Origin of the sequence: Pseudoalteromonas sp. NFXS39, from assembly GCF_040148775.1 — a bacterium.
GTDB lineage: Bacteria > Pseudomonadota > Gammaproteobacteria > Enterobacterales > Alteromonadaceae > Pseudoalteromonas > Pseudoalteromonas apostichopi.
The window spans coordinates 1-57,671 of the sequence record NZ_JAGDEC010000008.1; the positions used below are offsets into that span (position 1 = coordinate 1).

General features: G+C 41.1%; 48 protein-coding genes (1 of these 48 running past the window's edge). 15 read left to right on the forward strand and 33 right to left on the reverse strand.

Annotated features, from left to right (window positions below):
- Positions 1 to 449: 449 nt before the first annotated feature.
- Positions 450 to 1,307, reverse strand: coding sequence for a tetratricopeptide repeat protein (locus J3455_RS14985; RefSeq protein ID WP_239977721.1), 858 nt, complete (start codon positions 1,305 to 1,307; stop codon positions 450 to 452).
- A gap of 83 nt (positions 1,308 to 1,390) precedes the next feature.
- Here J3455_RS14985 and J3455_RS14990 point away from each other — a divergent pair, with 83 nt between their 5' ends.
- Positions 1,391 to 2,704, forward strand: a complete 1,314-nt coding sequence (locus tag J3455_RS14990; protein WP_130049547.1) for a M20 metallopeptidase family protein — start codon at positions 1,391 to 1,393, stop codon at positions 2,702 to 2,704.
- A 1-nt stretch (position 2,705) separates the two neighbouring features.
- Here the strand turns inward: J3455_RS14990 and J3455_RS14995 are convergent, their stop codons facing one another.
- From J3455_RS14995 to pomA, 4 genes are all read right to left on the reverse strand, one after another.
- The gene (locus J3455_RS14995) at positions 2,706 to 4,616 is read right to left on the reverse strand and encodes a DNA topoisomerase III (protein WP_349561995.1); all 1,911 of its coding nucleotides are present in this window, start codon (positions 4,614 to 4,616) and stop codon (positions 2,706 to 2,708) included.
- A 65-nt stretch (positions 4,617 to 4,681) separates the two neighbouring features.
- The gene (locus J3455_RS15000; protein WP_130049549.1) at positions 4,682 to 5,158 is read right to left on the reverse strand and encodes a hypothetical protein; all 477 of its coding nucleotides are present in this window, start codon (positions 5,156 to 5,158) and stop codon (positions 4,682 to 4,684) included.
- A 135-nt stretch (positions 5,159 to 5,293) separates the two neighbouring features.
- Positions 5,294 to 6,217, reverse strand: a complete 924-nt coding sequence (locus J3455_RS15005; protein WP_054562656.1) for a flagellar motor protein MotB — start codon at positions 6,215 to 6,217, stop codon at positions 5,294 to 5,296.
- Between the two features lie 3 nt (positions 6,218 to 6,220).
- Positions 6,221 to 6,988, reverse strand: coding sequence for a flagellar motor protein PomA (gene pomA / locus J3455_RS15010; RefSeq protein ID WP_054552564.1), 768 nt, complete (start codon positions 6,986 to 6,988; stop codon positions 6,221 to 6,223).
- Positions 6,989 to 7,260: 272 nt separating this feature from the next.
- Here pomA and xseB point away from each other — a divergent pair, with 272 nt between their 5' ends.
- The 3 genes from xseB (at position 7,261) to dxs (ending at position 10,347) form a co-directional block, all read left to right on the forward strand.
- The gene (gene xseB, locus J3455_RS15015; RefSeq protein ID WP_054552565.1) at positions 7,261 to 7,503 is read left to right on the forward strand and encodes an exodeoxyribonuclease VII small subunit; all 243 of its coding nucleotides are present in this window, start codon (positions 7,261 to 7,263) and stop codon (positions 7,501 to 7,503) included.
- A 4-nt stretch (positions 7,504 to 7,507) separates the two neighbouring features.
- Positions 7,508 to 8,395: a (2E,6E)-farnesyl diphosphate synthase gene (ispA, locus tag J3455_RS15020; RefSeq protein WP_130049550.1), complete on the forward strand. Its 888-nt coding sequence runs from the start codon at positions 7,508 to 7,510 to the stop codon at positions 8,393 to 8,395.
- 89 nt (positions 8,396 to 8,484) lie between these two features.
- Positions 8,485 to 10,347, forward strand: a complete 1,863-nt coding sequence (gene dxs, locus J3455_RS15025) for a 1-deoxy-D-xylulose-5-phosphate synthase (RefSeq protein ID WP_130049551.1) — start codon at positions 8,485 to 8,487, stop codon at positions 10,345 to 10,347.
- A 223-nt stretch (positions 10,348 to 10,570) separates the two neighbouring features.
- Here the strand turns inward: dxs and J3455_RS15030 are convergent, their stop codons facing one another.
- From J3455_RS15030 to glyA, 10 genes are all read right to left on the reverse strand, one after another.
- Positions 10,571 to 13,657, reverse strand: coding sequence for a ligand-binding sensor domain-containing diguanylate cyclase (locus J3455_RS15030; RefSeq protein ID WP_130049552.1), 3,087 nt, complete (start codon positions 13,655 to 13,657; stop codon positions 10,571 to 10,573).
- A gap of 33 nt (positions 13,658 to 13,690) precedes the next feature.
- The gene (locus J3455_RS15035; RefSeq protein WP_130049553.1) at positions 13,691 to 14,176 is read right to left on the reverse strand and encodes a phosphatidylglycerophosphatase A family protein; all 486 of its coding nucleotides are present in this window, start codon (positions 14,174 to 14,176) and stop codon (positions 13,691 to 13,693) included.
- On the reverse strand, positions 14,173 to 15,147 hold the full coding sequence (gene thiL / locus J3455_RS15040) for a thiamine-phosphate kinase (protein WP_130049554.1): 975 nt from the start codon (positions 15,145 to 15,147) through the stop codon (positions 14,173 to 14,175). The genes J3455_RS15035 and thiL overlap by 4 nt, the downstream gene beginning before the upstream one ends.
- Before the next feature lie 45 nt (positions 15,148 to 15,192).
- Positions 15,193 to 15,603 (reverse strand): transcription antitermination factor NusB, encoded by a 411-nt coding sequence (gene nusB, locus J3455_RS15045; protein ID WP_054552571.1) that lies wholly within the window; start codon positions 15,601 to 15,603, stop codon positions 15,193 to 15,195.
- Positions 15,604 to 15,618: 15 nt separating this feature from the next.
- Complete coding sequence (gene ribH, locus J3455_RS15050) at positions 15,619 to 16,083, reverse strand: 6,7-dimethyl-8-ribityllumazine synthase (protein WP_054562661.1); 465 nt, start codon at positions 16,081 to 16,083, stop codon at positions 15,619 to 15,621.
- Between the two features lie 115 nt (positions 16,084 to 16,198).
- Positions 16,199 to 17,314, reverse strand: a complete 1,116-nt coding sequence (ribBA, locus tag J3455_RS15055) for a bifunctional 3,4-dihydroxy-2-butanone-4-phosphate synthase/GTP cyclohydrolase II (protein WP_130049555.1) — start codon at positions 17,312 to 17,314, stop codon at positions 16,199 to 16,201.
- A gap of 41 nt (positions 17,315 to 17,355) precedes the next feature.
- Positions 17,356 to 18,009, reverse strand: coding sequence for a riboflavin synthase (locus J3455_RS15060; protein WP_349561996.1), 654 nt, complete (start codon positions 18,007 to 18,009; stop codon positions 17,356 to 17,358).
- A 4-nt stretch (positions 18,010 to 18,013) separates the two neighbouring features.
- Positions 18,014 to 19,153 carry a bifunctional diaminohydroxyphosphoribosylaminopyrimidine deaminase/5-amino-6-(5-phosphoribosylamino)uracil reductase RibD gene (ribD, locus tag J3455_RS15065; RefSeq protein ID WP_178926648.1) on the reverse strand — a complete coding sequence of 380 codons (1,140 nt, stop codon included), beginning with the start codon at positions 19,151 to 19,153 and terminating at the stop codon, positions 18,014 to 18,016.
- Positions 19,154 to 19,155: 2 nt separating this feature from the next.
- Complete coding sequence (gene nrdR / locus J3455_RS15070; protein WP_054552576.1) at positions 19,156 to 19,605, reverse strand: transcriptional regulator NrdR; 450 nt, start codon at positions 19,603 to 19,605, stop codon at positions 19,156 to 19,158.
- Between the two features lie 108 nt (positions 19,606 to 19,713).
- Positions 19,714 to 20,970, reverse strand: a complete 1,257-nt coding sequence (glyA, locus tag J3455_RS15075) for a serine hydroxymethyltransferase (RefSeq protein WP_054552577.1) — start codon at positions 20,968 to 20,970, stop codon at positions 19,714 to 19,716.
- A gap of 291 nt (positions 20,971 to 21,261) precedes the next feature.
- Between glyA and J3455_RS15080 the strand changes: the two genes are divergently transcribed.
- A complete protein-coding gene (locus tag J3455_RS15080) occupies positions 21,262 to 21,630 on the forward strand; it encodes a hypothetical protein (protein ID WP_130049558.1) in 369 nt (122 codons plus the stop codon).
- A gap of 32 nt (positions 21,631 to 21,662) precedes the next feature.
- On the opposite strand, the gene thrC is transcribed toward J3455_RS15080, so the two are convergent.
- The 4 genes from thrC to J3455_RS15100 form a co-directional block, all read right to left on the reverse strand.
- Positions 21,663 to 22,946: a threonine synthase gene (gene thrC / locus J3455_RS15085; protein ID WP_167658142.1), complete on the reverse strand. Its 1,284-nt coding sequence runs from the start codon at positions 22,944 to 22,946 to the stop codon at positions 21,663 to 21,665.
- An 18-nt stretch (positions 22,947 to 22,964) separates the two neighbouring features.
- Complete coding sequence (thrB, locus tag J3455_RS15090) at positions 22,965 to 23,891, reverse strand: homoserine kinase (protein ID WP_167658144.1); 927 nt, start codon at positions 23,889 to 23,891, stop codon at positions 22,965 to 22,967.
- Between the two features lie 9 nt (positions 23,892 to 23,900).
- Positions 23,901 to 26,318, reverse strand: coding sequence for a bifunctional aspartate kinase/homoserine dehydrogenase I (thrA, locus tag J3455_RS15095; RefSeq protein ID WP_349561997.1), 2,418 nt, complete (start codon positions 26,316 to 26,318; stop codon positions 23,901 to 23,903).
- 226 nt (positions 26,319 to 26,544) lie between these two features.
- Positions 26,545 to 26,919 (reverse strand): response regulator, encoded by a 375-nt coding sequence (locus tag J3455_RS15100; RefSeq protein WP_130049562.1) that lies wholly within the window; start codon positions 26,917 to 26,919, stop codon positions 26,545 to 26,547.
- A 246-nt stretch (positions 26,920 to 27,165) separates the two neighbouring features.
- Between J3455_RS15100 and J3455_RS15105 the strand changes: the two genes are divergently transcribed.
- Complete coding sequence (locus J3455_RS15105; protein ID WP_130049563.1) at positions 27,166 to 28,929, forward strand: sensor histidine kinase; 1,764 nt, start codon at positions 27,166 to 27,168, stop codon at positions 28,927 to 28,929.
- A gap of 90 nt (positions 28,930 to 29,019) precedes the next feature.
- A complete protein-coding gene (rdgC, locus tag J3455_RS15110) occupies positions 29,020 to 29,928 on the forward strand; it encodes a recombination-associated protein RdgC (protein ID WP_130049564.1) in 909 nt (302 codons plus the stop codon).
- A 63-nt stretch (positions 29,929 to 29,991) separates the two neighbouring features.
- On the opposite strand, the gene J3455_RS15115 is transcribed toward rdgC, so the two are convergent.
- Positions 29,992 to 30,834: an HDOD domain-containing protein gene (locus J3455_RS15115; protein ID WP_058586211.1), complete on the reverse strand. Its 843-nt coding sequence runs from the start codon at positions 30,832 to 30,834 to the stop codon at positions 29,992 to 29,994.
- 271 nt (positions 30,835 to 31,105) lie between these two features.
- On the opposite strand from J3455_RS15115, the gene J3455_RS15120 reads away from it, so the two are divergent.
- Positions 31,106 to 32,806 (forward strand): dipeptidyl-peptidase 3 family protein, encoded by a 1,701-nt coding sequence (locus tag J3455_RS15120; RefSeq protein WP_130049565.1) that lies wholly within the window; start codon positions 31,106 to 31,108, stop codon positions 32,804 to 32,806.
- Between the two features lie 74 nt (positions 32,807 to 32,880).
- On the opposite strand, the gene J3455_RS15125 is transcribed toward J3455_RS15120, so the two are convergent.
- On the reverse strand, positions 32,881 to 33,630 hold the full coding sequence (locus tag J3455_RS15125) for a substrate-binding periplasmic protein (RefSeq protein WP_130049566.1): 750 nt from the start codon (positions 33,628 to 33,630) through the stop codon (positions 32,881 to 32,883).
- A gap of 63 nt (positions 33,631 to 33,693) precedes the next feature.
- Positions 33,694 to 34,098, reverse strand: a complete 405-nt coding sequence (locus J3455_RS15130) for an HIT domain-containing protein (RefSeq protein ID WP_167658147.1) — start codon at positions 34,096 to 34,098, stop codon at positions 33,694 to 33,696.
- A 112-nt stretch (positions 34,099 to 34,210) separates the two neighbouring features.
- Between J3455_RS15130 and J3455_RS15135 the strand changes: the two genes are divergently transcribed.
- Both J3455_RS15135 and J3455_RS15140 read left to right on the forward strand, forming a co-directional pair.
- A complete protein-coding gene (locus J3455_RS15135; protein ID WP_130049568.1) occupies positions 34,211 to 36,436 on the forward strand; it encodes a S9 family peptidase in 2,226 nt (741 codons plus the stop codon).
- A 149-nt stretch (positions 36,437 to 36,585) separates the two neighbouring features.
- The gene (locus tag J3455_RS15140) at positions 36,586 to 38,223 is read left to right on the forward strand and encodes a methyl-accepting chemotaxis protein (RefSeq protein ID WP_130049569.1); all 1,638 of its coding nucleotides are present in this window, start codon (positions 36,586 to 36,588) and stop codon (positions 38,221 to 38,223) included.
- Between the two features lie 58 nt (positions 38,224 to 38,281).
- Here J3455_RS15140 and J3455_RS15145 read toward each other — a convergent pair whose 3' ends face one another.
- The 4 genes from J3455_RS15145 to J3455_RS15160 all read right to left on the reverse strand — a co-directional run bounded on the left by J3455_RS15145 (position 38,282) and on the right by J3455_RS15160 (position 43,018).
- Positions 38,282 to 39,805: a M17 family metallopeptidase gene (locus tag J3455_RS15145; RefSeq protein WP_294091049.1), complete on the reverse strand. Its 1,524-nt coding sequence runs from the start codon at positions 39,803 to 39,805 to the stop codon at positions 38,282 to 38,284.
- A 103-nt stretch (positions 39,806 to 39,908) separates the two neighbouring features.
- Positions 39,909 to 41,591, reverse strand: coding sequence for a carbon starvation CstA family protein (locus J3455_RS15150; RefSeq protein ID WP_130049571.1), 1,683 nt, complete (start codon positions 41,589 to 41,591; stop codon positions 39,909 to 39,911).
- Positions 41,592 to 41,697: 106 nt separating this feature from the next.
- On the reverse strand, positions 41,698 to 42,750 hold the full coding sequence (gene dinB / locus J3455_RS15155) for a DNA polymerase IV (protein WP_130049572.1): 1,053 nt from the start codon (positions 42,748 to 42,750) through the stop codon (positions 41,698 to 41,700).
- A gap of 61 nt (positions 42,751 to 42,811) precedes the next feature.
- Positions 42,812 to 43,018: a hypothetical protein gene (locus J3455_RS15160; protein WP_054562678.1), complete on the reverse strand. Its 207-nt coding sequence runs from the start codon at positions 43,016 to 43,018 to the stop codon at positions 42,812 to 42,814.
- 153 nt (positions 43,019 to 43,171) lie between these two features.
- On the opposite strand from J3455_RS15160, the gene J3455_RS15165 reads away from it, so the two are divergent.
- Together J3455_RS15165 and J3455_RS15170 are read left to right on the forward strand one after the other, a co-directional pair.
- A complete protein-coding gene (locus J3455_RS15165) occupies positions 43,172 to 43,600 on the forward strand; it encodes an acyl-CoA thioesterase (protein ID WP_130049573.1) in 429 nt (142 codons plus the stop codon).
- Positions 43,601 to 43,612: 12 nt separating this feature from the next.
- Positions 43,613 to 44,665 carry an aldo/keto reductase gene (locus J3455_RS15170; RefSeq protein WP_130049574.1) on the forward strand — a complete coding sequence of 351 codons (1,053 nt, stop codon included), beginning with the start codon at positions 43,613 to 43,615 and terminating at the stop codon, positions 44,663 to 44,665.
- A 53-nt stretch (positions 44,666 to 44,718) separates the two neighbouring features.
- Here the strand turns inward: J3455_RS15170 and J3455_RS15175 are convergent, their stop codons facing one another.
- The 6 genes from J3455_RS15175 to J3455_RS15200 are packed head-to-tail and all read right to left on the reverse strand — an operon-like array spanning position 44,719 to position 51,737.
- The gene (locus tag J3455_RS15175) at positions 44,719 to 47,034 is read right to left on the reverse strand and encodes a TonB-dependent receptor (protein WP_130049575.1); all 2,316 of its coding nucleotides are present in this window, start codon (positions 47,032 to 47,034) and stop codon (positions 44,719 to 44,721) included.
- Between the two features lie 49 nt (positions 47,035 to 47,083).
- Positions 47,084 to 47,809, reverse strand: coding sequence for a sulfite exporter TauE/SafE family protein (locus J3455_RS15180; protein ID WP_130049576.1), 726 nt, complete (start codon positions 47,807 to 47,809; stop codon positions 47,084 to 47,086).
- Positions 47,809 to 48,603 (reverse strand): SDR family NAD(P)-dependent oxidoreductase, encoded by a 795-nt coding sequence (locus J3455_RS15185; protein WP_178926640.1) that lies wholly within the window; start codon positions 48,601 to 48,603, stop codon positions 47,809 to 47,811. The genes J3455_RS15180 and J3455_RS15185 overlap by 1 nt, the downstream gene beginning before the upstream one ends.
- Positions 48,596 to 49,537 carry an SDR family oxidoreductase gene (locus tag J3455_RS15190; RefSeq protein WP_218650138.1) on the reverse strand — a complete coding sequence of 314 codons (942 nt, stop codon included), beginning with the start codon at positions 49,535 to 49,537 and terminating at the stop codon, positions 48,596 to 48,598. The genes J3455_RS15185 and J3455_RS15190 overlap by 8 nt, the downstream gene beginning before the upstream one ends.
- Positions 49,527 to 50,441 (reverse strand): bile acid:sodium symporter family protein, encoded by a 915-nt coding sequence (locus J3455_RS15195; protein WP_130052194.1) that lies wholly within the window; start codon positions 50,439 to 50,441, stop codon positions 49,527 to 49,529. The genes J3455_RS15190 and J3455_RS15195 overlap by 11 nt, the downstream gene beginning before the upstream one ends.
- Before the next feature lie 3 nt (positions 50,442 to 50,444).
- Complete coding sequence (locus J3455_RS15200) at positions 50,445 to 51,737, reverse strand: flavin-containing monooxygenase (RefSeq protein WP_130049579.1); 1,293 nt, start codon at positions 51,735 to 51,737, stop codon at positions 50,445 to 50,447.
- Between the two features lie 152 nt (positions 51,738 to 51,889).
- Here J3455_RS15200 and J3455_RS15205 point away from each other — a divergent pair, with 152 nt between their 5' ends.
- The gene (locus J3455_RS15205) at positions 51,890 to 52,873 is read left to right on the forward strand and encodes an AraC family transcriptional regulator (RefSeq protein WP_130049580.1); all 984 of its coding nucleotides are present in this window, start codon (positions 51,890 to 51,892) and stop codon (positions 52,871 to 52,873) included.
- A 144-nt stretch (positions 52,874 to 53,017) separates the two neighbouring features.
- Positions 53,018 to 53,944: an ABC transporter substrate-binding protein gene (locus J3455_RS15210; RefSeq protein ID WP_349561998.1), complete on the forward strand. Its 927-nt coding sequence runs from the start codon at positions 53,018 to 53,020 to the stop codon at positions 53,942 to 53,944.
- Here J3455_RS15210 and J3455_RS15215 read toward each other — a convergent pair.
- Positions 53,895 to 54,506, reverse strand: a complete 612-nt coding sequence (locus J3455_RS15215; RefSeq protein ID WP_130049582.1) for a fumarylacetoacetate hydrolase family protein — start codon at positions 54,504 to 54,506, stop codon at positions 53,895 to 53,897. The genes J3455_RS15210 and J3455_RS15215 overlap by 50 nt on opposite strands.
- Before the next feature lie 301 nt (positions 54,507 to 54,807).
- Here J3455_RS15215 and J3455_RS15220 point away from each other — a divergent pair, with 301 nt between their 5' ends.
- Positions 54,808 to 57,671, forward strand: the 5' portion of a protein-coding gene (locus tag J3455_RS15220; RefSeq protein ID WP_250661703.1) for a TonB-dependent receptor. Its footprint extends 85 nt past the window's final position; the window shows 2,864 of its 2,949 coding nt (coding positions 1-2,864); the start codon lies at positions 54,808 to 54,810; its stop codon lies off the right edge, out of view.

Below are 57,671 nucleotides of genomic sequence, written 5' to 3' on the forward strand. Positions count from 1 at the left end.
ACTCAATCTGTACGAGTGCCCACACAGATGATTGCTTTATATTGTTAAAGAACGTTGCGACGTTGTCGCTAGGGATGCGTATAATACATCCTTAATTTTTCGAGTCAACACTTAATTTTAAACTTTCTTTTTAGACCGTTTTAAACCGAAGTTTCACTTAACTCTCTGCTACGTTGTTCAGCGTCTTTCGTTGCTGCCCGCCGTGTCAGTGGATGCGCATTATAGGGATGCGAAGAATTAACGCAAGCACTTTTTGTAGAAAACTACTAAAAACTTACCTTTCGCGCAAAAAACAAGCTAAAGGCAGTAAAAAACACAGTTTACTGTACAAAATACAGCCAACTTTTCTCGAGAGGATCTTAAGTATTATCGATATTAGGTAATACGCAAGTTTTTAAATAAAAAAAGCGCCACTATTTTTAATGGCGCCTTTATCAATCAACTCTGAATTAGTACAAGATACTATATAACTTACGGCGATACTTAGATGCCAAGGCATCACCATCAGGTAATGAAGCGATAATTTCTAGATAGGTTGGTTTTGCATCTGCGTAGTTAAGATCTTTTTTAAGTACATTAAATAACATCTCTAAAGCTTCTTCTTTACGGCCCGCACTATTAAGAGCATTACTTAGTTCTACTTTTATCTCTAAATCATTTGGATATTTTTCAACTTTATCTTGCAGTGCTTTTATTTCTGGTGAATCTGTTGCAGCTAATGCTTGTTCACACTTTGCTTGAATATTTGTGAAATACGCATCACGTTCACTTTCTGCAACCGAATCTAATAATGCTTGTGCATCTTCCAATTTATGAATTTGAATGCAGATATCAGCTAAAACTAACTTTACACGCGTATGGTTTGGATCAAGCTCATAAGCCTGCTTTGCATAGTTAAAAGCATTGTTTAAGTCTTGATTAATTAACGCTTGCTTAGCCTGCTCTAGTAATAACTCGTGTTGAGCTGGTAAATGTTTGGCTAGCGCATCGCGAATTTGCTGCTCTGTTTGAGCGCCAGGTAACATATCTACAGGCGCTGAATCTTTTAACATCACAAGTGTAGGTAATGCTTGTAAACCGATTTGCTGTGCAAGTTGTCCTGCAAGTGCCTGCTCAACATCACAATCTAATGTTGCTACTAATAAATGCTCACCATATTCATGTGCGATTTTTTCTAAAATAGCAGCTTGCTGATGACACTCTGGGTTTTGCGAAGAGTAAAAAGTAAGTAATACTAATTTTTCAGCGGACGTTTCACCCAATGCTTGCTGCAAATTTTGCTGGGTAAGTTTTATCATATTATTCATTTGATCGATTGCACTATATAAGTATTTAGGTTTTTATATAGTGGCAAACATAACAATTACAAGCCCCACGGGTCGAGGTCATTATGAAATTATCTACTATTTCTGCAGCTTTGTTACTTCTTAGTCCATTCGCGCAAGCAATAACACTAGATTTAAACCTTCAAAAAACCATGCCTGAGATTGAAAAGCTTTATTTAGATTTACATCAATCTCCTGAGCTGTCTTACCACGAAAAACAAACAGGCCAGAAGCTAGCAAAAAAATTAAAGCAACTAGGCTTTACTGTTACAGATAACGTGGGTGGTTTTGGCGTTGTTGGGATTTATAAAAACGGTGATGGCCCAACAGTCATGATCCGCACTGATACTGATGGATTACCAATTGTTGAGCAAACTGGTAAACCCTATGCCTCTAAAGTTACTGTAACAAATGATGCTGGTGCAACCGTTGGCGTAATGCATGGTTGTGGTCATGATATTCACATGAGTTCATTTATTGGCACAGCTCAACAGTTAATGACACATAAAGATCAGTGGCAAGGTACTTTAATGATGGTCGCACAACCAGCAGAGGAAGTAGGTGGTGGTGCAAAAGCCATGCTTAAAGAAGGGCTTTTTACTAAGTACCCTACTCCAGATCATGTTATTGGGTTACATGTAAGTGCCAGTGTTCCTGCTGGTAAAGTCAGTATGAAAACAGAATATACGATGGCTAGTGTTGACTCTGTTGATATTACTGTAAAAGGTAAAGGGGGTCACGGTGCCTATCCACACACAACAATAGATCCAGTTGTGATTGCTTCACGTATTGTGTTGGCACTACAAACAATTACTAGTCGCGAATTGTCACCACTAGAGCCATCAGTGATCACGGTAGGCTCAATTCACGGTGGCTCCAAACACAATGTCATTTCAGATGAAGTAAAACTACAACTTACACTGCGCAGTTATAACCCTGAAGTTCGCTTACAACAAATTGCAGCGATCAAACGAATTTCGAAAGGCATCGCATTAAGTGCGGGACTTGATAAAAGTTTAGCACCTGAAGTATATGTGCATGAAGATGAGTCAATTCCTTCAACATACAATAATCCAACTCAAACCAACTTAGTACGTTCAGCGATTGCTAATGCGATTGGTGAAGACAATGTACTTGAAACTGAAGCTGTAATGGCTGGTGAAGACTTTGGCCTTTATGGTCGTACAGAACAAAATGTACCAATTACTTTGTTTTGGTTAGGGGGTGTTGAACCTAGTCAATATGATGCTGCAATGCAATCTGGCGCAACATTACCTTCTTTACATTCAAGTAAGTTTGCACCTGATTACAAAAAGGCGCTTCCTACAGGGATAACTGCAATGAGTAATGCCGCGGTTGCCCTATTTAACAAAAAGTAGTTTAGGCTGACCTAGCTCTAGGCTTAGCCTTTCTTTTAAAACGTCGCTTTTGCGGCGTTTTTGGTAATTGGGCAAAAACTTGGCTGTCGCACTGTTTGGCTTGATCAACTAAAGCATGTAACTCAGTCAGTAATGGCGTTAAAAATTGCTGATAACTCATATGCTGTTCAGCTATATTCCCTAATGATGCTTCCCACTTAGCAGTTAAGTCAGGGCTAGCAAGCTGCTCAGGTAAAGTGCCAATAAGCGCTTTACCTGTTGCCGTAGCTAAAATATTTTTACCCTGACGCTCTAAAAAGCGGCGCTTAAATAAAAGCTCGAGAATACCTGCCCGTGTAGCCTCAGTACCTAGTCCATCAGTTTCTTTAAGGATCTTTTTAATCTCAGGGTCTTTCACATAGCGGCTGATGCCTGTCATAGCACTTAATAAGGTAGCATCAGTAAAATGTGCTGGCGGTGTAGTCATTTTGTCTACCACGTCCCCCTGATAACAATGCAGCTGCTGACCTTTTTCAAGAGCAGGTAAGGTTTGCTCATCTTTTAACTCTGTTTTGCCCATTAATGTTTTGAAGCCTAAGCTAACATCTTGCTTAGCAGCGGCTTTAAAAAGTCCACCAGCAATCTCGACTGTTACTTTGGTTTCGTTAAAGACATAGTCAGAATAAAACTGGATTAAATAATGACGACAGATCAACCGATAGATTTTTTGTTCATCACTATTTAATGATGCTGAGCGAAGTTGTTTTTCGGTAGGAACAATAGCGTGGTGTGCCGCAACTTTGCTGTCATTAAAACATTTACTCCGCTTGCTGGTGTCAGCTTGCTTGCAAGCTTCACTTGCTTGGCCTTCATTATTAGCAATAGCAGCAATAATACTCGCTGCATCTTTATGATGCTCTTTTGGTAAATAGCGATTATCTGAACGAGGATAAGTAATTAACTTATGACGCTCATACAAGCTTTGGCAGGTATCTAACACCTTTTGCGCAGGCATTGAAAACGCTTTTGCCGCATCGATTTGTAAAGCTGATAAATTATAAGGTAACGGTGCTTGTTGTTTTTTTTGTTTTTGCTCAAGGTCAACCACTTTAGCTGGTTGATTAGTTATACGTGATACAACATTTTCAGCAAGCCCTCTATGTAATACTCTCCCCTCCTCATCTTGATAAGGTTCGCATGCTTTACTTGGTTGCCACTTAGCTGAAAATGTTTGCTGCTGCTCAGTTTCAAGATGAGCTAATACTTCGTAAAAAGGTTTCGCTACAAAGTTAGCTATTTCATTATCACGATTTACAACAAGACCTAAAATAGGTGTTTGAACACGACCTACAGATAACACATTACCAAACCCTGCTTTTTGCCCAGCAAGCGTATAAGCCCGAGTTAAATTCATGCCAAATAACCAATCAGCACGTGAGCGAGCTAATGCAGACACACTCAAGGGAATAAAATCGCGATTCGACTTTAAATTATTAAGTGCTTTTTTAACTGCACTTAAGTTTAAATCGCTTATTAATAGTCGTTGAATTTGCTGTTTTTTGGCTTTGCTCAGTTTGACCTGCTCGATCACTTCATCAACCAATAGCTGGCCTTCGCGATCAGGGTCGCCAGCATGAACGATTACGCTTGCCTGCTTAATAAGCTTTTTTAATACGGTGAGTTGTTTACGTGTTTTTGCTTTAGGTTTTAATTGCCATTGCTCAGGCACAATAGGTAAATGCTCGAATCGCCACTTTTTAAAACTTGTGTCGTAATCATCTGGCTCGGCTTGTTCAAGTAAATGCCCTATACACCAAGAGACGCAATCACCATTACCAAGCTCTATATAACCATCCTGTTTTTTATGAGGTTTAGGCAGTGCATCCGCAATGGCTCGCGCCAATGACGGTTTTTCGGCAATGTAAAGTTTCATAACGCAACACTAATACTGTTTTTATAAACAGTATTCTAGCACAGGAATTTTAACTTAGGAATGGCTTACGCCTGCTGCCGGCGTCGGGTGAAAAGGTAAATAAGAGGTAGATAACACACAACCACTGTACCAACATTGATTAAAGGTAACAGGGTTTTATACATATAGGTGCTGTACGATAAGTCCCAAAGATGACGATCGACTAAACGAAACAACTGTAATATGGGAGCCATTATAACGACCAGTTGCCCTAAAGCACTTTGCCATAAATAGACTTTGTCTTTAATCCCCAAGTAGGCAATTAAGGCCATCCAAGCAATATCATTAAAAGCCCACACAACATAGCGCCACACATAAATATCATCAAATGCTTTTAGAGCAGAATAAATAAGAGTTCCGAACAAGAAGAAGGCTGCCGTGATAACAGCAAAGTAAAGTGCGGGCCAATCTTTACGAAGATAAAATACAAAAATAGCCGGGCTCAGAATGAACACCCAGCTATGATCTAATGTCACAATGACAGAATCAATCCAATGAGGCAAAGTTACTCACCTTGCGTTTTACCATCATCATTGTCATCGCCACCGCCGCCATTACCTGGCATATAGCTGTACTTATCAACTTTTTTCATTTTTATACTCCATTACATGTGTTAATGAAGTTTCACTTTAATTGATTTATTGTCTTACATCAATAGGGTCAGATTCGTGAGCTTTACCTTGCATGATAGATATTTCGACACGACGATTCCGCTTGCGATCTTCATCAGTCACATTCGGTACAAGAGGCCTAGTTTCTGCGTGACCTACAACCATCATACGAGATTTATCAAAACCAGGGGCTTTTTCCATTTCGCTTGCAACGGCAACTGCACGTTTTGAAGATAAATCCCAATTATTAGTATAAAGCTCATTTGATACTTGGAAGTCGTCAGTATGTCCTGACACGGTTATTTCACCCGGCACATCTTTTAATAGTGTCGCAATATCACGAATAATAGGCTTAAACTTAGGCTGTAAAAAGGCACTGCCTGATGGGAATGAGCCATTCTCACGGATGCGAATAATAATTTGTTGACCTAATGACTCAAGTTCAATCGCACCATCCATAATTTGCTGTTCAAGCTGCTGGGCAATTTTCTTCACAAGCTCATTAGTCTGTTCTTGGTCAGCCGCAGAAATTGACTGCTCCAATGCTTGTTGCTGAGCCGTACTTTGCGATTCACCACCACGCTTATTACCACGTTGCTCTTGACGACCACCGGCAGAGCTTTCATCACCAGCTTGAAACTCAAGCATTTGCTGAGTCATTTCTACAGTTTGTTGTTGAATCGTTTCGATAGGGGTAGGTTCAGGTTTACCAGGGGTAAACTCCATTGCTATTACCGAGGTCCCTTTTGGAATATCTTTTACTTCAATTTTGTTTTGCACACCAAATGCAAACTTCATTGAACCAGCAATTTGCTTAAACTTCAGTACATCCATTTCCGAGAAAGCAAGTAAGAGTACAAAGAAGCACATTAATAATGACATTAAATCTGCGAAGGTTCCCATCCAGGCTGGTAAACCTGGTGGTGGACATTTGCACTCTTGATCGGACATGCCCTACTCCTCGGTATCAACTTTACGTTTTGATTCAGCTAGGTAATTTTTCAATATACCTTCAATGACTTTCGGATTTTGGCCATCTTGAATACCTAGTACTGCATCGAGAATTAAGCGTTGGTTAAGAGCTTCTTCATCTTTACGTAGTTCTAGCTTTACCTGAATAGGAATTGCTACAACGTTTGCTAAGAAAGCACCATATAATGTTGTTAAAAGTGCAACCGCCATCGCAGGACCGATTGCTTTCGGGTCATCCATGTTTGATAGCATAGCAACCAGACCTATTAGCGTACCGATCATACCCATCGCAGGGGCAATATCAGCAAGTGACTTGAATAAGCCTGCGCCAAGTTCATGACGATTAGCGGTGAGAGAAATATCTTTTTGCAGAGTGGCACGAACAACATCAGCATCATGACCATCCACTAACATATCCACCCCTTTACGCATAAAACCGTTGGGGATTTCGGCTTCTTCTAATGCTAGAAAACCACCTTTACGTGCTGAGTCAGCTAATTCTACTGCTTTTTCAATTAATTCTTCTGGAGATTCGATTTTGAACATAAAGGCTTTAGCAGCCACTTTACCTATGCCCAAAAATTGCCCCATGGTGAAATTCGATAACACGATAAAAATCGAACCACCAAATACAATGACCACCGAAGGCGTGTTGTAAAACATTGCAACTTGGCCGTCACTACTTAACACCATCGACATAGCAATTAAGCCTATGGCACCAAGAATACCTATTATGGTTGCTAAATCCACATACCCCTCCAGAGGAACAATTACACGACACCCTCAGGCATCAAATTTTTATTATTAACTGCTTATCGGCAAGCAATTGAAATACTTAAATCATTAAATGAATTAATTATATTTTAATGTAAGATTTTTAAGCTACAAGTTTAAGCTGTATGTAAAAGCGTAAAAATAACATATTGAAAATGGATTATGCGTAAAAAAACACATCATTCTTTGACCTAGTTTAGCATTCCCCCTAAAATTGGCCTCACTTTCTAACAGCTATCGAGGCCACAATGGCAACAAAGAAACCAGAAAACTTAAGCTTTGAAGAAGCGCTGGATGAATTATCTCAAATAGTTGCACAAATGGAGCAAGGTGAATTGTCTTTAGAACAATCACTAAAACAATTTGAACGTGGTATTGCGCTGGCGAATGCTTCATCTGGTAAGTTGCAACAAGCCGAACAAAAAGTTGCCATCTTAATGGGTAACGATAGCCAAGCTCCTCTTAGCAATTTTGATTCAAACTTGGACTAATTAAGTGCAACTAAAAGAACAATTACAACGCGCTCGAGAAGACGTTGAGGCACATTTAAATCGCTATTTCGCACAGCCACTTAATACCGAAAAGAACATTAAAGAAGCTACTCATTATGGTGTTTTAAATGGTGGTAAGCGCTTACGTCCTTACCTTGTATATGCGACGGGCCGAATGATGGGTGCTAACAAGGCCGATCTCGATATTCTTGCTGCTGCCATTGAATGTATTCATAGCTACTCATTAGTCCATGATGACCTACCTGCAATGGATGACGATGACTTAAGACGTGGTCGTCCCACCTGTCATATTGTCTATGGTGAAGCGCAAGCAATACTCGCTGGTGATGCATTACAAACACTAGCATTTGATTTAATCGCCAACCACCGATTTTCAGTTCCTGCGAGCCAGCAGGTAAAAATGATAGCCTCGTTAAGCAAAGCCTCAGGTATTGAAGGTATGGTAGGTGGACAGGCACTGGATATAGAAGCGACTGATAAAGAAATTAGCGTGTCTCAGCTAGAGCGTATTCATCAGTTAAAAACGGGCGCCTTACTTAACTGTGCAATTACACTTGGTGCATTAAGTGCTAATAGCTGCGATGAGCATACTCTAAAGCAGTTGAACTTATTCGGCCAAGCAATAGGTCTGGCTTTTCAGGTACAAGACGATATCCTAGATGTAGAAGCTGATACTGAAACATTAGGTAAGCCACAAGGTTCAGATATTGCCGCCAATAAAGCAACTTACCCTGCTTTATTGGGAATGGCAGGTGCAAAGCAAAAAGCACAAGACTTACTAGCTCAAGCTCATCAAGCTCTTGAGGCAATTGATTACGACACCAGCGAACTGGCAAGCCTTGCTAGCTATATCGTTGAACGTAATTATTAATGCCTAAAAAAGAAAGACAAAATAACTAAAAAATCAGAGCAGCAATGGGCTATAATGCACTCTGGTTAGCGAAGGATGTATATAAAATCATGACACTTGATAGTAGCAAGTATCCATTATTAAGTTTGGTTGACGAACCAGCACAACTGCGTGATTTAGCGCAAGACAAGTTACCTGCGTTTAGTAAAGAGTTACGCGAATACCTACTTAACTCAGTTTCGCAAAGTAGTGGTCATTTAGCATCAGGTTTAGGCACTGTTGAACTAACGGTTGCGCTTCATTATGTTTATAACACGCCTGAAGATCGTTTAGTATGGGACGTGGGTCATCAAGCATACCCACACAAAATCTTAACTGGTCGTCGTGACCAAATGCATACTATTCGTCAAAAAGACGGCTTACACCCTTTCCCATTCCGTGAAGAAAGCCCTTACGACACCTTCAGTGTAGGTCATTCGAGCACTTCAATTTCGGCTGCACTAGGTATGGCCATTGCTGCTGAAAAAGAAGGTAAAGATCGTAAAACAGTTGCTGTTATTGGCGATGGTGCGATTACTGCAGGTATGGCATTTGAAGCGATGAACCACATGGGTGATGTAAACCCTAATGTGCTAATTATCTTAAATGATAATGAAATGTCGATCTCTGAAAACGTGGGTGCACTAAACAATCACTTTGCACGTATTTTGTCTGGTAGCTTCTACACCAATATTCGTGAAGGTAGCAAAAAACTTCTTTCAGGCTTACCACCTGTGAAAGAGCTTGCCAGCCGAATGGAAGAACATTTAAAAGGTATGGTCATTCCAGGTACTTTCTTTGAAGAGTTAGGCCTAAATTACATCGGCCCAATCGATGGTCATGATGTTAATATGTTGGTCGATACCTTACGTAACATGCGTAACCTTAAAGGTCCGCAATTACTGCATATCAAAACACAAAAAGGTAAAGGTTATAAACCTGCTGAAGCGGATCCAATTGGCTACCATGGCGTACCAAAATTTGATCCTAGCATGTCTAAATTACCAAAATCAAAACCTGGCGCGGCTACATTTTCTAATGTATTTGGTGACTGGTTATGCGATATGGCAGCACAAGACGACAAGCTGATGGCAATTACCCCAGCGATGCGTGAAGGTTCTGGCATGGTGCGCTTTTCTAAAGAGTACCCTGCGCAATACTTTGATGTAGCTATTGCTGAACAACATGCTGTAACGCTTGCAGCTGGCCTTGCCTGTGAAGGCTTAAAACCTGTTGTTGCTATTTATTCAAGCTTTTTGCAACGCGCTTACGACCAACTTATCCACGATGTGGCATTACAAAACTTACCTGTTTTATTTGCTATTGACCGTGCAGGAATTGTAGGTGCAGATGGTGAAACTCACCAAGGAGCCTATGACTTGAGCTTTATGCGTTGTATTCCTAACATGATTATCATGGCACCAAGCGATACTAATGAGTGTCGCCAAATGTTGTATACAGGTTACCAATGCAATCAACCTGTTGCTGTTCGTTACCCTCGAGGTAGTGCGGGTAATTGTGACGTTGAATCGACAATGAGCGCGATTGAAATTGGTAAAGCGCGTAGCATCAAGCTAGGTAGCAAAGTGGCAATCTTGTCGTTTGGTACGCTATTAGAGAACGCCAAAGTAGTCGCCGATGAACTTAACGCAACAGTGATTGATATGCGCTTTATTAAGCCTCTTGATACTGATGCTATTAGCGAATTACTAGCTAGCCATGATGTGATTGTTACCTTAGAAGACAACGCCATTGCGGGCGGTGCAGGTTCTGCTGTGAATGAGCACCTAGCTGCAATTAAGGCTAACGTGTCTATCTTAAACTTAGGTATTCCAGATGAATTCATTAAGCATGGCACGCAAGATGAAATGCACGCCGAAATGGGCTTAGATGCTAATGGCATCTTAGCTAGCATCAAAGAGTTCATGGCTTAAGCCAAACAGCATTCACAAAAAAGGAGCTTTAAAGCTCCTTTTTTAATACCAATCCGCTTAATTAAGTAGTCTATTTTGAGGCAATTAAACCTCGTTGATAACAAGGCAAAAATTTCGTTATTTAGTTGTTCTAAATGAGAAATTTTTAACGCAGTTAGCGACAGGTTTAATCCCTCAAAATGATTAAGTATTATTGCGGGTTGGTATAATACCAATAGAAACTCTATCGCATCCAAATTTTTATATCGGCTAAGCCATTAGCTTGTAATGCACTGAGCTGCTGATCAACATTATTGCTTTGCTCGAACTCAAAGGCATCTAATTGCTCATCAAAGGTAATGTTTGCAACACCATCACCACCACGCTTTTTAACTTGATGTAATGCGATATCAGCAAGATTGACTGAAGTTTCCCAACCAATAACTTGTCCACCCAATAAAGGTAATGGGTAGAAAGACCAGCCAATCGACGCAGTAATGGTGGTTGACTCACCATTTGGTAATCTAAATGGATTTGCTGCAATCGCTTCACATAAATCAGCAACATAATTGTCTATCGCTGTACGTTTGAAATCACGTAGTAAGAGTAAAAACTCATCACCACTCCAACGTGCGACATAGTCAGAACCTTGTGTACGGCTATTAAGTAAGGTTGCCATTTGCTGTAAACAGCTATCGCCTGCAAGTGGCCCATAAGCATCATTAATTCGGCTAAAGTTATCAAAGTTAATGATCAACAATACCAATGATTTACCCTGCGCTTGTAATGACTGCGAGTTTCGCTGGAAGTGCTCGATATCTTTTGGTAGTTGATCAAACAAGAAACGGCGGCTACGTAATCCAGTAAGCTCATCAGAATGGCTAACTAACTTAAGCTGTGAATTTACTTGATTAAGCTTATCGTTGGCTTCACGAAGCTCAACAGTTCGTTCTGTTACTAAGCTCTCAAGAGCTAATTGTTTACGTTTCTCTTGCGCTCTAAATACCCAGAAAACAAGATAAAACAATAAAATAAAACTGCTGGTGATCAAAAGTCTGAAATAGATAGTCTCGTCAAAGCGACGCGGCACCACAAAACTATACTCAGTACGACGTGCTTTTTGCCAATCTTCACCACGGCGTTTTGCTTCAAGCTGGAATAAAAAAGAACCCGGCGGTAAGTTGGTATAAATTGCCTCACGACGAGTATTAGCATAACGCCAGTCACTGTCCAAGCCACTTAAGCGGTAACGGAACTCAATACTTGAAGGGGCATAATAATCAATCGCAGTATATTTTAATGTCACATCACGCTCATCAATTTGCAGCTCAGGTTTATTACCTAAGGTTGCAGTACTTAAATGACGAAGCGGCGTGATCAGGCTTTCAATACGAGGTTTCAGAGCTTGCACACCAAAGAGCTCAACACTCTTTGGAATTTCAACAACACCTTGTAGGCTTGGGTACCAAATAGAGTTACCTGTATCTGCCACAGCATCATGGCCAAGACCGGCACAACATTGACTAGCTTTACCATCGAGCTGACGGTCAAACGATGAGATCACTTGTTCTACTTTTAAGCTCTCAATGTCAGTACCAAACTGCTCTACCGGCATGCGATATACGCCTTTCATGGTACTTACCCAAATACGCTTTAACTGCTTATCGTAAACGAGACTAAAAATAGACCCATACGGTAGACCATCGGTCGCATCTAACTGACGCCACTGACCTTTGGTACTGCGATAAAATAGACCATCGTTAAGTGAGCCTATTAATATCCCCACCCCTTCAATATTTAAAATACTGGTGACGTAAGCACTTTCTAAACTAGTTTGGTCGCCAATTTTCTCAATACCTCGGTCGGTAAAGTAATAAGCCCCTTTACTGGTACCAATTAAGCCAAAGTTTTGCTCATCAAGAACATAGGTTATAAATTTACTGCTTAAGAATGCATTGTAAGCAAATGGTGTTAAACCACCATAACTTAAGCGATACATACCTCGGCCAGTACCAAGCCAAAAACCGCCTTTGCTAGAACGGCTAATTGCGAATACAGGGTTATCTCGTAGCGCTCGCCCAGGGACTGTATATAAGTTTTGGTTTTCGTAATAAAACACACCGCGACCAGTTGCGATGTACAAACGGTCACCATCAAATTGTAAGTCGTGCACCGCAGCTCGACCAAATTGATTACTCGGAATTTGATTTACAAAATTTTTGTTATAATCGAAGTAGCCAACACCACTTCGATTGGCCACCCATAATTTGCCATCAGGTGCTTGGCTAATAGCCATCACCGCTTCTGTCATATTTGAAATAGCAGAGTGACGTTCAATACGCCCCTCATGAGCAAGCCATAAACCTTCACTGAAGCTTGCCAGCCAAATATTATTTTGATTATCACGAAAGATATCAGCAAACCAAATACTCTGATCTAGCTGACTTGGCTCAACCCATTGCCAATCACCTGAGTTATCACGAAATAACAGCCTGCCATAGGTCGAAATCCATAACGCCCCATCAGAGTCACTCATAAACTTATAAACAGCAGAGTTACTCGCATTTGGAAGTGGGAATGGACGCAGCTCATCATCTAAATCAAGAAAATAAGCACCTAGCTCTGAGGCTAGGTATAAGTTACCTTCAAGCCAAGCCATATCATGAATAATGGTTTGTGCTAATCGTTCAGGTAATGACACTTTTGCAGTGAGTTCTAATCGTAATTTTGCAAAGTCAGAAGAGGTATTAGTTAAGCGCAGTAAGTGACGCTCATTAACCAGCCAAATACCTTCTGGCGACAAAGCCATTTGACTCACTGAACCAACAATTTGCGTAATTGCAGTGGCATTAGATACCGGTACGATTAACGCTGAGTTTTGATTTAGTGTGACTTGATTTCGAGCAACATAATAAAGGCCGTTCGCGGCAATCCAGATACTACCTTTGGAGTCTTCAAGAATATCCCGCACAGGGCCTTTGACGTTAAAGGTTTGCGACATCATAGTTTTAGGATCAAGTGTCACCAAGCCATTTTTGGTACCTACCCAAAGTAATCCAGTGCTATCAACCAATAACTTATTAATACCGTTACTTGGCAGGAAGTCGCTATTTTGCGTATTGAAGTTGGTGAAAGTATTACCATCAAATCGGCTTAATCCAAACTGTGTGCCTAGCCACATATAGCCTTGCTCATCTTGAGCAATACTTTTTAAAGATTGTGATGGCAAGCCATTTTGGATGTTCCACTGTTTAACGACATAGTCAGTAATAGATGCAAACACAGGCATGCTGCAAAGCATCAACAAACAGACAACTAGAAATCGCATCATATACTTGCCACCAAGTAACACTTAACTCATCGTTTAAAAAGGCAAATAGCCAGCTTTAAACAAGGCTTGAACACAAATTAATGAAAATATACCTGCTAAAATATCATCAGCCATGATGCCCAAGCCACCGTGTAAACGTCTATCGAGAATTCTGATAGGACCTGGTTTAGCGATATCAAAAAAACGAAACAACAAAAAACCAACCAACAGTGACTGCCAATTCAGTGCAGCACCAATCATGGTGATATAATAACCAGCAACTTCATCCCAAACAATGGCAGGATGATCGTGTACCCCTAAGTCATCTGCCGTTTTACCACATGCCCAAATACCAAATACGCTGATCACGATTGCAAACACAATCTGTAACCATAGCGGGAAGTACATTGTGGTAAAAATAAACGGCAATGCAGCAAAGGTACCAAAGGTGCCTGGAGCTTTAGGCGCAAGGCCTAAGCCAAAACCCAAACCAAAAAATTGGTGTGGGCGTTTTAAATTGAATAAACGGTTATTGCTCAAACCGGCTCCTTCGTGAAGTGCTGAAAACCCTTGCCTTGATAGTTAAATTTTTCACCATCAAGTAATAGTTCAATGTCACTTTCGCCACTTTTAATTTGCCCAACACAACTTGCTTCAACACCATATTGGCGCAACTTCATATCAACCATGCTTTTATTACTTTCAGGCACAGTAAACAGCAACTCATAATCGTCACCGTAATTTAAGATATAATCAAACTGCTCTGCACGTGGAATTGAAGAGTTTAGTGCATCAGAGACTGGCACTTTATCGACATTGATCACAGCACTGACTTGCGATAGCGCTAAAATATGTCCTAAATCAGCTAATAAGCCATCAGATATATCAATCGCTGCAGAGGCTGCACCTCGTAACACCTGCCCCGCTGCAACACGCGGAGTCGGGTAATCAAAGCGATTATTTAAATAGTTTAAATGTTCAGGGGCAATATCAAGTCCTTGTTTACGAGCTTCAATTGCCACACCAGCATCACCTAATGGGCCTGTTACATAAATCCAATCGCCAACTTTAGCACCACTACGACGTAGTGCTTTGCCTTCAGGTACGATGCCTTTAGCACAAATTGTAATAGTTAAAGGGCCTTGGGTGGTATCACCGCCAATGATCTGCACATTGAAGTACTCTGCAATTTCATGCATACCTTCGGTGAACTCTTCAAGCCATTCTATGTTTACTTCTGGCAAAGTTAAGCCAACCGAAATCCACGTTGGTTCTGCACCCATAGCCGCCAGATCACTTAAGTTAACAGCTAAAGCTCGATGCCCAAGAGCACGAGGAGAGATGTCATCAAAAAAGTGTACCCCCGCAACTAACGTGTCTGTTGTTACTGCCAATTGGCAGTTTTCAGGCACAGATACCAAGGCACAATCGTCACCAATACCTAGGTTCACATCATGGCGAATAATACCACGGCCTTTAAAGTAACGATTGATTAATTCAAATTCCTTCATACACAAAAAAGCCGGCCCAAGCCGGCTCTCCTTTTACGGTGCTACTTACTTACGCAGTTCTTTCACTGCTTTATCAAGTACACCGTTGACAAACTTATGACTGTCTTCAGCACCAAACATCTTAGCAAGCTCAATGCCTTCATTGATTGCTACTTTGTAAGGTACGTCTTCACGGAATTTCAGCTCATAGCCAGACAGACGTAAAATTGCTTTTTCGACCATGTCTAACTCATCTGCTGGGCGTGCTAAATGTGGCGCAACGATTTCATCTAATTGCTTACAGTTAACAACAACACCGCGTGCTAGGTCTTTGAAATATTCGACGTCGATCTTAGTCACATCATTTTCAATTAACATTTGCTGTTCAATATCAGCAATCGGGTTACCGCTTAACTGCCAAGAGTATACGGCTTGAAGTGCTAAGATACGTGCTTTACGTCTTGCTGCTGGTTTCACAGAGATTCCTTAAACTTAAATTTTGTCTAACACATTAACCATTTCAAGCGCACCTAAAGCAGCTTCGCCGCCTTTATTACCCATTTTGGTACCTGCGCGCTCAATTGCTTGCTCAATGCTTTCAGTGGTTAATACGCCAAATGCAACCGGGATATCATACTCAAGAGATACTTGCGCAAGACCTTTGTTTGATTCGCCAGCGACTAAATCAAAGTGTGGCGTACCACCTCTGATCACTACGCCTAAAGCGATGATTGCATCGTGTTCTTTCTTTGCTGCAACGCGTTTCGCTGCTAAAGGTAATTCAACGGCACCTGGTACGTAAACAACAGTAATGTCGTCTTCAGATACGCCACCTGTGCGCTTAAGCTCATCAACAGCACCTGCTAATAGGCTGCTACCAATAAAGTCATTAAAGCGAGAAATGACAATGGCAAACTTTTTGCCCGGTGCGTATTTGTTACCTTCAATAATTTTCATTTAATAACCCTAAAAAATAAGTTTAAGCGGTTGCGATTGCGCAAAAATTACGGCGCATAATACCACAAAAATATAAAAGTAGCCTAGTAAATCTGTTTTCCAACAATTTGCCTAATTATGACTGCGGCTCAACGTAGTCAACCACTTCTAAGTGGAAACCAGATAACGCATGGTACTTTTTAGGACGGCTCATCAAGCGCATCTTTTCAATACCTAAATCAGCAAGGATCTGTGAACCCACCCCCACAGTACGCGATGTACCTTGGAATTTACGGTGACTAACATTTTCGCCAGCATCTTGTGCAGCAAATGCTTTAACGGTTGCTTCTAGGTCTTCCGTTGATTCTTGCTTACCTAAAATAACCAGTACGCCGTTGTGCTCAGCGATATAAGCCATAGCATCTGATAAGCCCCAGCTACGATCAGCACTTCTATCTGATAATAAGATGTCATTGAAGGTACTTTGTAAGTGAACACGAACTAACGTCGGCTCATCTTTAGATACTTCACCTTTTTGTAGGACATAGTGAAGTTGACCATCAATGGTGTCTTTGTAAGTAACTAAATCAAATTCGCCGTGATCAGTTGGCAATTTACACTTGGCAACACGCTCGATGGTGGTTTCGTTTAGGTTTCTGTATTCGATTAAATCTGCAATAGTGCCAATCTTTAAGTCATGCTCTTTAGCAAATATTTCAAGATCTGGGCGACGTGCCATAGTGCCATCAGCATTTAAGATTTCAACAATCACTGATGAAGGCTCAAGGCCCGCTAAACGCGCTAAATCACAACCCGCTTCGGTATGACCCGCTCGAGTTAGCACGCCACCTGGCTGCGCCATAATAGGAAAGATATGCCCCGGTTGAACAATATCGCTTGGCACGGCACCTTTAGCAATAGCAGCTTGTACTGTACGAGCACGATCAGCTGCAGAAATACCTGTCGTTACGCCTTTCGCCGCTTCAATAGACATGGTGAAGTTAGTCGAAAAAGCAGCACCATTATTTTTAACCATGAGTGGTAACTCTAACTGTTGACAACGCTCTTGTGTCATAGTTAAACAAATTAAACCACGGCCATGCGTTGCCATAAAGTTGATGGCATCTGCACTGATATGCTCTGCTGCGATGATTAAATCGCCTTCATTTTCTCTGTCTTCATCGTCCATTAAAATAACCATTTTACCGGCTTTAATGTCATCGATAATTTCTTGCGCGCTGTGTAAATTCATAATATGCCCATGAGAGTATTATTAATAGTGACTATCTTTGCTTATTTAATAAAGCCAGCTTGTGCTAGCAAGCTCATTGATATGTCTGAACGGGAAGGTTGTTCGGCCCCTTTTATTAGGCGCTCTAAATAGCGAGCAATCTGGTCAACTTCTAAGTTCACCTGAGTACCCACCTGAAATTCTGCAATCGTTGTTTGCTCAGCGGTATGCGGAACAATAGTAAGCTTAAAGCGGTTTTGTTCGACCTCATTGACCGTTAAGCTAATGCCATCAATACATATCGAACCTTTGTACGGAATGTATTTCATTAAATCATTGTCTGTACTTAACCAGTACTCTGTTGCACGGGCATTAGGACTGATACTTTCTACAGTCGCAATACCATCAACATGACCTGATACTAAATGCCCGCCTAGGCGAGAAACGGGTTGCATGGCTTTTTCGAGGTTGACTGTTTGTCCTTTTTTATAATGCGCAAACCCAGTTAAGCTGATTGTTTCGTTAGATAAGTCAGCACTAAAACCATCGCTATGTTTAGCGACAACCGTTAAACACACACCATTAGTGGCAATACTGTCACCGAGCTTGACGTCTTTCATATCCAAATTAGTGCTTTGAATACGAATAGCCAGATCGCCTTGCTTTTGTGTTAGTTCAACAATTTTACCTGTTGCTTCAATAATTCCAGTAAACATAGTGCTACTCTTTATTTTTCAATTTTTGTGGCTTGCTTTGCTTTGTAGCTGTTAAGCGAATATCGTCGCCAATCATTACTGTATCAGTAAAAGTCAGTTCAGTGATATCACTCATCACGGTAACTTCTGCAAAGTTTAGTAAGCTTTTGCCCATATCACCTATTAACTTAGGGGCAATATAAACGATGTATTCGTCAATTAAATCCTGCTCAGCAAACACCCCTGCAAGGGTCGCTCCTGCTTCGAGCCATATCTGATTAAATTGTAGTTCAGCAAGACGCTTTAAAACCGCGGATAAATCAACTTTATTATTAACTGCTGGTACAACTTCGTGTTTAACAAAGTGAGGCCATTGATGTTGTTTATCAAGCGATGTAGTGAAAATAATCACCGGACTTTCAATGCTAAATAATGTAAGTTCAGGCGTTAACCTATTTTGTGAATCAATAATCACTCGAGTAGGCTGGCGCAAAGGCAAGGATGTAGGCATAGCAAATGGCAGTTCATCAACGCGCACATTGAGTTTTGCATTATCAGTAATGACTGTGTCAGCCCCCGTCAAGATAGCGCAACTTTGCGCACGATATGCTTGCACATCTTGGCGCGCTTTAGGACCAGTAATCCATTTACTTTGACCATTATTTAGCGCGGTTTTGCCATCTAAACTACAGGCCATTTTACAAGTCACATATGGTACCCCTGTTTCCATACGCTTTAAAAAGCCTTTGTTTAGGTCACGCGCTTGTTGCTCAAGTAAACCGGATGCCACTGAAATACCAGCATCGGCTAAAATCTGTAGACCACGACCACTCACCGCAGGGTTAGGATCGACCATGGCAGCAATAACCTTACTGACACCAGCTGCTTTTAAACCTTCGGCACAAGGCGGAGTGCGTCCATAATGACTACAAGGCTCTAAAGTTACATATGCTGTGGCGCCTTTCGCATTGTCGCCAGCCACAGCCAAGGCATTTACTTCAGCATGGCCCTGCCCTGCTAGTTGATGAAACCCTTCACCGACTATTTCGCCATCTTTAACCAGTACACAGCCAACATTAGGGTTTGGAGTCGTGGTAAAACGCCCTTGTTTAGCAAGCTCAATGGCACGCGCCATATAAGCAGTATCAAGCTCTGTGAATGACATAGTTAATCACCTAAACGAGCGATTTCTTCACCAAACTCGCGAATATCTTCAAATGAACGATATACAGATGCAAAACGCACATAGGCCACTTTGTCGAGTTTTTTCAGTGACTCCATGATGCACTCGCCAATTAAATGGCTAGATATTTCACGCTCACCAGTAGCACGAAGTTGAGATTTAATAATGTTAACGACTTCGTCGACCTGCTCAGTGCTAACTGGGCGTTTCTCTAAAGCGCGATGCAAGCCATTGAGTAACTTATCTTCGTTAAATGGTTCGCGACTACCGTCTTGCTTAATCACTCTTGGCATCACAAGTTCAGCGCCTTCAAAGGTGGTAAAGCGCTCATGGCATTCGTTACATTCACGTCGACGTCTAACTTGGTGACCACCGCCAACAAGTCGAGAATCAATTACTTTGGTATCTTTTGCGGTGCAAAAAGGGCAATGCATAGGGTTCAACTTCCGTTTATAAAAAACAAAAAAAGGCCGCTTACTAAGCGGCCTTTATAATAGCAAAAAACAACGCTATTGTTATCTTAATTACGGTTTAACCAGTAATTAAGCGTAAACTGGTAATTTTTTACAGATAGCTTTAACTTTCTCTTTTACTTCTGCTTGTACAGACTCATCGTTGATGTTGTCTAATACGTCACAGATCCAGCCTGCAAGCTCTTTTGACTCAGCTTCTTTGAAACCACGGCGAGTAATAGCCGGAGAACCAATACGAAGACCAGACGTTACGAACGGTGAACGTGGGTCGTTTGGTACTGAGTTTTTGTTAACAGTGATGTTAGCGTTACCTAGTGCAGCGTCAGCATCTTTACCTGTGATATCTTTGTCAATTAGGTCAAGAAGGAATAAGTGGTTGTCTGTTTTACCAGAAACAACTTTATAGCCACGCTCTTGAAGTACTTCAACCATAGCTTGAGCGTTCTTAACAACTTGTGCTTGGTACGCTTTGAACTCTGGCTGTAATGCTTCTTTGAAAGCAACCGCTTTAGCAGCGATGATGTGGCATAAAGGACCACCTTGACCACCAGGGAAAACAGCACTGTTTAGCTTTTTGTAGATCTCTTCATCACCACATGCAGAAACGATTAGACCGCCACGAGGGCCTGCTAATGTTTTGTGAGTTGTCGTAGTAACAACGTGTGCATGAGGAATTGGGCTTGGGTATACACCCGCTGCGATAAGACCAGCAACGTGAGCCATATCTACGAATAAATATGCACCAACTTTATCAGCGATTTCACGGAATTTAGCCCAGTCAACAACGCCTGAGTATGCAGAGAAACCAGCGATGATCATTTTTGGCTTATGCTCTAATGCAAGTGCTTCAACTTGAGCGTAATCAATTTCGCCAGTTTCGTCATTTAGGCCGTATTGAATTGCATTATACGTTTTACCAGAAAAGTTAACGTGTGAACCGTGAGTTAAGTGACCACCATGAGCTAAGCTCATACCTAGTACTGTATCATGCGGCTGAAGAAGAGCTTGGAAAACAGCTGCGTTTGCTTGTGAACCCGCATGCGGTTGGACGTTAGCGTAATCTGTGCCGAATAATTCGTTTGCACGATCAATTGCTAGTTGCTCAACAACGTCAACATGCTCACAACCGCCATAGTAACGTTTGCCTGGGTAACCTTCAGCGTATTTGTTGGTAAGCTGAGAACCCTGCGCTTCAAGTACGCGTGGGCTACAGTAGTTTTCAGACGCGATCAGTTCGATGTGCTCTTCTTGACGAGCCGTCTCTTTAGTGATGGCTGCAAATAACTCTGGATCGAAATCCGAAATATTCATGCTACGTTCTAACATGGGGTCTCCTAAGGCAACGTGTATGGTGTTTTTTGAAGGCTGTATTGTACGCTTAAAACGCACTTTTGCCTATCTTGTAAAGATGAACATATTTAAACAGGGATTGAATTTATTTCACAGTGTTTTAATAATGATATTTTTTTATTGATACATAAAAAAAAATTATAGATTTAAAATATTACATATATTTTTAAAATGTCACTCTAGATAAAATTATCAACGCTTTATTGCGTTTCAATAGAAGCGAACTAAGCTTATATTCCTAGTCAATATCAAGGATGGTATAAGTACATGTTAGCTAAACCTATATATGAATTAGTCCCCTACGGATACTTCTTTCTCGGCATGAGCTGCATCACATTAGCAAATAATTATGTACCAACATTAATTGGTGTAACTTTATTTTTATTAGGCGCTAACATTTGGCGAATGCGCTCAGAAGCTAGAAGAACAGATCATATAAGCCAGCGAGTTAAACAAAAAAAGTCCAACTACTACTATGAATTTAAACCATTTATTATTTTTATTTCGGCTTTCACTTTGATGCAATGGACACAAAATGAATTAGTCTCAGTGATCAGTATTTTGCTATGTATTGCTGCGGTGGTCATTTTATGCATGCGAGTTTTAAACCGTCATAGTCATTCATTACTTCATTAAAAAAGAGCGGCTTCGCCGCTCTTTTTTTAGTATTAAGCTAATTTATTTAGCAGCTCTGTTCGAAGCAATTGATAATCAAACTTAATATCTTCAGCCAAACACTGCTTTGCCAATGCATCAGCAAGCGGTTTTGGCATTGGCAGTTCAATGTCTAAAATTTGCTCTACACTGTCTTTGAATTTAGCAGGGTGTGCGGTCGCTAAAAATATACCTGCACTACCGTCGGCTAGATTTTCTTTCAAGCCTTGATAAGCAATTGCAGTATGAGGTTCTGCGATATAACCAGTCTGATGAATTTTTTTCATCACCTCTTTTGTTTCTTCTTCACCAACACAGCTTGAATAAAAGTCATCATAGCTAAACCATTCGTTATCTAGCATAAATTGAACGCGTGGCCAGTTATTCGGTTTACTCACATCCATTGCGTTCGATAAAGACTCAAGTGTGTCATTTGGCGCCCACTCTTTATTTCGCAAGAAGCGTGGCACAGTGTCGTTTTGATTAGTTGTGGCACTTAATTTAGCAACAGGCATTCCAAGTACAGCACCAATCATCGCCGCACATACATTACCAAAGTTACCACTAGGTACTGAGATATGCGCTTTACTACGCTGCTCTTTTGGTAATTGCGCAATTGCTTCAAAGTAATAGCATACTTGCGCAACTAAACGACTGATGTTGATTGAATTCGCTGAGTTTAAACCTAGCTTTTGTTTAATTTCATCGTCTAAGAAAGCTTGTTTTACCATACTTTGGCAGTCATCAAAGCTACCATCAACGGCGTAGCAGTGAATGTTATTACCTAAAGTAGTGAATAGTTTTTGCTGCGCTAATGATATTTTACCTTTTGGGTATAAGATCACGACATCAATATTTGGCTTGTTATAAAATGCATGAGCAACGGCTGCGCCAGTATCGCCCGATGTGGCCGTTAAAATAGTGACTTTTTCGCCTTGGTTAAATTGGGCAAGACACTCAGCCATAAAACGACCGCCAAAGTCCTTAAAAGCAAGCGTTGGGCCATGAAATAACTCCAAACAATAAATGTCTTTTTCAACTTCTACCAACTTCACATCGAAGTTAAAAGCGTTTTGCACCATCTGTGCGACGGTATCAGCAGGTAATTCATCACCAATTAAGTGCGATAAAATCTTACTACTCCGACTAACAAAGTCCAAATCTAATAAAGTATCAATGTCTTGTATTGGCGATAGGCTATCAGGGAAGAACACACCTTGATTACGGCCTAAACCCGTTTTTACCGCTTCCACAAACGACACCTGTTGTGTTTCATCTTTTAAATTATGTAATTGCATGTTTATTCCTTAAATTCTTTAAAGCTGTCGCGTGCCAAGTTGATCAAGTTGGCAGATATGGCAGAAGCCCTGCTCATTAATGTAATTATCATTCAGCCACGCTGCACACTTTTGTGCAGCTTCAAGACTCTTACACACGGTAAATAATGTTGGCCCAGCACCTGAAATACTGACAATTTCAGCGCCAAGCTCTGGTAAAGCACTTTTCGCTTCGACAAAGCCTTGAATAAGCGGTGCACGATACGGTTCGGCTATTTCATCAGACATAATTGATAGTGCAGCATCAAAACGGCCAGTGAGCAATAAGCTACTAAACGCAGAAAGCCGCTGTGCAAATTCAACACTGTCGTGCATTGATAATTGCGTTGGCAAGACCGAACGCGCTTTTGCGGTATTCAGTGAAAAACCAGGGAAAGCCGCTACATAATACCATTGATTATCAACAGGTAACGAAATTGACTTGTTCGGAATGAGTTCACCCGTTAATTGCAAACCACCTAAATAACACGGCGTGATGTTATCGTAATGACGGCCGCCACTAACAATGGCTTCAAAGTCAGCCATCAACTCGATAAGTTGCTCTTGGGATAAATTTGTTTCGGCGAACTTATCGAGGGCAGCAAACGCAGCCACAACAGAACAAGCACTTGAACCTAAACCTGAGCCAATTGGTAGGTTCTTTTTAAGCTCAAGTTTTACCGCTGACATAGTCGGCGCAACGTGCTCTTTAAAGTGAATTAAACATTGATAAGCTAAGTTTTCTTCAGCATTTGCAGGCAATTTACTGGCATAGTCGCCAGAGCATACAAAAGTATCTTGCTCTGCGGCACTAACCTCTACAACATCGCCTAATAAAGTACCATCGATAGGTGCCAGTGCGGCACCGAGTGCATCAAAGCCGACAGCAAAATTCCCGATTGAAGCGGGTGCGTATACACGGATCATGACCTGCTCCTAGCGCGTTAACGTTTTTAAGATATCAGCAAATACACCCGCAGCCGTTACTTCAGCACCTGCACCATAACCACGAATCACAAACGGACGAGGTTGATAATACTGACTTAAAATTGCCAGTGCATTTTCACCGTCACGAATATCGTATAAAGCATGGCTGCTATCAACGGCTTCTATACCGACTTTGCATTGACCATTTTCAATAGTGCCCACATAACGAAGTACTTTACCTTCACTTGCAGCACTTTGGATGCGGTCGTTAAACTCGCTATCAAGCGATGGCAGTTTTGCCATGAAATCTGCTACAGAATCATCTTCTGCAAACCCTAAAGGTAAAACAGATTCAACTTCGATATCGCTTAGTTCTAATTCAAGACCAGATTCACGGGCAATGATCAGTAGTTTTCGAGCAACATCAGTTCCAGATAAATCATCACGCGGATCAGGCTCTGTAAATCCACTTTCTTTTGCTTTTAATGTTGCTTCACTAAGTGATAAACCATCTTGTAGTGCACCAAACATATACGATAATGAACCCGATAAGATACCGCTGAATTTAATGAGTTCATCGCCCGCACCAAATAGCGATTTAAGATTATCAAGTACCGGTAAACCTGCACCTACGTTTGTTTCGTATAAAAATTTACGATTATTCTTTTGTGTTGCTGCAACTAAATCTTGGTAGTAAGTATATGAGCTAGTATTGGCTTTTTTGTTAGCAGCAACAACATGAAAACCGGCATTCAAGAAATCCACATATTGCGCAGCAAGCTTATCGGCCGAACTACAGTCAACTATCACAGGGTTGATTAAGTGGTTTTGTTTTACAAATTGCTCCACCAAACTTAAATCAAATGCTTGCTCTGACTCGGCTAGTTTGTCTTGCCAGCCATTAAAAGCAATACCTTCGCTATCAAGGTAAAGCTGTCTTGAGTTAGCAACACCGTATAAGTTCAGCTTAATGTTACGCTTTTCAAGCCACGCTTGTTGGCGTTGTAACTGCTGAATAAGCTCTTGACCAACCAAACCACAACCAAGTAAAAAAACATCAATTGAAGGAATGTGGGTAAAGAAATTTTCATGGCAAACTTTTACAGCGTCGTTGCAAAACTCACCGTCGATGACCGCTGAAATTGCACTTTCAGTGGAATCTTGTGCAATTGCAACGATGTTAACCTGCGCTTGTGCTAACGAAGCAAAGAACTTAGCCGCTAACCCTTTGTGAGCACGCATGTTATCGCCTACTAAAGTGACAATAGCAAGGTTACGCTGCACTTGAACTGGTTCGATTAGGCCAGCTTGTGATTCTAATTCGAAAGCAGTCTGAAGTGCTTCAAGGGCAAGCGATAGGTCGCTTTCATGAACACAAAAACTGATGCTAAATTCACATGAAGATTGAGTGATTAAAACAATTGAAACATTGTCATGAGCAAGTGCATTAAATACTTTTGATGCCATGCCCACTTTACCTTTCATACCTGGGCCTGAAACAGTTAACATAGCAAGGTTTTGTAGACTTGATAGCGCTTTAACAGGCTCGTTAGATACACTGTCGTTACTGATCACTGAGCCTTCAGCACGTGGATTATGTGTATTTTTGATCTCACACGGCACACCCGCTTTGGCACAAGGTAAAATCGTTTTCGGGTGCAATACCTTCGCCCCAAAATAAGAAAGCTCCATCGCTTCTTTATATGATAGTGAATCAACCTTAGACGCTTTTTTGATATAACGCGGATCAGCATTATAAACGCCATCAACATCAGTCCAGATCTGACATACATCGGCTTCTAAACATGCTGCAGCAATTGCCGCTGAGTAGTCTGAGCCATTTCGACCAAGTGTTGTTAGCTCACCTTGTTCGTTAGCAGCAGTAAAGCCCGGCATGATATAAATAGTGCTCGGTGCAGCTTTTAGTGCTTCTTGAAAACGCAACTTACTTGCAGCCAAGTCAGCTTCAGCATCAATGTAGCCGCCCACAGAGGCAATACAATCAGTCGCTTCTAGATAGCGAGCATTGCTTTGTTTAAGCATGCACTCCATCAAAGCAACACTTACGCGCTCACCAAAGCTAATAGTATAGGCACGTACTTGGTCTGGGCAGCACTTTAAAAGTGCAACACCATCAAGTTTATTCTTCAGTTCATTCAAGTTAGGCCAACTTGCTACCTGACCAAAATCAGCTTCAACAGCAGCTTTTAGTTGTTCACAGCGCGCAACCAATGCTTGCCATAGCTCACTAAAGTCCTGCCCATGTTCTGCAGTACTTGCTAACGCGACTAATGAATCAGTCATACCACCTGGAGCTGATAGCACTAACAGCATTTCATCGCGTAATTCTTCTTTGACTAACTGAGCTACCTGTTGCAAACATGCGTAGTCGGCCAAGGACGACCCACCAAATTTTAATACTCGCATTATTTATGTTTCCTCATTCCATAAACGAAAAAGGCCTGTGTTCTAGTGAACACAGGCCTATAAATTTGTTGCACCGACCTATGCCACTATCCAGTAAGGATGATGGTTGTAATAATAATGGTCGTTGCGTGATTAAATGTTTTCATAGACTCTAGACTGCCTTAAATGTAGTCAGGCTGTCAACCCTTAAAGAAAGATAAATTATGCGTTTGTGTTATTTAAAAGATTAATGAATACCAAATTTATGCAAAGTTGCTTTTAGACGAACAAGATCTATTGGTTTATCAATGAAATCAATGGCGCCCAACTTTACTACTCTTTGCTTCATTTCAGTCTGAATATCAGCCGAAATAACTATTACAAAGCATTCTATTTTCTCTGCTTTAATAGATTCAAGCACAGCGACTCCATCCAGTTCAGGCATGGTTAAATCTAAACAGAGTAGATCAAAATTATGTTCGCGCAGTAACGCAAGTGCTTCACGCCCATTGGTTGCTTGTTGAATATCTGCATTCAAGCAATCCCCTAAACAGCGCACTACCTGCTTACGGGCAATATTTGAGTCATCACAGACCAGTACTGAAAAATTAGGATTATTCATGAAATAAAAATCTTTGCTGTAGCAAATACAACATTAAAAAAGGCTAATGTTAAAAAAGTTAAAGGTGAAATAAATTTATAACACAATTTTTAAAGCGCAGTAAGGCTAAGCTTTTTCAAAAAATACTAACAATTTATAAATGTTCCAGTAAAAAAGGATATATTTATTTCTTTTTAACCATTTATTAGCTAACTTTAGAACTAGCTGAATGTATTACAATTGTCACCAAGGAGCTATGGATATTCCATGCTACAAAAAAGCCTGTCAAAAGAATTATTAACAAATGTGCTCTCTGTCTACTTTTTACTAACCTTCGTGGTGACGTGTGGACAGGTTATTGCTGAGTACGTTAATACAAAAGATTACATTCGCGACGAGTTAACTACTTTACAAAAAACATTTAGCCGTAGTTTAACCCGTGCAATTTGGGAACTGAACGATAAACAAACCATCACGACGGCTGAGGGCCTACTGGCAATCCCTATGATCGAAGGCATTATTGTGCGTGATGATAGTGGTGAGGTACTCTCACAATTAGGGCGTTCGTTAGATATTCATGAGCTTTACAGTCAACAGTTAGTTCAAGAAGAAGCAATTATCGAAGATACGCCGTCGGGTTTATTTGGTTATACATTCCCACTTATTTTTGAATTCTCGGGTAAAACAACCCAAGTAGGCGACGTAACCCTATTCTCAAGCCGTGAAGTGGTATTTAGCCGCATCATGATTTCTATCTATTTTTTAATCGGAAATGCGATGATCAAAACCACCTTTTTGATCATTCTTTTCTTACTCGCATTTAGAAAGCGCTTAACCGAGCCATTGGCACAGTTCACAGAACAAATTGAAGATCTAGAACTAAACGATTTAGAAGGTCGCCATATCGAGATCAAAACCGTTGAGCATAACGAATTAAAAGTAATGGAAGAATCTTTCAACCGCTTAATTGATAAAGTGGTACTTTACCGTGAGGAGCTCGAACATACCCAAAAAGAACTTTTGATAAGTAATGAAAAGCTCGACCAACATAACTTGCAGTTAGAACAAGAAGTCGCACGCAAAACATCAAACCTAAGCCAAGCTATGATGGACTTGCAGCAACAAAAATACGAGCTTGAAAAACAAAAGCTAACACTTACTGAAGAAATCGATTTACGTAAGCAAACTGAACAAGAGCTAATAACTAAGCAAACTGAGTTACAACGCTACCTTGATGAACTTAATATGGCACAAGAGCGCTTAGTAGGCTCAGAAAAAATGGCTGCGTTAGGCGGCTTAGTTGCAGGTATTACTCATGATGTTAATACACCTATTGGGATTGGTGTTACTGCAACTTCCTTTTTACAAGAGCGCTTAGACCAAATTGAAGCAGCTTACAAAGATAAGACTCTGTCGCCAAAAGCACTGGAAGAATTTATTAATGATGCTAAACAAAGCACCAGCTTACTCACCAGTAACTTAGACCGTGCTTCTGAGCTGGTTGCAAGCTTCAAGCAAATTGCAGTCGACCAAGCCAGTGAAGCGGTACGAACAATTAATTTTAAAGAGTATTTAGGTGAAGTGATCCGCTCTTTACATCCAAAACTCAAAAAAACATCGCATCACATTAATTTAGATTGCCCTGATGATTTAACGCTTAACCTACCTGCGGGTGCTATCAGCCAAATTTTCACAAACCTGATTATGAACTCACTCATTCATGGTTTTGAAGGTATTGAAAGTGGTGTTATTGATATTGTTATCAAAGAAGAAGATGACGAAGTTGTCATCGACTTTAAAGACAATGGTAATGGCGTATCAAAAGAGCAATTAGAAAAGCTTTTCGACCCATTCTTTACTACTAAACGCGACCAAGGCGGCAGTGGTTTGGGCACACATATTACCTTTAACCTCGTTAAACAAACCCTAAGTGGCGATATTGAGGTATCAAGCGAAGTCGGTAAAGGCTTGCACTACCATATTAGTTTTCCGAAAAACATGCCAAAACCTCTTTCAATGTTTAACTCATAAGCAAATAGAGCTGATGCCGAAATGATTCATTTCGGCATCAGTTTTTTATTGCTATGATTGGGCAAATTTATTGAAAGGATTAGCCTAATTATGTGGTTTAGTAACCTTATCTGTTACCGTTTTAAACAAGACGTTTCATACTCTCAAGAAGACTTCGACAAAGCCCTAGAGCAAGACCTGTTTCGTTCATGTACCGGCCAAGAGCTTTCAACTTTTGGTTGGACAAAAGCGTTTGGTAAGCATGGGCAAACCCTGTCTCACTTCTCTCAAGACAGCATTTTAGTATGCGCAAAGCGTGAAGAAAAAGTGCTGCCAGCTGCCGTTATCAATGAAATGGTTGCAGAAAAAGTTGAGCAAATAGAAGCGGAAGAAAACCGCCCAGTTAAGAAAAAAGAAAAAGACGAACTAAAAGAAAATATTCTACACACGTTACTACCTCAAGCATTCAAAAAATCGAGCCTACAGTTTGCGTTTATCGACCAAAAGAATGGCTGGGTTGTTGTTAACAGCGCAAGCTTTAATAAAGCAGAAGAGCTTTTAGCCCTACTTCGTAAATCACTTGGCACACTTCCTGTCGTACCTGCATTTGCTAATTATGATTTAGATGTATTTTTAACTGATTGGTTAACTAATTTCAGTACGCCTGAAGGCTTTTCAATCGGTAACGATGCAGAACTTGAAGAAGCAGATGACAGTGGCGCTCAGGTTAAATTAAAAGGCCATGATTTATCATGTGACGAAGTTAAGTCTCATTTAGAAAATGGTAAGCGTGTAACTAAGCTTGCTCTTGATTGGCAAGAGCGCGTCAAATTCATGCTGCAAAACGATGGCTCGATTAAACGTTTAAGCTACTCAGAAACACTAAAAGAAGAAAACGCTGACATTCCAAAAGAAGATATGGCAGTAAAACTTGATGCTGACTTTATCTTAGCGTCAGAAGAAATTAAGCAAATGCTAGAAGAGCTGACTCAAGGCTTAGGCGACAAGGAAGATTTATAAAATTAACTCTTAGGTTAATTAACACTAAAAGCGCGACTAACTAAGTCGCGCTTTTTGTTTAAATTAGTCAGTAAAAATCGCTTTTACTTCGTTAAGCATATCGTGATATTCATCTTCACTGAACATATCAAGTGATTCAATCACGCCTTTATCCATGTAGGTTTGTAATGCTGCAGACTTATCAGAAACCTGTAAAATCCCTTCTAAAATTGCGCCAATACGAATGAAATCAACATAGCAGATATGTTCTGGACGATAGTTTGGATTTGCCCAACTTTCAGCAACTTCTACAAACTCATCAGTAAAGCCCCAAGCACGCATAATTGCACCACCTACTTTGCCACCTAATTTTTGGATAGCATGTGCAAGGAAACTTGGGTTTGCGAACACCTCTGGGTGCTTTTCGGCTTCAGTTAAAATTGGCAGTACACCAATGTTATAAACTAATGCCGCTAAGGTGATTGTGTCGCGATTAAGCGAGGTTTGCTTGTTTCTGCGTAAAAAGAAGTCCATTAAGGTAATTGAGTGGCACGCTACTTTAAGCGTTTTTTGCCATGCCTTGTCCATATAGCCTTTGATCAGCTCATTGTGCGATACAAACAGCTGTTCCATTGCCATTGCGGTAGCAATGTTTTTGATTTGACGAAGACCAATTCGTGTTACCGCTTGGTGTAGATTTGTGACTTTAACTGAGCGCCCCATAAAAGCACTATTCGCAACTTTGATCATTCGTGCTGATAATGCTGGATCATGAGAAATGACATCTGCCATATCCATCAAGTTTACCTCGGGATTATCCGCGGCTTGCCTAACCTTTACTGCAACTTCCGGTAAGGTAGGTAACACTAAAGTGTCGTTATTTATTCTGTCGACCAATATGGTCAGTAATGCATTTTCTGTTGACATATGTGTGCCATCCTCTTGGATTAGCCCGCCCAAACAAAGACAGACTAATGACTGACATTATTAGATTAGTTATAGTTTTAGTATTGTCTAACTTAGCGCTAAAGTTAAGAAATTCACAGAAATTATCTATTTTTATATTTTTTAACTTCCTAACTCATAAATAAATATTGCTTCTAGCGTAGTAAACTTGCCATATATATGTCAGGTTTGCTTTAATGCATAGACTTTTCGTTTTCTAAGCAATGACTCTCACTTTTTAACGGGCAAAAAAATGACATTAAATAAAATTAGCCAAGCACTTATCTTATCAGGTGCTGTTTTTCTTGGCGCATGTTCTGACGAGCAAGCTAGCACTTCTCAAACTAAGCCTGCTGCAGAACAAACAAAACAAAGTACTGAACAAAACAACCCACAACTAATCAATGCAGAGAAAAGCCGTTTAGACATATACACAGACTTCACGCTTACTTCTGACCTAAGCCATTTAAGTGACAACCAAAAGCAAATGGTTGGCAAATTAATTGATGCATCAAAAATTATGGATGAGCTATTCTGGCGTCAAGCATTTGGTGATAACAAAGACGCTTTCCTTGCAAAAATTAATGATGAAAAAGTTCAGAAGTTTGCAGATATCAACTATGGCCCTTGGGATCGCTTAAACGGCGACCAAGTTTTCTTATCGGGCTATGAAGAAAAACCACTAGGTGCTGAATTTTATCCAAGCGATATCACTAAAGAAGAGTTAAACAACGCAACGGTTGATGACAAAACAGGTCTTTATTCGGTGATAAAACGTGACGAAAAAGGCCAGCTTTACAGTGTGGCTTACTCAGTTGAGTACGCACAAGAACTTGAAAAAGCAGCTAACTTGTTACGTGAAGCAAGTACGCTTGCTGATGACAAAGAATTCGCTAACTATCTTAGCATGCGCGCAGAAGCACTAGTAAGTGATGACTTCCAACCTTCTGATTTTGCATGGATGGATATGAAGAATAATCCAATTGACGTGGTTATTGGTCCTATCGAAACTTATGAAGATCAACTATTTGGTTACCGTGCAGCGTATGAATCTTATGTACTTATTAAAGATTTAGCATGGAGCGAGCGCTTAGCTAAATTTGCCGCTTTCTTACCTGAGCTACAAAAAGGTTTACCTGTAGACGAAAAATACAAACAAGAAGTCCCTGGCTCTGATGCTGACCTAAATGCTTATGATGTTGTGTATTACGCAGGCCACTCAAATGCAGGTAGTAAAACAATTGCTATCAACCTGCCAAATGATGAACAAGTACAGCTAGAAAAAGGCACACGCCGTTTACAGCTTAAAAACGCAATGCGCGCTAAATTCGATAAAATCTTAGTGCCAATTTCAGAGCAGTTAATTGTTCCTGAACAACGTAAACACATTACCTTTGATGCTTTCTTCGCAAACACTATGTTCCACGAAGTAGCGCACGGTTTAGGTATTAAAAACACGATCACTGGTAAAGGAACTGTTCGCCAATCACTCCAAGAGCATGCAAGTGCCCTTGAAGAAGGTAAAGCGGATATCTTAGGTCTTTACATGGTTGAGCAATTGCTTAAGAAAGGTGAGATCACAGAGGGCACATTAGAAGATTACTACATCACCTTTATGGCCGGTATCTTCCGCTCAGTGCGTTTTGGTGCATCAAGCGCACACGGTAAAGCGAACATGATCCGCTTTAACTTCTTCGCTGAAGAAGGCGCCTTCTCTAAAAATGCTGACGGCTTATACAGCGTTAACATGGAGAAAATGAGTCAAGCAATGGAGAAACTATCTAACCTAATCCTTACTATTCAAGGTGACGGTGATTACCAAAAAGTTGATCAGCTAATCGCAACTCATGGCGATATCAAAGCTGAACTAGCTAAAGACTTAGAAAAACTAAGCCAAGCTAACATCCCTGTTGATGTTACTTTCAAACAAGGTAAAGAAGTATTAGGCCTTTAAGGTTAATGCTTCTTTAATATTAAAAACGCTGCAATTGCAGCGTTTTTTATTGCCTGACCCCTAGTAAAACACGACTAGTGTGCGATGAAGTTCAAACCATATTTGGAGTTTAGCTCTACAATATCCCCGTTGATCAGCATCTTTTGAAACTCAGTATTAAAAGCTTCAATAAATTCATCGAGTTCGCGTTGCTTACTAAAGCCGTAGTAGCCCTGATTAACCGTCACCGGCGGCGATAACATTATGACTTTATCATCGATACCTAAGCTTTCGATCACAGGCATTGCTGCGCGAGGATGGGTAAGTATTAAATCAACTCGGTTATGCATCAACTGTAAAAAACTAGCCCGCACATTACCCACTTCAGATAGCGATAAGTTTGCCTCGTTACGTTTAAATTCAGGACCATAGTTCCAACCTCGAATGGTACCAATAATATCTTTTCGTAAACTGGCAAAGTTTCCAACCCAAGTCACATCATTGTTCTTTTTGGTATATAAAACAATCGGGTCTTCGTAAAAAGGTAAGTCACTAAATTGCATATACTGCTGACGTATAATAGATTTGTAAGGACCTATAATGGCATCAGCTTGACCTTGCTCTACCATTTTTAAAGCGCGTTTTAGTGGCATGATATCGATAACCAACTCGTGCCCTAAACGCCTGCAAATTTCGTGGGCAATATCGGCACCTAAGCCAACCACTGTGCCCTGCTGATCTTGTTCTAAAATCGCAGGAAAATGACTACCAACAAAGTAATAGCTTTTTGCTAAACACGAAAAAGAGCTCAGAATAAGCAACATGGCAAACACTGTGTGTTTCATTTATTCTGTACCCCTTTACGCATCACTCATTTAGCTTAGTCCAATCTTACTAGAACAAATAGTTTAAAAATGCGCTTTTAATGCGGAAATTTGTTCATCAGTGTAAGGCACTGCGGGTAATTTTCCCCAAACTGGTGTTGGCCAAGCCGCATCGGCTGTAAAACGTGCAATATGATGAACATGTAATTGCGGCACCATGTTACCCAATGCCGCCACATTTAGTTTGTCTGGGTTGAATACCTGTTGTAATAGTTTACTGAGTTTGCCCGATTCTTGTAATAAGGTAATTTGTAGTTCTTCAGAAAGATCAATAATTTCTTTAACACCAGCGACTCTTGGCACTAAAATAAACCAAGGGTATTGGCTATCATTCATCAGCAATACTTTACACAGTGGCCAATCAGCAAGTTCGATGCAGTCGCGTTGTAATTCTGGGGCCAAAGAAAACGGCGTGTCAGTATTTTTCATCAATAAATCCTTTGATATTGGGTAAACATACCCTACTTTATAGCATTTTGTTGCAGTTGACTAAGCTTACCATTACCATCGTTGCAGTTTTTATTCGAGCGAAGGTACTCCTGTGCTAAAAAAAATTAAATCTCTCTCACTTGCTTTGCCAGTCGTGGCAACAGCATTCAGTGTGACCGCTGACCCCCTCACTCTTGAACGTATTTTTGACGATCCAAGCTTAGCAGGCAAAGCCCCTGTACAACTTAAATTTTCTCCAGACGGCAGTCGTGTAACTTACCTGCAAGGTAAGACGGATGATTACAACCGCTACGACTTATGGGAGTACAATTTAAAAGATAACAAAAACCGCCTATTAGTTGATTCTGCAGCACTATTTTCTGGCCCTGAAAACTTATCTGACGAAGAAAAAGCACGTCGTGAGCGCCAGCGTATTTTTGGCAAAGGGATTTTAGAATATAAATGGTCAAAAGATGGTAAAGCGCTTTTATTCCCGCTTAATGGCGACCTTTACTATTATGAGCTTAATTCAGCTAAAAGCCGTAAATTAACGGACACAGAAGCATTTGAAACCGATGCGCGTTTCTCACCAAAAGGGCACTATGTGTCATTTATTCGTGAGCAAAACCTGTACGCTCTTAACTTAAAGACGGGTCAAGAAATCCAATTAAGTAAAGATGGCGGCGGCGTAATTAAAAATGGTATGGCCGAGTTTGTTGCGCAAGAAGAAATGGGCCGTATGACTGGCTACTGGTGGTCAGGTGATGAATCTAAAATCGCTTATACCCGTGTTGATGAGAGCCCAGTAAAAGAAGCTATTCGTAATGAAATTTACGCTGATGAAGTAAAGCTTTTCAACCAACGCTACCCGTTTACTGGTACCGACAACGTTAAAATCCAGTTAGGTGTTGTGAGCATCAACAATCAAAAAACCGACTGGGTTGATTTAGGCGACGAGCAAGATATTTATATTGCCAGAGCTAAATGGTTAAAGGATAACAAAACGCTTTCTTACCAGTGGCAAGACCGCTCGCAACATAACTTAGAATTGCGTTTTTATAATAGCGAAACTAAAAAGCAAACAGTTGCCCTAAAAGAAACCAGCGATACTTGGATTAACCTGCACTTTGATTTGCAGTTCTTAAACGATAAAAAACATTTTGTTTGGGCATCTGAGCGCGACGGTTTTAAACACCTTTATTTATATCGCACAAACGGTGAAATGATCCGTCAAATCACCCAAGGTGAATGGGTAGTTGATAGCTTAAAAGGTATCGACGAGAAAAAAGGCATCGTTTATTTTGCGGGTCGTAAAGACACAGCTCTCGAGAGCCACCTTTACAGCGTACCGCTATTCAAAAAAGGCGAAATTAAACGCGTAACTGAGCTTGGTGCTTACCACAATGTAGTAATTGCTAAAGATAACAAAACCTTTATCGATAACAGCTCATCAGTGAATAAGCCTGGCTCTGCGGCATTACGTAAAATTAATGGCGAATTTATCACTTGGCTTGAAGAAAACAAGTTAGATAAGTCACACCCATTAACGCCTTACCTAGCTGATTTAATCACTCCAGAGTACGGCACGTTAACGGCTGAAGACGGGCAAATCATGCATTACCGTTTATTCAAGCCAACTAATTACCAAGATGGTAAAAAGCACCCGGTTATTGTTAACGTTTACGGCGGTCCTCATGCCCAACGTGTAACGAACAGCTGGCGTAGTAAAAACTTGTACTTCCAGTACATGGCACAACAAGGCTATGTTATTTTCCAACTTGATAACCGTGGTTCATACAACCGTGGTAAAAAGTTTGAAGACGTAATTTATAAACATTTAGGTGTTGCAGAAGTAGCAGATCAAATCAAAGGTGTTGAGTTTTTACGTACCCTTGATTACGTTGATCCTGAGCGTATTGGCATTTATGGCCACAGCTACGGTGGTTACATGGCGCTTATGACCATGTTTAAAGCGGGCGATTACTTCAAAGCGGGTGTTTCTGGAGCGCCAGTAACTGATTGGGCACTCTACGACACTCACTACACAGAGCGTTATGTAGGTCACCCTGCAACGAATGCTAAAGGTTACGAAGCAAGTGCTGTTTTCCCTTATGCTGAAGGTTTAAAAGGCCCGCTGATGATTTATCACGGGATGGCTGATGATAACGTGTTATTCACTCATGCCACTAAGTTATTCAAACAACTGCAAGATCAAGAAAAGCAGTTCGAAATGATGACTTACCCGGGCTCAAAACACAGTTTACGTGGCAAAAGCGTACAAACGCACTTACACCAAACTATCACAAGTTTCTTTAACCGACACTTTAACGTTGAGTAATCACTTTTAATTTCGGTAACTTAGACTAAAGGCTGATTGTTAAATCAGCCTTTTTTTTGTCTCAATGTATTCTACTATTTAACTAGATTTTCGACCTATTTTGGCTACGCTTAATACATTGCTCTTAAGAGCATGACGAAGGAATACACATGAATTACTTACGCCGTTTTACGATCTTTCAGCGCCTCGCCATGTTAGTGAGTGTGGTAGTGATAGGTTTAATATTTTTGAGTGTCTCAAGTTTGATGCAGCAGTTTAGCTCGCTAAAACAAGAGCAATACATAAAAACCAAAAACCTTGTTGAGTCTGCTCACTCTATTATCGAGCATAACTATGCTTTATTCGAGCAAGGTAAGCTGAGTGAACAACAAGCCAAACAAGCAGCCCTCGAAACAATTTCTGCACTTCGTTACGACGATAACAATTACTTTTGGATTAATGATTATCAACCCGTTATGGTCATGCACCCATTTAAGCCCGAATTAAATGGTAAATCACTAGCCGGCAGTAAAGATCCAGACGGCGTGCCGTTATTTGTCAACATGGTTAATATTGTCAAAAAACAAGGTGAAGGTTTTATTCCTTATAAATGGCCAAAGCCAGGTAAAGACGAGCCAGTTGATAAAATTGCCTACGTAAAAGGCTTTGATAAATGGCAATGGATTGTAGGCTCTGGTGTCTACATCGATACCATTGAAGAGGCATTCTCTTCGCTACGTAATCATGTGATTATTACCGCGCTAGTGATCATTGCCCTACTAGTTGCGCTAAGCTACCTAATTGCCAATAGCATTCTTCGACCGACACAACTTGCTGCCGACATGATGAAAGACATCTCACAAGGTGAAGGCGACTTAACCCAAAAGCTTGATGAAAATGGCAATGATGAAGTATCTCGTTTATCGCGCTACTTTAATTTGTACACCGCAAAAATGCGTGAGTCACTGAAACATGTTGCCCACAATGCAGATCAAGTAAATCAGTTTGCCCATAGCGTTGATGATGCCAGTAAAACAAATCACTCTTTTATTGAGCTACAAAACGACAGCTCGACTCAAGTAGCAACCGCAATGGAACAAATGACTCATCAAATTCACGATGTCAGTCAAAATGCCGATCAAGCTGAGCATGCCGCTAATGAAGCCGCGCAAAATGCAGAAGCGGGTAAGCAGGTTCTTAACAAGACCATTACCGCCATTGAGACCCTGTCGCATAATATTGAACAAGTTAGTAAGGTAACAGCCGACCTCGCTGCAGAGAGTAACAACATAGGCTCAGTACTTGATGTTATCCGCAGCATTGCAGAGCAAACCAACTTACTGGCACTCAATGCAGCCATTGAAGCAGCACGTGCTGGTGAGCAAGGTCGAGGCTTTGCCGTTGTAGCTGACGAAGTGCGAACTTTGGCAAGCCGTACAGGTAAAAGTACCGATGAAATTCAAGCCATGATCAGTAAACTACAAACCGGCGCACAAGCTGCTGTTGATGCTGTATCAGCAAGCCAACAATTATCAAGCGAAACAGTTTCACAGGCAGGTGAAGCAAATAGTTCACTGAGTGAGATTGAGCGACTTGTCACTATTATCAAAGATATGAACAGCCAAATCGCCCGCGCTACCGAGCAACAAACCAGCGCCGCAGATGAGGTTAATTTACGGATTAATGAGCTTTCGCAATCAACTGAGCAATCACTGTCGAATACCGAAGGGCTATCGAACGCCAGTGAAAACTTAAAACAAAGTTCACAAGCATTAAGTGATGTCGTTAACCGTTTCAAGCTCGACTAACACCACAAAAAAAGCCCCGCACAGCTGTGCGGGGCTTTTCAAACTTATAGCTTTTAGCTTATAAACAATAACGAGCGAATAAGCTGCTTACAGTTGCTGCGGTAGGCTTACCATGTTGCCAATCACCGCCTTCTACACCACTGCCTGCGATGTCCATATGAACATACGGTAATGGCTTTTCAGATTCAGTGCCATGTTTATCTAAACCACCAACAATTGCTAAAAATGCCATTGGGAATTGGTGACCACGAGCTGTCACTGCAGAAGCTGCATTGTTACTTGATAATACATCGTCAGCTAACGTGCGAGGGCGAATGAAGTCATAATCTTCACGGCGGCTGCGTGATACTTCTGCACCATCAGCCCATAAATCGCCTAGGTCAGCAATTTGACGAGAAATTTTAGCTGCACGAGCAGGACCATTTTCAACATACGCACTGTAAGGACCCATCGCACGTGCTGCGTGACCGGTTAGAGTTGCAACAGTAAATAGCTCAGGGTTCACTTCGTTTAGGGCGCGATCTTTCATTTCGCTTAGTAAGTCGCCCATTGCTAAACGACCTTCAGCATCTGTGTTACCGATACGAACACGAACACCTTCACGGCTGGTAATGATTTCATCCGGTACGAAACAATCAGAACCAATTGAGTTACGAACTACGGCTAAGTAAGCAATTACTTTTACGCCTTTAGGAGCAAAGTCAGCCACTGATTTCATAAAACCTGCAACCGAAGCTGCACCGCCTTTATCGCGGCTCATACCTGCCATAAAGCCACCCACTTTAAGGTCTGCACCACCGGTATCGTAAACTAAACCTTTACCAACAAACATTAAGGTGCGCTCAACGTCGCCTTCAGGAACATACTCTAGTTTTACAACTCTTGGGTGATGACGCTCAACAGCGTAAGATGCGCGTGCTACGGTGCTCATCATTGGGTAATCTTTATCGATGGTGTTGATATCTGAAATCACTTCTACAGACACCTTACTACCTGCAAATAACTCAACGCAATAATCTGCAAAACGAGGTGGTGCCATACGCTCAGGTTCTGTACCACATAAGTCACGTGCAGCGTATTGACCTGCTGCAATGGCATTAAGGGCTTTGCTCATCGCGTCATCTGCGCCCACTAAGCTAATTTGGCTGATTGGTTCAATCGCCTGACCGTGGAACTCACGTGCTTCAAGAGGTTGCCACAGCGCTTGGCAAGCACCTAAATACGCCACTTCAAGGGCATGCTTGTAACGGCTGTCTTGATTTACATTTGCAAGTAAAATAGCAGGCTGAGTGCTACCCGATGCTTTCGCTTCTAGTACACCTTGCTTTGCCGCGTCAAAGTAACGACGTACATCATCATAATCACGGTTTAGAGGGCCTGTAGGCGCTAAAATAACGCGTTTAGAGTCAATTACAAGTAATGTAACTTGTTTGCCAATACGCGCGTCTACAGCTTGTTGAGTGTTAATAGCTTGGCTTAAGCTTGCGTCCGCTAAAGAAGAAAAATCATCACCGATAATAATCAATGCATCGTGATCTGCATCCGCTAATTGAGGGGCTGCAACTGCATGAGGGTATGCCATAAAAAAGGTCCTGCTGTTAGAAACATAGGACCTTATTATCATTGATTTAGAGCGCTATTGCCAGCCAAGTAAGATAGCTAACTATAAGGCTGGCAAGCTAAGTTTACTGCTCTGTAACCTGTGTTGAATCTTTACGATGTTTAACAATCACAGACCAAGCTTCAAGCATAACCAGAACACTCACTACCAGTACTAACAAATCAAGTGTCACCAGTAACCAGTTACCTTGTTGGTAGTATTCACCAAGTTTGATAACACCAGCAAAGAACGCCATAACTAATACGAAGCTCATTGGGATCAAGGTGTATTTAGCCGGACGATTCGCTTTAATTAGCATTACCGAGATAACCAGTAAGGTTAAGCTTGCAAGGATTTGGTTAGTCGAACCGAATAACGGCCAAATGATCATACCGCCGCTACCGTCAGCACCACCAGCACCAAAGGCAAGTAATAAACAGCTAAGTACTGCAACTAGCGTAGCTACAATACCGTTACGAATGATACTGATATTATAAATATCGCCCCACTCTTGGATGATATAACGCTGCAGACGCACGCCAGAGTCCATCGTAGTGCCCGCAAACAACACAACCATTACAGCAAGTAAGGTTGATGCCACTTCTTGTGAGATACCCCAACCATTTTCAATTAAGTTAGCGCCACCATTAATGAAGGCGCTCACACTACCGGCACCTAAGTGACTGTATATTTCGTGCCATTCTTCTGGTGATACCGCAAGTGCAACACCACTTACTGCAACCAATGTAATAAGCGCAAGCATACCTTCGCCTACTGCACCTAAGTAACCAACAAAGCGACCATCAGTTTCTTTATTAAGCTGCTTAGAGCTAGTACCTGATGACACAATACCGTGGAAACCAGATACCGCACCACAGGCTATGGTCACGAATAGCAATGGAATAATACTTGGTGTATCTACCGCCGTTTGGGTATTAAACGCAGGCGCTGTGATATCAGGCATTGAAATAAATACCGCACCATAAAGCAGCACTAATCCCACTAATAACTGCATACCGTTGATGAAGTCACGTGGCTGTAACAGCATCCATACCGGCAATAATGAAGCAATAGCCGCATAAATAAATAAGATAATGATCCAGTTCGCATTAGCACTTAAGCCGAACATTTCATCAGGTAACGCAATCGGCATGCTACTACCAAGGTAAATGGTATAATAAAGAATCGCAACACCGATTAAACAAAGCGGAATTAACGACACTTTACGGCGTAGCAACTGGCCAATTACTAAGGCCACAACAATCGCTGACCAAGCAGGGAATACCGCGTTAGGCTGTGATACAAATGATTTGGCTATTACCACACCGAATACCGCATTCACCATCAGCAGCACTAAAAACACCACAATCATAAATAACGCACGGGTGCGTTTACCGATTACGCTTTCAGATAAAGCGCCCATTGATTTGCCTTTGTTACGCGCACTGGCCCATAGAGCCCCCATGTCGTGAACACCAGCAAAAAAGATAGTACCAAATACCACCCAAAGTACCGCAGGCACCCAGCCCCAATATACGGCAATCGCAGGGCCAACAATTGGCGCAGCACCTGCAACAGAGGTGAAATGGTGGCCCCATAACACAACTTTGTTGGTTGGCACATAATCCACACCATCCTCAAGTTCATGAGCTGGTGTGATAAAATTATCATCCATTTTAAATATTTTTTCGGCGATGAATTTCGAATAAAAGAACCATCCGAACAACATACCGACTATTCCGAGCAGCACGATTACGACCGATTGCATAGTCATCTCTCTTTTTAAGTTATAATGTTGTCTAAGGTGTTGAACTAGATAGGCCTAGCACCCCAACTAGACACTAACAAACTTTCAAGCACCAAGGTGTTAACCTTTAGTCTAATATACTCAGCTGAAAATGCTCATGCGCTTGGCTCTTTATTCCGACACCTATCCCTAGCAGGCGCACTGGCTGGTTATTACCTCGCTCATAGGCTTTGCTCATTAACTCAGCAAAAATGCGTTCGTCTAATTGGTGGTGGCTTTGATCGGCACTGGTAACAACAAAGTTGGCAAATTTTACTTTTACCGATAACTTATTGATGCAGTTGCTTAATTGCTGTTTATCAAGGCGACGAGTTAATTCGTCCATCAAACGAGGTAACTGGCTTAAACACTCGTCTAAATTATTTTTATTGTATTCATAGGTATGCTCAACACTGAGTGACTTACGTACTCGCTCAGTCGAGACTTTGCCAACGTATTCACCTGCACACTTTTGATATAATGACACGCCAAAGTTACCAATGTGTTGCTGCATCCAGTTAACCCCTTTCGCGCGCACATCAGCCCCTGTGTAAAGCCCTTTAAGTTGCAGCTTTTCTAATGTCACCTTGCCAACGCCGGGAATTTTGCCAAGCGGTAAACTCGCCAAAAAGTCATCAACTTGATCAGGCAATACGACAAACTGACCATTAGGCTTGTTTTCATCACTGGCAATTTTGGCAATAAATTTAATCGGTGCAACGCCTGCTGATGCGGTTAACCCCGTCGTATCATAGATTTCTTGGCGAATTTGCTGTGCCATCAGCGTAGCACTGCCCCTACAAGCAGTACTGTCGGTTACATCTAGATAGGCTTCATCTAAAGATAAAGGCTCAATAAGGTCAGTATACTTTGCAAAAATAGCTCGAATTTGCGTTGAGATTTCTTTATAGACCTGCATTCGTCCAGGCACGATAACCAAATCAGGACATAATTGCTTGGCATGATAGTTAGACATCGCCGAGCGAACACCATATTTACGGGCAATATAGTTGGCTGTTGAAAGCACTCCGCGACGACTATTACCGCCTATAGCCAGTGGCACATTGGCAAGCGCGGGGTTATCACGCATCTCTACAGCTGCATAAAAGCAGTCCATATCGATATGAATGAATTTTTTCATCAGGAATATAACAACTGTTTATATATACAGTTATTATATTTAAACTTCCTGAGAGTGCAAGCTAAGAGGTTTGGCTTGTTTGTTGGTTTGGCTTTTTACGGCTGATAAGCCGTGAACCAAATAACCAAAACGCGGCTTCTAATAACAAGCCCACGACAATTAAAGCGATAAATCCTGACATTGTGCCCATGCTATAACAGAGCAAAGCTAGAGCAAGTAAGATGAAAAGTGCGATCCACTTTATCACCCTCAAGGTTAGTTGCTGCATAATTAAGGTCCTTTAATGTGTGTTCATTTTGCTCACACTTTACGTAAGCGTGAACTTATAAATCTAGCACAATCTACTGACTTTTCTAATTTCCTTGAGCTAAAAGCAGCATATTGCTAACCTAAGTTTTCTCACAATCAACTAAGATTTACTATGCAATCGTTTATAGAACAACATCCTATCAGAACAAAAATTAATGTTGCATGGGGTGAAATGGATGCCCTGCAACACGTCAATAATGTGGTGTATTTTCGCTACTTTGAAACAGCCCGTATCGATTTTTTTACTCAACTAGGCTTTCTTAAAGATTTACAAGTAACAGGTGTCGGCCCGGTGATCAGCGAAAACAATGCTCGCTATAAACGTCCGGTGACATTTCCTGATACAGTGCATGTTGGTGTTAAGATTAGTGATATTGAACAAGATCGTTTTATGATGCATTACACTGTATTTAGTGAGAGCCAAGACACAGTAACAACAATTGGCTCATCACAAGTGGTTATGTTTAATTTTAAAACGGGTAAAAAAGCCCAGTTAAATGATGAGTTATTAACTGCACTTAAAGCCCATTCTAGCGATTAACAAGGATCTATTATGCTATATAGCCCACTTGGTCGAAGTGGTATTGATGTATCTCGTGTATGCTTAGGTAGCATGACATGGGGTATGCAAAACAACCAAGCCGATGCCGATGAACAAATCGCCTATGCATTAGATAAAGGCGTTAACTTTATTGATACCGCAGAAATGTATGCCGTACCACCTTCTCCAGACACCTACGGTAAAACAGAAGAGATCATCGGTAATTGGTTAGCGCGTAATAAAGACAAACGTGATGACCTTGTCATTGCAACTAAAATTGCAGGTAACGGCTTACCTTGGGTACGCGATGCAGGCGACATTACCCGTCAGGCAGTGGTTGAAGCCGTCGATGCTTCACTTAAACGTCTCCAAACTGATGTTATAGACTTATACCAATTACATTGGCCAAACCGCACTTCACCACACTTTGCTAAACAATGGCCTGGCATCGTTCGTTTTTCAGAGGCAAACACTGAGCAAAATATCGCTGGCATGTTAGATATTCTCGAAGGTCTGAATGACTGTGTAAAGGCAGGTAAGATTAAACATTGTGGTTTATCGGACGATACCCCTTGGGGCATTAGTCAATACCTGCGTTTAAGTGAGCAACACAATCTACCGCGTATGGTATCGATTCAAAACGAATTTAGTTTATTGCACGCTAAAGATTGGCCATATTTAATAGAACAATGTATTCACGAAGATATCGCTTATCTGCCTTGGTCACCCCTTGGTGGCGGCATGCTAAGTGGTAAATACTTAAATGGCGCACGTCCTGAAGGAAGCCGTTGGACACTAGTGCAACGTAATGGCCTATTCAGAGACACACCACAATCACAAGCTGCGATTGCTGACTATGTTGAAATTGCTAACGCCTTTAATTTAACACCTTCGCAACTCGCACTTGCTTGGTGTAATCAAGTAGATGGCGTTAGCTCAACAATCATAGGCGCAACATCTATGGCGCAGTTAAAAGAAAATATCGATGCTTTTTCAATTGACTTAACAGATGAAGCCCTTGAAAAAGTGGCACAGGTATTCAAAAACTATCCAATGCCTTTCTAAGTAAAAAGCCCTGCAGTTAATTATGCAGGGCTTTAACCACACAATGAACTTAGTTAAAATCGATACCCTGCTTGCAAAGTTATACTTCTACCTGGCTCAACCCATGTTGCATACATTCCTGACGGTGCGAACGACATATCTGTACTGTAGCTACTAGTCATCTTGTCAGTTAAATTTTTACCTAACAATGCAACAGACCATCCAGACTCTAAATCCATTAAACCGAAACGCATATTGACTTTGCCGTAGCCACTTTGCGCTGTATATGGATTTAGATCGTAATTAGTGAAATAACGCGATTTAAATTCACTCTCAAGATTAAAAGTAAACTCCATCGCTGAACCAAACTCTTTAATATAATCAAGGTTAATACTGCCCGACCATTTAGGCGCATACGCCCCTGTTTTACCACTTAAGTCACAGGTTTTACCTGAGCTTTCAAGGTTTGATGGTTGATACATCGCACTGTTAAAACATTTGGCACCTGTAAACTCATCCCAGCTAAAATCAAGATACGCAATATTGCCTGACAACTGCCAGTTGTCGGCAATTAACCAACGACCATCGAGTTCAACGCCTTGGCTTGATGATTCAGCGCCATTTTCAACATAAAAACCTGCAACACCATCAAATGTTGATGTTTGTAAATCTTCAAACTGCATACTAAATACTGCGATATTCAAATCAGCAGCACCGTCATCCAAGGTAAATTTAGCGCCCATTTCATAGGCTATTACTTTTTCTGGTTCAAATTGCCAATTTGATGCTAAATTAGCTCTCGCGTCATAGCCACCAGCTTTAGACCCTGTCGACATTGATACATAGGCCATTGCATCATCAAACTTACGGGAGATATAAAGCGATGGGTTGAATTCATTTTCATCACGTTCACCATTTACTTGATGTTGCTCAAGCCCTAGTTGAGAGCTTAAAACTCCTAAATACATTGATGTAGGTAAAACTGCAGGTAACCCCATTGCTTGCAAAGTTGCTGGGACATTCACCTGTGCCATATCATTGATAGGTGTACCTGAGCTTAGCTCGATCATGCTTAAACGTCTTGATGCTGATTTATCTTCTTGCGAGTATCGTAAACCTAATGATGCCTGCCAATTAGGTGCAAATTGATAATCAAACTTTGCAAATACTGCTTGTGTATCGCTGTCAGATTGATAATCACGTGGACCTATCGCATTAAGTGGATAAATTCGATACAGTTCAGAAAAGTCGAGTTCTGTGGTTTGAAAGTATAGACCCGCAATATAATTAAACGGCCCATCATTATACGAACTAATACGCAGCTCTTGACTGAACTGCTGAAAACTTTCATCACTCGCTTGGCGGTAGGTTAGAGGTGCAGGGCCATGATCACCATCGTTACTTTGCAACATAGTATAATCTTGCCACCCTGTTACCGAACTAAGTACGTGTTGGCCTAAATCCCACTCAACATTTAAAGTCCAATAATCAGCCTTGAACTCCCCTTGCTCATTTTCACCTAAAGTGGACAAACCCTTGTTAAGCTTATCGCCGATTACATAACTACTTACATCCCCAAATACGGCAGGTAATGGCGCATTATATAATACAGGCTCTGCAACTGGCTGGCTGGGTGTGATACCAATATTATCTTCTTCGTCATGTTGATACTTCAAAGAGACATCCAAGCTCTCTAAAGGCTGCCAAGTCAAAGTTAAACGACTAAAAACCCCATCGCGCCCAACTTCATCACGCTTTTGCAGTGTATTGTAAAAATAACCATCTTGGTCAATTACTTTTACCGCTGCTCTAGCCTGAAAATGTTCAGTTACGCCTCCACTAATAGCACCATCAAAAGTACTGCCATTATTCAACTCATAGCTAAGATTTGCATAACCTGATAGCTCCTCAGTGGGTGCTGCGCTCGTTATATTCAGAGCTCCTGCGGTGGTATTTTTACCAAATAACGTTGATTGTGGTCCTCTCAATACTTCAAAGCGTTCGAGATCAACAAAAGCGCTGCGCATTTGATAAGCACGACCACGATAAACGCCATCAACATAAGTACCCACGGTTTGCTCAAAACCTTGGTTTGGGCCAGAGCCTAAACCGCGCATAGTGATATTGTAGCCCTGCCCTGACTGACTGATATTAAAGTTTGCTATACGTGATGACAGCTCCTCACTATCGTTAATGTTTTTACTTTGTAGCTCTTTACCCGATATGGCAGTGATCGATAAAGGCACATCCTTGACACTTTCAACACGTTTTTGGGCCGAAACTAAGATTACTTCAAGTTCTTTGTCATCTGCTGCTTTTACTTCAGCCATGCTACCTGTTGCTAAGATTATTCCTAAGGTAATGGCATTAATTTTTGTTTTTGTGTGCATTCAAATTCCTCAGAGAGTGCTGATATTCAGCAATTTACATAGCCACCTACTACCACTGCCACAGTGCGGTTAAGCACAGCAACACTCCAAGCAGTAATAAAGTGATAAAGACTAAGCGTAAAAATTGTGTTTGATTAATTGTATGGTGAAAGTAGTTACCAATAAGCGCCCCAAACAGAACACATGGGGCGAGCATTAGAAAGTGGCCCAACTGCCCTGCTAATTGTCCTGAGATGAGAAACCAAAGAGTTAAACAGCTATTTAAAATAAGCCAAATAGTTAGAAGCGTGGCGCGAAATGAAGTTTTGTCTAAACCACTGCGAGCCATTGCATATACAAGAAGAGGCCCTCCTGATGCAAATAAACCATGCGTAATACCTGCACCACCTATCACGGAAAGCTGTACAGGCTTACTCAAAGGCATAGCTGACGCTTGCCAAATGGCACGTCCCGCAAACCAAATGATTAATAAAGCAAATAATACTTTTGTTAATTGCGCTGGAAAATAAGGCGTTAGTAAAGCACCAATCATTGTGCCAAGCAGCATTGGAGGTAAAATCTGCTTTGCTAACAAATTCAACTGAATATACGCACGCAGCTTAAACACCATCACTGAAGTCATTAGTAAATTAAGTGGCACGAGTAACAGCATTGCTTGCTGAATATCCATAAATAATGCTGCAATTGTTAAGGCAATAACGATGCTACCAAAGCCAGTCATAGCTTCCACTGCAAAGGCAAAAATAATAGCCGCCCCTAAGCCTATTAAAACCATTACGCAACCTCCCACTCACTGGCAAATTTACGTGCCATAAAATGCATGTATAAACGTGGAATTAAGCGGTATAACAACGCCGAAAAATATGTAAATCTATCAGGGAAAAGCCGTTGCTTATCAAGTCGAATAGCCTCACAAATTTGCTTTGCCATCCAGTCACTCGTACGCATTTTACCAACCATTGAGCGGGCATGGTTGGTTTTTCCGCCATCGCCATTTAATGCATTTTTATCAATCGGAGTATCTAAAAAACTAGGATATACCATCAACACCGACACGCCCGTTGGGCGCATTTCAGCGCGAAATGTTTCGAAATATTGGTGTAACGCAGATTTAGCTGCGCAATAGCCTGCTCTGGCCATAACAGGCATCCATCCAGCCATAGAACTGATATTTACGATTTTGCCATGTGCTTGCTGTAATGGTTCGATTAAGCCTGACACAAGACGTACAGGCGCAAAGTAATCAACAGCCATTACTTTTTCTATTACCTCTGGACGAGTAATGCGAGCCAAAGAACGATGCGTAATCCCTGCATTATTAATCAGTAACGCTATTGAGCAATGCTTAGCTTTGATCTGCGTTATTAACTCATCAAGCTCGTCCTTGTTCGCTAAATCACAGCCATATAATTGCGCATTAATTATTTGTCCGCATTGCTCTTGCAACAGCTTAAGGTCTAGGTCAATCAATACTAATTGATATTGAGTTGCTAACTGTTTTGCTAAATCTAAACCCAACCCAGAAGCCGCACCAGTAATCACAGCAACGGGTAACGATGGATTAATCATATGGATGCCTCTTAATGTTATTAGTGAGATAAAAAGCAAATACTTCTTTACTCGATTTTTGTGGCTGGTAGGCAAATTGCTGTTTCAGTGCTTGATTGCAAAGTACTGGGCGGTAACGTAAAAAATTAAGTTGTTCAGGGCCATACTGGGTCATTCCGAATAGCTTCGCGACCCGTAAGCTGAGTTTTAAAAGCCAAGCAGGAAGCTCAATGACAGGTTTGTTTAGGGCTTTAGCAATTTCTTTTATGCCCATAGCTCCATCACCAGCTAAATTAAAACTGCCTTCACGATTTTCTGTAACCCCCTGTAAAATAATCGCTAAGACATCTTCATCCCAGATAAACACAAAAGGAGAGTCACTGCCTTTAATGGCAATTATTCTTGGCTTATTAAATAAATCAGTAATCTGATTATTAGTAGTTTTACCAAGCACAGTCCCCGGGCGAAGTACTAACTGTTTTAGCTGCGGATGCGTATATCTATAGTTTTTTAATAGCTCTTCGATTAAGCGTTTATGATGGCTATAAGCAAATTCAGCATTACCTCTTAACGGATGTTGTTCGGTTAACCAGCTAGGGTTATCAGCGTGATAACCATAGGCAGCTCCAGAACTCGTTACCGTAATATGCTGCACATTTGCCTTAACACATGCTTCAAGCACATTTCGAGTGCCATTGACGTCGATATCAAAGTCTCGAACGGCATCTTTAGACGGTTGTAAAATACTCGCTAAGTGCACAACATGTGTAATATTGTGTTCAAGCATAATTTCTGCGAGTCGCGTATCACGCACATCAAGTTGATAGTAATGACAACCAGTTTGAGGGAGATCAACAATATCAATACCTACCAGCTTATGCTGTGTTGATAGCGACTCGACTAACCGTTTGCCGATATAGCCTTGGCTACCTGTTATCATGATCTTATGAGCCACATTGAACCTCTTTATTACTTGCGATCTTTATACCGTGTTTACGATCATGGTGTTGCCAGTAAAAACATAGCCCCATACCTGAAATTAGATGCCAACATCCCCATGCTGCTGCAATAATAGCCATGCCTGTTAAATTATCGAAAAAAGTAAAAATAATACCCAAGCCTAAACCAGAGTTTTGCAGCCCTACCTCAAGCGTAATCGCACGCGTATCCGCTTTATTCAGTTTCATAATTCTGGCACTCGAAAAACCAACCAATAGTGCAATCGCGTTATGAACAATCACCGCCAGCAGAAAAATACTGGCACCAGCAATAAATGCGGACCAATTACTGGTAAGTGCAATTAATACAAATAAGAACAAGGTAAGCAGAGAAATAAATCTAAAAAAGGGTTCACTACGAGCTGCGAATACAGGCCACAATTTAGCAGCAAGTAGTCCCAAACTTAGTGGTAACGCCAGCACTAGAGCAACAATCACAAGAATATTACTTGCAGGGACATTAATTTGGGTCAGCAACACAGCCGTATCTGGGTTCAAACTGCTATAAAGCATAAAATTAAACGGTGTCATCACAGTTGCAGCAAGACTTGCTACTCCTGTCATACTTACCGACATCGCGGTATTGCCTTTTGCTAGGAAAGTAACAATGTTAGAAAAACTACCTCCAGGACAACTACTAACAAGAATAAGTCCCAATGCAACTTCAGCAGGCATAGGAACCATTAAAGTAAGTAACCACGTTATCAGCGGCAGTAAAATAAACTGAGCTAATAACCCTGTAATAGGTCCTCTAGGTGCCTTAAGTACACGCTTAAAGTCTGCAAGTTTGAGACTAAGCGCAATACCAAACATCATCATGGCCAAAATTAAGTTTAAAGTGATTAAGCTTGCTTGAGACATCATTTATCCCATTTTTAATTGGCGCATTTCATCATTAATCGCCGCTAGGTAGTCAGCTTTATGAACATAATACGCCATGCGTTCAAGCTCTAAATAATTCATACCACCGTCAATTCTGACAGCTGCTTTACGCTTCACTTTTTCAGCAAACTTAGCCGCTTTAGTAGGGTTATCTAGTTGCATTCGGATCACTTTAGCAACTAGCTTTGCCTGATCATCACGGCCTTGCCAACCTAATCCAGTTGCTTCAACCATCCCCATCACATACAAGTTTTGATGTAGTGGGTTAAACACATTTAAATACAAGCGAGGAGCATCCCCCTGCCAGTTAAGGTGGGCTTGGTCTAAAAACGGGTAATGCAACTTGTAACCCGTTGCTTCTAAAATCAAATCATAGTCAGCTTTATTGCCATCAGTAAACGCAGCTCCCTCCTCGGTTAACTCAGCAATTGATGGTCTAACTTTGATATCACCATGACCAATGTGATGTAAAAACAATGAATTAACCACAGGGTGCGATTCATACATTTTATAGTCTGGATCAGGTAAGCCATATGAACTTGGTTTGCCTGAAATAAGCCTAACTAATGTACCATCGACTATTTGTTTCAATTTATTCGGTAATCGCACTTTACCACCAAGTGTATCTGTAGGCCTGCCTGCGACAAATTTCGGTAAAAAGTAATAACCTCTGCGTACCACCATATCTACAGATTTTGCACGATGAACCGCATCGACTGCGATATCACACGCAGAGTTGCCACAACCAATTATCAGAACACGTTTACCTGAAAATAAGCCTGCACTTCGATATTCACTTGAATGAATTTGCTCTCCTGCAAAAGAGCCCTTGAACTGTCCCCGATTAGGGTGATGCAAAGTACCATTAGCGAGCAATAAACCGCTCGCTAAAATTTCTTTTTGCAGGCCATTTTGCACATAGCTAACTCGCCAAAACTCACCTTCTGGCTCGCAATGAGAAACCCATGCTCCAAAGCGGTAATGCTTATAGAGGTCAAAATGTTTAGCGTAGGCTTGAAAATACTCACGCATTTGATCATGTTTTGGATATGTTGCGACGTGTTCTGCCATTGGAAAATCAGCAAACTCGGTCATTCTCTTTGATGAAATTAAATGAGCTGATTCATACATGGTGCTGGTTGGGCTATTAATATCCCATAAACCACCTACATCACTGTGTGCTTCAAGACCAATCACATCAATGCCAGTCTCAGCTAGTCGACGAACAGTACAAAGACCCATTGGGCCTGCGCCAATTACAACGTATGGATGCATACTCATTCCTACATAGATAAATCAAAGTGTGACAACCAGATTAACTATTTTTTAAAAACTTGTAATAGCGATGACAGGACAAAAACCAGTTAAAACGAGACATCATTTCTTAGTTGTGCTATAAAAATCACACAACAATAAGAAGAACACACATGACTACAAACAGCGTAACACCTGGCTTTAGCAAGGCTATTTTGCATATTCTTCCCGCGTTAGATGTACAATTAGATGCTAATTTATGCCAGCAAATTCAAAAATTCCCAAGTGAAGGAAGACTGCCGATGGCGCTACAAGATGCGCTTTGGCAAGCTTTGACAGATTTAAATGACAATGAACTTGGTCTTAAAATAGCCTTAAGTTTAAAGCCCGATAGTTACGATATGCTCGGCTACTTACTATTTAGTTGTCCGACTCTAGGTGATGCTGTCGACAGCTTAATTGCCTATTCAGCCTTAATAGGTGAAGGTGGTAAGTTTAGTAAATCACATTCAAAAAATGGCTGGAAAGTCACTTTTGATGCCTTTTTTAGCACTCCTACAGCAATAAGGATAGAGGCAGTTCTTGCCTGTGTTGCCTGTGGCGCGAAATGGATCTCTGGTGCACCAATAAAGCCCAAGGTGGTTGCATTTACGCATTCTCAGCAAGGGAATATAGCAAGCTATCGCGCCATTTTTGGAGACGCCGAATTGCTTTTTAACACCAACGAAAATTACTTAATTTATCATGATGATGATTGGCAATTGCAACAACGGAACGTTAATCAAGCTGTGCAACAACAAATGCAATCACTGGCAGAGCAACAACTAAAGCAACTGCAACCACAGAGTTATGTTGATAAAGTCAGTGCAATTTTACTTAAGCAACCCAATTTAAAACGTGAACAAATAAGTAATTTATTGGCTGTGAGTGAAAGGCACTTAAATCGCAAGCTTGCTGAAAAAGGCTACTCATTTAAAAAGTTAAGTGATGAAGTTCGCTGTGAACTAGCCAAGAAGTTGATACGCCAAGGTAGTGCGAATCAAGCACACCTTGCTTTGTACTTTGGCTATGTAGATGAAAGTGCTTTTGCCAAAGCATTCAAACGTTGGACAGGGGTTGGCTTTAAAGAATACAAAAAAACACTAGAAAATGAATAGGTAAATGCTTGAACTTGCTCTTCAATGCGAAGCAATTGGATTAAACGAAAACCAATACTTATTCATCATTTATCTATTCAAACTACACGCTTCCTAATACTATAGTGTATAGTTACTCTTAACACTTAACTTGCAAGGTTGTTGATGAGTAAATACATAAAACAAGTATTATGCGTGGTTGCGGGGGCGTTCTTTGCCCCGAAAACTGATGCCTCAGAACAACTCACTATTACCTGGTTTGAAAATGATGCTAAGCCTTTCTTTATCGAGAAAAGCAAAGCTAACCCCCATGGTGGGTTATGCAATGAAATTACCGATATGTTGATTGAAGCCTTACCCGAAATTAACCACAGCAAAGTGATATTACCGCAAAAGCGTGGCAGTAAATATCTCGCTGAAGGGAAAATGGCATGCTATGCCTGTATGATCCATCGAGGTAAAAAAAATAATCATGTTACTTACTCAATCCCAACCACAGTGTACCCACCATTCAGTGTTTTAAGTACTGAAGAAAAATCATTAAAGATTAGACAAAAACATGGCGATCCAGTGCCACTAATCTCTTTATTCACTGATGCTAATTTTATTTATGGTCAAAATAGTGCGCGTAAGTTTGGCAGTAAATTAGATAAGATTGCGAAAAATACCAAACTCTACGAAAGTGCAGCACTAAGTGGTAACGGCAGTAGCCCAAATTTTGCTCTGCTATCACAGCTAGAACACGGCTACATTGATTACACTATTGATTACCCATTTGTTGCTGATTATTACAACCAGCAAAACCTACAGAATATTCAAAAACTCACCATCGTTAATCCAGCACAGAGTATTGTTTTTGGCGCCATTGGTTGCTCAACGAATGCGCCTAATCATTATGCCGAAAAAGTACTTGTACAGATTAATGAGGCGCTGAAAAACAAGGTGTTGCCAAGTGAGAGATACCAGCAAAGCCAACGAACTTGGCTCGAACAAAGCTTTCCTGAGTTTTCAACTTATTATCAGCGCTACATTTTAGACCCACTTACAGAGCCTGCCACTGATGAGATAGTAACTCCTGTTGACCATCCATAAGTGTTACAGCAAAGGTTGAATTAGCCGCGACTTTCCCTACCCCGGCAGGCGTGCCTGTCATAATTATATCGCCATCTTCTAAGTCCATAAATTCACTGATCTCAGCTAAAATTTGCTCAGCGTTAAACAACATTAGCTTTGTGTCACCTAGTTGAGTTTCTTTACCATCAATCTTTAGACTAAATTGATAGTGCAAGCTGTCATTAACAGCGACAAATTCAGTAAACAATGCTGAGCCATTAAAGGCTTTTGCACGCTCCCAAGGTAGGCCTTTTTCTTTAAGTATGCTTTGTAGTTCACGTTTGGTTAAATCGAGGCCAAGTCCAACCGCTGCCAGTTGCTTGTTTTTAACTAAAAAACAAAGCTCAGTTTCGTAATGTAAAGCTTCACCTAAGTGTTCACTATTAAGCATATCTGTGATGGCACTATTTGGTTTTGCAAACAACACCATACTAGCGGGTGTTTCATTGTTAAGCTCTGCAATATGCGCTGCAAAATTACGACCAACACAAATAATTTTACTTGAGGTGAATACATCACCATTCCATTTTACTGATTGCACGCAACCTCCTCAATTTAACAAATGTAAAAGACTATATTTTTCTCATTCCAGCTTAAACCCGCAGGATTTGTACCTAAAAAACAGAAACTTACTTATAAAATATTTCTAATAATAACATAAGCATAGAAATTTACCCTGATCTTAACTCGTTATTTATATTGACGATTGTTTTACTTTCCAATAACGTAATGTAAGCGGTTACATTTATAAAATCGGGTTCGGCGATTTTTTTTGGAAAAAAATGTAAGCGCTTACAAAAAATAGACGACAACATTATTTAAAACCAAATCTGGAGATTTGCATGAACCACACACTTTTCAAGAAAAAGCAGCTTGCTATTAGCCTGTCTATGGCAATGGGTCTAAGCGCGCTAGTTCCTCACTCAGCTGTCGCCGAAGAACAGCCCGACAAAGCGAGTGATATTGAAGTAATACAAGTATCCGGTATTCGCGGAAGTCTTGTAAAATCAATGGATATCAAACGTCAATCTGCAGGTGTTGTTGATGCAATTACTTCAGAAGATATTGGTAAATTCCCAGATACCAACTTAGCTGAATCTTTACAACGTATTACCGGTGTGTCTATTGACCGAAGTAACGGTGAAGGTAGCAAAATTACAGTTCGTGGTTTTGGTCCTGAATTTAACTTAGTAACGCTTAACAATCGTCAAATGCCAACAACCGGTGGTCGTTCATTTGATTTTGGTGATATCGCAACTGAAAGTGTGAGTGGTGTTGAAGTATACAAAACAGCTCGCTCTGATATCCCTAGCGGTGGTATTGGTGCAACCGTTAATATCACCACTGCAAAACCTCTCTCTAATCCTGGCCTACACGCATCGATTGGCGCAAAAGCCGTTCACGATACATCAAACGAAACAGGTAGCGATGTAACACCTGAACTTTCAGGTATTTACAGCAACACATTCAACGATGACAAATTTGGTATCTTAATTTCAGGTTCAGTGCAAGAGCGTGATAACCGTGAACAATCAATGGCGGTTGATAACTGGATCCCAAATGTTGATATTTCATCATCTCCTGATTTAGCTGTCACAGATAACAACCAACGCGCTGATGGTGCTACTTGGTATCCGCAGAATGCTGGTTACGCGTTTTCTGACAATTCACGTAAACGTACCAATGGCCAACTTGTGCTGCAATATGCACCTAATGACCGTATTACAGCGACAGTCGATTACACGTATTCAAAGCTTGAGTTTGAAAAAGATGGTCGTAGCTTTGGTGTTTGGTTCAATAATGGCGGTAACGTAAGTGCTGCAACTATCAATGAAAACGGTACTTACACTCAAGTAACTGAGATTGGTGGTGACTACTCTACAAACTTAAATCGTGGCGCGACAACCAACGAAAATAAATCGCTTGGTTTAAACATTGATTGGCAAGTAACAGACAACTTAAACATTGAGTTTGATGCACACAACTCATCGGCAGAAAGTGCCGGTGTTGGTATTGGCCATGATGCATTTATGATCATCGGTAACACCTCATGTTCATGGTGTGAAAACCCAACCGTCAATATCGACGAAAAAATGGCTGACTTCAGCAAAGGCGAAATTCCGCTAATCGATATGACCTTAACTAATGGCCAAGCAGAAATTTTACCTAGCGACATGGGGACGCTTTTCGCCGGTGTAAACAAAGACACTAACACGAATGACCTTGACCAATATCAACTAAAAGGTACTTGGTATAATGAGGACAGCGGTGCTCTTTCGAGCATTAACTTTGGTATGTCACACACTAAAATCGACTTCCGCACCACGACTGCTTATTCAGGTCAGCTAGCTGCTGGTTGGTGGTTAAACTCTGCTGATTGGTACGATGACAGCATGTTCACTCGAGTAGATAGCTCTGGTTTACTTGACGGTTTCTCTGGCGGTGGTAGCGATAAGTTATTAAATTACTATTATGATGCTGATTTTGATGACATCGTTGCGATTGCAGAAAGCATTGACTGTGATCACCCAGATGGCGGCATTGGTGCATGTAGCTGGCCTGCTGATGTAAATGGTATGGTGCAATCAGGTCCAATCGATGACGATCACCGTGTCAGCGAAGAAACAACAGCCGTATACGCACAAGCTAACTTCGAAACAGAGTTCAACGGTATGCCAGTGAACATCACTGCGGGTTTACGTTACGAATCAACGGATGTTACAGCAAACAGCTTAGAGCGCCCTGCTGTTGCAATGGAATGGGTTAACGGTAACGAGTGGTCATACATTTACGCTGATGAGCGCTCTTTCTCAAATGGTGAAGGTAGCAGCAAAGAGTTTTTACCTAGCATCGATATGAACATCGAAGTAGTTGAAGACGTCATCGCTCGTTTCTCTTACAGCCGAAGCCTTGCTCGCCCTCCAGTTGGCGCGCTTCGTTCAACAACGTCATTTTTAGGTAACCCTAAAGTTGGTCAACGAAAAGTTGCTGTAGGTAACCCAAACTTAAAACCTTATACCGCTGACAATATCGACCTATCACTTGAGTACTACTACGGTGAAGGCAGCTATGTATCAGCAGGTTACTACCGTAAGCAAGTTGATAACTTCTTAGTTAATATTACAACTGAAGAAACGATCGACGGCATTACTGACCCATTCATTGGTGATCGTGCAGAGCAAGCTCGTGAAGATTTAGCAGCAGCAGGTGAGCAACCATCTGACCAAGCAATTCACGATAAGATCAACGAAAACCAAGGTACAGAAGAAGGCACGCCTATCGTTGGTAACGATACAGATCCACTCGCAAGCTTCTTCATTTCGCGTGATAACAACGTTGAAACAGCAAATCTATGGGGCTGGGAACTGGCAGCTCAACATATGTTTGGTGATTCAGGTTTTGGTATTGCAGCCAACGCGACTTTCGTATTTGGTGATGTTGAAGCTGACCGAGATGCAATCGGCTATCAATTTGCTTTACCTGGTTTAAGTGATTCAGCTAACTTCTCAGCAATTTATGATTTAGACGGTTTATCAGCACGTATTTCTTATAACTGGCGTGATGAGTTCTTAACAGGCTTTGACCAACATGCTTCACCTATCTTTACTGAGTCTTACGGCCAGTGGGATATCAATGTGAACTACGCAGTTAATGAAAAACTAACGGTGTTTGTTGAAGGTCTAAATCTTACAGACGAAACGCAACG

Excerpts from the sequence above, each read along its gene's own strand:
- thiL (WP_130049554.1), bottom strand. The coding sequence starts at position 15,147 with ATGAAGGAATTTGAATTAATCAATCGTTACTTTAAAGGCCGTGGTATT.
- glyA (WP_054552577.1), bottom strand. The coding sequence starts at position 20,970 with ATGTTAGAACGTAGCATGAATATTTCGGATTTCGATCCAGAGTTATTT.
- J3455_RS15145 (WP_294091049.1), bottom strand. The coding sequence starts at position 39,805 with ATGGCATACCCTCATGCAGTTGCAGCCCCTCAATTAGCGGATGCAGAT.
- J3455_RS15165 (WP_130049573.1), top strand. The coding sequence starts at position 43,172 with ATGCAATCGTTTATAGAACAACATCCTATCAGAACAAAAATTAATGTT.
- J3455_RS15060 (WP_349561996.1), bottom strand. The coding sequence starts at position 18,009 with ATGTTTACTGGAATTATTGAAGCAACAGGTAAAATTGTTGAACTAACA.
- J3455_RS15170 (WP_130049574.1), top strand. The coding sequence starts at position 43,613 with ATGCTATATAGCCCACTTGGTCGAAGTGGTATTGATGTATCTCGTGTA.
- J3455_RS15205 (WP_130049580.1), top strand. The coding sequence starts at position 51,890 with ATGACTACAAACAGCGTAACACCTGGCTTTAGCAAGGCTATTTTGCAT.
- J3455_RS15030 (WP_130049552.1), bottom strand. The coding sequence starts at position 13,657 with ATGATGCGATTTCTAGTTGTCTGTTTGTTGATGCTTTGCAGCATGCCT.
- J3455_RS15180 (WP_130049576.1), bottom strand. The coding sequence starts at position 47,809 with ATGGTTTTAATAGGCTTAGGGGCGGCTATTATTTTTGCCTTTGCAGTG.
- J3455_RS15105 (WP_130049563.1), top strand. The coding sequence starts at position 27,166 with ATGCTACAAAAAAGCCTGTCAAAAGAATTATTAACAAATGTGCTCTCT.
- J3455_RS15140 (WP_130049569.1), top strand. The coding sequence starts at position 36,586 with ATGAATTACTTACGCCGTTTTACGATCTTTCAGCGCCTCGCCATGTTA.
- ribH (WP_054562661.1), bottom strand. The coding sequence starts at position 16,083 with ATGAAAATTATTGAAGGTAACAAATACGCACCGGGCAAAAAGTTTGCC.
- J3455_RS15100 (WP_130049562.1), bottom strand. The coding sequence starts at position 26,919 with ATGAATAATCCTAATTTTTCAGTACTGGTCTGTGATGACTCAAATATT.
- rdgC (WP_130049564.1), top strand. The coding sequence starts at position 29,020 with ATGTGGTTTAGTAACCTTATCTGTTACCGTTTTAAACAAGACGTTTCA.
- J3455_RS15120 (WP_130049565.1), top strand. The coding sequence starts at position 31,106 with ATGACATTAAATAAAATTAGCCAAGCACTTATCTTATCAGGTGCTGTT.
- J3455_RS15130 (WP_167658147.1), bottom strand. The coding sequence starts at position 34,098 with ATGAAAAATACTGACACGCCGTTTTCTTTGGCCCCAGAATTACAACGC.
- J3455_RS15150 (WP_130049571.1), bottom strand. The coding sequence starts at position 41,591 with ATGCAATCGGTCGTAATCGTGCTGCTCGGAATAGTCGGTATGTTGTTC.
- ribBA (WP_130049555.1), bottom strand. The coding sequence starts at position 17,314 with ATGAATTTACACAGCGCGCAAGAAATTATCGATGACATTAAAGCCGGT.
- J3455_RS15200 (WP_130049579.1), bottom strand. The coding sequence starts at position 51,737 with ATGCATCCATACGTTGTAATTGGCGCAGGCCCAATGGGTCTTTGTACT.
- thrB (WP_167658144.1), bottom strand. The coding sequence starts at position 23,891 with ATGATCCGTGTATACGCACCCGCTTCAATCGGGAATTTTGCTGTCGGC.
- nrdR (WP_054552576.1), bottom strand. The coding sequence starts at position 19,605 with ATGCATTGCCCTTTTTGCACCGCAAAAGATACCAAAGTAATTGATTCT.
- J3455_RS15195 (WP_130052194.1), bottom strand. The coding sequence starts at position 50,441 with ATGTCTCAAGCAAGCTTAATCACTTTAAACTTAATTTTGGCCATGATG.
- J3455_RS15080 (WP_130049558.1), top strand. The coding sequence starts at position 21,262 with ATGTTAGCTAAACCTATATATGAATTAGTCCCCTACGGATACTTCTTT.
- J3455_RS15210 (WP_349561998.1), top strand. The coding sequence starts at position 53,018 with ATGAGTAAATACATAAAACAAGTATTATGCGTGGTTGCGGGGGCGTTC.
- J3455_RS15185 (WP_178926640.1), bottom strand. The coding sequence starts at position 48,603 with ATGATTAATCCATCGTTACCCGTTGCTGTGATTACTGGTGCGGCTTCT.
- J3455_RS15160 (WP_054562678.1), bottom strand. The coding sequence starts at position 43,018 with ATGCAGCAACTAACCTTGAGGGTGATAAAGTGGATCGCACTTTTCATC.
- J3455_RS15005 (WP_054562656.1), bottom strand. The coding sequence starts at position 6,217 with ATGTCCGATCAAGAGTGCAAATGTCCACCACCAGGTTTACCAGCCTGG.
- J3455_RS15125 (WP_130049566.1), bottom strand. The coding sequence starts at position 33,630 with ATGAAACACACAGTGTTTGCCATGTTGCTTATTCTGAGCTCTTTTTCG.
- J3455_RS15175 (WP_130049575.1), bottom strand. The coding sequence starts at position 47,034 with ATGCACACAAAAACAAAAATTAATGCCATTACCTTAGGAATAATCTTA.
- J3455_RS14995 (WP_349561995.1), bottom strand. The coding sequence starts at position 4,616 with ATGAAACTTTACATTGCCGAAAAACCGTCATTGGCGCGAGCCATTGCG.
- J3455_RS15115 (WP_058586211.1), bottom strand. The coding sequence starts at position 30,834 with ATGTCAACAGAAAATGCATTACTGACCATATTGGTCGACAGAATAAAT.
- J3455_RS14985 (WP_239977721.1), bottom strand. The coding sequence starts at position 1,307 with ATGAATAATATGATAAAACTTACCCAGCAAAATTTGCAGCAAGCATTG.
- xseB (WP_054552565.1), top strand. The coding sequence starts at position 7,261 with ATGGCAACAAAGAAACCAGAAAACTTAAGCTTTGAAGAAGCGCTGGAT.
- thrA (WP_349561997.1), bottom strand. The coding sequence starts at position 26,318 with ATGCGAGTATTAAAATTTGGTGGGTCGTCCTTGGCCGACTACGCATGT.
- ribD (WP_178926648.1), bottom strand. The coding sequence starts at position 19,153 with ATGTCATTCACAGAGCTTGATACTGCTTATATGGCGCGTGCCATTGAG.
- dxs (WP_130049551.1), top strand. The coding sequence starts at position 8,485 with ATGACACTTGATAGTAGCAAGTATCCATTATTAAGTTTGGTTGACGAA.
- thrC (WP_167658142.1), bottom strand. The coding sequence starts at position 22,946 with ATGCAATTACATAATTTAAAAGATGAAACACAACAGGTGTCGTTTGTG.
- dinB (WP_130049572.1), bottom strand. The coding sequence starts at position 42,750 with ATGAAAAAATTCATTCATATCGATATGGACTGCTTTTATGCAGCTGTA.
- J3455_RS14990 (WP_130049547.1), top strand. The coding sequence starts at position 1,391 with ATGAAATTATCTACTATTTCTGCAGCTTTGTTACTTCTTAGTCCATTC.